Raw genomic sequence first — 56444 nt, 5'->3', positions numbered from 1 at the left:
GGCGCGTGTGTTGTCGCCGCGCCTGGAGTCGGCGGGCAATTCATCGAGCTTGTCGACATTGCCGCCGCCAATGACGGCATAGTCAGGCTGCATCGCGGCACGGAGCCGGTCGACGACGTCGAAGACATATCGGCGCCATTTCTTCTTGCCGCGCTTTACCAGGCCGCGTTCGCCGACCGGGCCCGGGATAGCCCCATCGAGATGACGTCATAGGACAGGCCCCCGGCGAGTTCTTGACCGCATCGATCATCTGCCGAGGCGTCAGGTCCGGCCCGGAGCCGGCGCGGCGCTCCTCGCCGCCGGCGCTTGGTGAGGATCTTGACGTGCGAGCCGCCAATATCGATCGAAAGCACGATCTTTTCAGGGCCTGACTTCTCAGGACCCGATGCCGGTTGTTTCACCGCCTTGGCCATCATGTCACCCTCTCACTTTACCGGATCGATCCAGCCGTTGGGCGGCCCGAACCCGGCCATGACGTCCGCGGGACCCCATGTGCCCGGCTCGTAGAGATGCGGTGGCGTGGTGTCGCCAAGCACCGGGCCGACGATGCGCCAGGCCAGTTCGCTGGCATCCTGGCGGGTGAACAACTGACCGTTGCCGTTCATGGCGTCGCCGATCAACCGCTCATAGGGCGGCATGTCGCCCTTACTGTCGTCGAGCGCCGTCAACTCAACCTGCTCGCCGATCATGTCGTCGCCCGGCGCCTTGCGCTGGGCGCCGATGGCGATCACCACTTGCGGATCGATACGGAAGCGGACGTAGTTCTGGTCAGCGGGCTTGATCGGGTCGAAGACGTCGAGCGGCGGCCGCTTCAGCCGCACCACCACTTCGGTGACATGCACCGGCATGTTCTTGCCGGCGCGGATGAAGAACGGCACGTCCTGCCAGCGCCAGGTGTCGACGAAGAAACGCACCGCCGCGAAGGTCTCGACCGGCGAGTTCGGCGCCACGCCCGGTTCAGTGAGATAGCCGGTGAACTGGCCGCGCACGACATCGTCCCTGGTCAGCGTGCGGATGGCGCGCAGCACCTGCACCTTCTCGTCGATCAGGTCGTCGGCGGAACGGCCGACGGGCGGCTCCATGGCAAGCAGCAACAGGATGTTGAGCAGATGGTTCTCGATGACGTCCCTGATGCAGCCGACATCGTCATAGAAGCGACCACGACCCTCGACGCCGAAATCCTCGGCCATGGTGATCTGCACGCTCTCGACGAAATTGCGGTTCCAGATCGGCTCAAGGAAGGAATTGGCGAAGCGGAAATAGAGCAGGTTCTGGATCGCTTCCTTGCCGAGATAGTGGTCGATGCGAAAGATCGACTGTTCGTCGAACACCAGATGCAGAACCCGGTTCAGCCAGCGTGCCGATTGCAGATCATGGCCGAAAGGCTTTTCCACCATCAGCCGCGCGCCCTGGGCCGTGCCCGATTGCTCCAGCCCCTGGACGACGATCTCGAACATGGTCGGCGGCACCGCCATGTAGTGCAGCGGCCGCTGCGCCGTGCCGAGCGCGCTTTTCAGCTTCTCGAAGGTCGCTCCATCGCGGTAGTCGCCGCTGACATAGCGCAGTTGCGAGGCGAACTGTGCGAACACCTTCTCGTCGATCTTGCCGAGCGCATTGACGATGCCGTCGCGGGCACGGGCGTGCAATTGCTTGATGTCCCAGGCGTCGAAGGCGACGCCGATCACCGGCTCGGTGAGCGTGCCCTTGGCGACCATCTGATAAAGCGCTGGAAATATCTTCTTGTGGGCAAGGTCGCCGGTCGCTCCAAAAAGCACCAGCGTGTCGGAGCGTTCCTGGCTCATGCGTGTCTCCCCCGCCGCCGTCACTTGCCGGCCTTTTCGACATGGCCGCCAAAGGCATAGCGCATTGCGGACAACAGCTTGTCGGCGAATTCGGATTCGCCTTGTGAGGAGAAGCGGTCGAACAGGGCCGAGGACAGAACCGGCGCCGGCACGCCGGTGTCGATCGCCGCCTTCAGCGTCCAGCGGCCTTCGCCGGAATCCGAGACGCGACCGCCGAAATTCGCCAGGCCCGGATCGCTCTTCAATGCGCCGGCCGTCAGGTCGAGCAGCCAGGAGCCGATGACGCTGCCATGCCGCCAGACCTCGGCCACCTGGGGAAGGTCGATATCGAACTGGTAGTATTGCGGGTTTTCCAGCGGGCTGGTCTCGGCGTCCGCCGTTCGTTGCCGCTTGCCGGCATTGGCCGACTTCAGGATGTTCATGCCTTCGGCATAGGCGGCCATGACGCCATATTCGATGCCGTTGTGCACCATCTTGACGAAGTGGCCGGCGCCGCTCGGTCCGCAATGCAGATAGCCAAAGGCCGCGGTCCCGGCATCCTTGGGCGGATTGGAGCCGGCGTCGGCGCCCGGCGCCAGCGTGGCGAAGACCGAATCGAGATGTTGCACCGCCACATCGGGACCGCCGATCATCAGGCAGTAGCCACGCTCCAGTCCCCAGACACCGCCGCTGGTGCCGACATCGACAAGATGGATACCCTTGCCAGCCAGCTTCGCGGCCTGGTCGACGGCGTCGTGATAGTAGGAATTGCCGCCGTCGATGAGGATGTCGCCGGGCTCCATCAGCGCCGCCACCTGATCGATGATCCTGCCGGTGATGGCCGCCGGCAGCATCAGCCACACACAACGCGGCTTGGCGAGCTTGCCGACGAATTCTTCCAGTGAGGCCGCCCCTAGCGCGCCGTCGGTCACCAGAGCCGCGACGCTGGTGGGATTGATGTCGTAGACGACGCATTCATGGCCGTCGCGCATCAGGCGCCGGACCATGTTGGCGCCCATCCGGCCCAGTCCCATCATTCCGATCTGCATGGTGTCGTCCCTGTTTCCTAAGAGATTTGCGGGGTTTATCGAGGAAGGATCGCCTGGCTATTCCTGGGCGCCCGATATGACGGAGAAGTCGACATTCTCCCAATCGCCGGTCCCGGGCCAGAAAAAAGTGAAGATCAGCGTGCTTCCCTGCGGGAGGCTGGCCAAGTGACGTTTCGACGCCACTCGTGGCGCTCGGCGTCCATCGTGCCGGAATTCCCGGGGCGCCGGAGCAATGGTTGGCGTCCAAGTCACTGGCATTCTGTGTCGGTCTCCTGACCCGTCTCCCTAGACCAGGACGCGAAACCTTTTCAATCACCGCACCGCAAGTTGATCGGGCTCCGCCAGCCCAGCCGTCGTTGACAGCGGTGCCGGCATGCGTCCACTATTTCCCTGCACGGGAGGATCGTGAAAGCCATGCCGGAGGTGTCCCTGGTCCTGATCGACCGGCTGTTGGCGATTTCGCGGGCGCTTGCCGGCCATATCGATCCCGGCACGGCGTTCCGCGCGACAGCAATCGAGATCGGCTCGCTCATTCCGCACGACCACATGGATCTGGCGGTGCTGTCGCACGACGGCCGCCGCCACGCCTGTTATGAAGCCGGCTTCCACACCAGCTGGAGCGAGCTTGCCCAGCATCCGCTGCCGACCGAAGTCAGCCCGATACGCTCCGTGCTGTGGGGCGAGGTGCCCTATCTGCTCGCCGATGATGCGCTGCGCGACGAGCGCTTCCATTTCGCCACCGCCATCGATGGGCCGATCTTCGCCGCCCGATTGCGCAGCCGCATCGTCGTGCCGCTCAGGGCACGCGGCGGCATCATCGGCGCGCTCAACATCAGCCGGCATGAGATCGATTGCTACACGCTTGCCGATGTCGCCGTTGCCCAGCAATGCGCGGATCTGATCGCGCCCTATATCTTCGCGCTGATCCAGACCGAGGAGGCGCGCCGTGCGATGCTGGCCGAGAGCGAGGCGCGCAACCGCGTCGAACTGCTGCGGGTCGGCGCCTCGCAATTGACCGAAGGCATGGAGCGCGAACGCCGGCGCATGGCCATGGACCTGCACGACCAGACGCTCGCCGACCTCGCCCGGATCGCGCGCCAGCTTTCGGCCTTGCGTGGCCAGGGCGTGGCGCGGGCAGCGCAGCTTGCCGATCTCGAGCAGGAGGTCGCCGGTTGCCTGACGGAACTGCGCCACATCGTCGACGACATGCGGCCGAGCGTGCTTGAACTGTTCGGCCTGCGGGATGCGGTCGAGGCGCACCTCAACCGCAGCGTCGCCAGAGCCAAGCCGCCGATCGCCGTGCGTATCGCCGATACCAGCGACGGCGGTGCCGACAGCCTGCCCGAGCCTGTCCGCACCGCGCTCTACCGGATCGTGCAGGAAGCGATCAACAATGCCGTTCGCCATGCCGCGCCGCACCGCATCGATGTGCTGCTGGCGTCGACAACGAGCGTGCTTCGGGTCATCGTCACCGATGACGGCCAGGGATGCGGCGCTATCGATCCGGCGGCCCATGGCGGCATCGGCCATATGCACACGCGGGCCGCCCTTATCGGGGCACGGCTGAGAATCGGCCAGGCCAGCCGCAAGAGCGGCGGCACGCGTGTCGTCGTCGAGATCGACCGCCAGCCGTTGCCAGAATTGGCCATGACGGCGGCTGCAACAATACCCGGCGAGCTCGCCGTGTCGGAGGCCATGTGATGCTTGTGATGATCGCCGAGAATGACGGGCTGCACCGCACCTTCGCGCGCCGGACCGTCGAGCAATTGTGGCCCGGCGACGTCGAGGTGATCGAAGCGAGCGACGGCGAGGACGCCATCAACCTGGCGGCCGAGCGTGAGCCGCCGCATGTCGTGCTCGACCTGCAGATGCCGAAGGCGACCGGGATCGAGGTCGCCAGGGCGATCTGGAACCGCCGCGCCGGCACGCACATCCTGTTTTGGTCCAATTTCGCCGACGAGGCCTACGTGCGCGGCGTGGCGCGTATCGTGCCGCCCGGTTCGGTCTATGGCTATGTGCTCAAATCGGCGACGGAGGAAGGCATGCGCTCTGCCTTGCGCGGCGTTTTCCGCGATGGCCACTGCATCATCGACCGCGAGATCCGTGGCATCCAGCACCGCGTGCAGGATAGGTTCGAGGGTATCACGGACGGCGAATATGAAAGCCTGATCGACATCGCGCTCGGCCTGACCGACCGGGCGATCGCGGCACGCCGCGGCCTGTCGATCCGCGGCGCCCAGAGCCGCATCAAGCATGTCTACGACAAGCTCGGCATCGTGCCGGCGGAGGACGGCGCCAGCGATGCCTCCGTGTTCAACTCTCGGACGCGGGCGATCTATCTCGCGATGGCACGCGGCCTGATCAACATCGACGCGCTGCGTCGCGAGCAGGACCGGCTCGACGCCTGGCTGGCGAAGCAAGAGTAGGCCTTCCCCTACACGCCTCACCTCACGGCTGGGAGTCCGCACCAGATTCCGATCCAATTCCTGAACCAGCGGCGCGCCAGACCGGAACATCGGAAGGTCTGGTGCATTGCTAATGAACGCCGTTCCAACCCACTGCCCGCGGACCCGAAGTGCGACCCTCAATCACAAATTCGTGGCACTTGGTGCGTGAAAGCGTAGCCGGCTTCATCAACGACAATGCTCTTAGTCATGGTGCCGCGATGGCTTTCTATGCCGCCACCTCGCTGGCGCCGATTTTGCTGATCGTGGTTGCTGTCGCTGGTCTCGTCTTCGGTCATGACGCCGCGCAACTGGCTTTGTCGGCCCAGATCTCCGGGCTGATGGGGCCGGAAAGCGCCGATCTCCTCCAGGCTGCGCTGGAAAATGCATCCAGCAAGCTGTACGGGACCTGGGCCGCGGTCATCGGGCTCGTCACCTTGTTGGTGGCCGCGTCTGGCGTCTTTGGTGAAATGCAGCAGTCGTTGAACACAATCTGGAAGGTTGAACCACAGGGCAACTCCTTGTCGCGTCTGGTGCGGGCACGAGCCGCCAGTCTGGGGTTGGTGGCCGCGCTCGGGTTCCTGTTGCTGGTCTCTCTCATAGCAAGCGCCGCGATTTCGGCGCTGGGCGACTTTATCAACGTCCATCTGCCGTTCGGAACGATCATACTCGGCGCGATCAACGGCGTCGTTTCGTTTGCCCTGATCTCCCTGATGTTCGCCGCCATTTACAAAGTTTTGCCCGATCGAACCCTGGAATGGCGCGATGTAGGGATCGGTGCTGTTGTGACGGCTGCCCTGTTCACGTTGGGAAAATCGCTGGTCGGCTGGTATATCGGAACCAGCGCGATTGCGTCCTCGTATGGCGCCGCCGGTGGACTGCTCGTCATACTGCTCTGGGTTTACTACTCATCGGAAATCTTCCTTCTCGGCGCCGAGTTCACGCGCGCCTATTCAGTTCGGCACGGCAGCAGGTCCGATCTGAAGGCCTTGGTTCACAGTGCTTTACCCGCGCGGCGCGACGCGTTTCGCGCAGGGCAAAAGTCCAACTCTGCTGGCGTGGTCGCGCTCGTGGCGGTGGCGTGCGCGAGCGCAACATTGACCGCGTTTTTGCTGGGTGTTCGCCGGCCCTAGTCCGACGTCGCCGCGTCGCAACCCGATTTGACAAGGTGTTCGCCAATTCTATCGGGCTTATTGCCGCTATCGCTACGCCGCAATTGGGCCCTTTGCGACTGTGCAAACGCACAGTCGGCCGTGCGCTTTGACCCGTATCGCCATGCCGGCACCGCAACTACGCTCGACCCATAAAAAGACCATATCGGGAGAGCGCTCATGTCATTCGTCGCCATGCGGGTTCGAACGACTGTCGGCGCCGCCGGGAGCCAGTGATGTCGGTTTCGGCGCGCGCCCGCCATTCCGGCTTCGACGATGTCGTTGGCGATGCAGCGATCGAAACGCTGGCGAGCGGCTTCGGCTTCCTCGAAGGGCCGGCCTGGCACCCCTACGAGAAATGGCTGGTCTTCTCGGACATTCCGGAAAGCCGCATGTATCGCCGTGGCGTGGCGGGCGAGATCGAGCTGTTCCGCGAGCCGAGCCACAAGGCCAACGGCAACACGTTGGACCGCCACGGGCGGCTGGTCACCTGTGAGCACGCGACGAGCCGCGTGACCCGCGCCGAGGCCAACGGCAGCGTGACGGTGCTTGCCACACACCACAAGGGCAAGCAGCTCAACAGCCCCAACGACATTGTTATTGCCACCGGCGGATCGATCTATTTCACCGATCCGGGCTATGGCCGGGTGGAGTTCTATGGCGTGCCACGCCCTCAGGAACTGCCGTTCCAGGGTGTCTACCGCGTCGATGGGGACGGCGCACAACTGACATTGCTGGCCGACGATTTCGTCCAGCCGAACGGGCTTTGCTTCTCGCTGGACGAGTCGCGGCTGTTCATCAACGACACCGAACGCGGACACATCAGGGTGTTCGGCGTCGAAGCGAATGGCGATCTCAATGGCGGCGCGGTGTGGGCGGTGACCGAGGGCGACGGACCGGGAGCGCCCGACGGCATGAAGATCGACAGTCGCGGCAACCTTTACTGCACCGGGCCCGGCGGCATCCATGTCTTTGACGCGTCGGGCGGCATTCTTGGCGTCATCCGGACGCCCGAAGATTGCGCGAATTTTACCTTCGGCGACGACGACCTTCAAAGCCTCTACATTACCGCGTCGACGTCATTGTACCGGCTCCGGGTGCGCGTGCCGGGATTGAGACTGTTTTGAGCCCGCGACAATTCGTGCTCAAATCAGAGTTGGGAGTGAGGCCGGGGTCAAAGCCGGCGGGAATTGCAGCAGTCAACACATCTGGGAGGATTACGACATGAAGAAACTGTTCGTTCTGGGCGCTCTGGCGGCAATGCTCGCCTCGGGCACGGCGCTGGCCGACACCAGTGGCAAGAAGATCGCCTTTTCCAACAACTATGCCGGCAATTCCTGGCGGCAGGCCATGCTCGACAGCTATGGCATCGTCACCAAGAAGGCGGTCGCCGACAAGATCGTCGGCGCGGCCGACATCTTCACCACCGCCGACAAGGAAGTGCCGACGCAGGCGGCGCAGGTGCAGAACCTGATCCTGCAGGGCTATGACGCGATCGTCATCAACGCCGCCTCGCCGGATGCGCTCAACGGCGCCATCAAGCAGGCCTGCGACGCCGGCATCGTCGTCGTCTCCTTCGACGGCACCGTCACCGAACCTTGCGCCTACCGCGTCGTCGTCGACTTCAAGGACATGGGCAAGCAGGAAGTCGAGCAGATGGCCAAGTTCCAGCCCAAGGGCGGCAACCTGCTGGAAATCCGCGGCCTCGCCGGCACCTCGATCGACGATGCCATTCATGCCGGCATCCTTGAAGGCGTTGCCGCCCATCCCGAGTTCAAGATCGTCGGTTCGGTGACCGGCGACTGGGATCAGACGACGGCGCAGAAGGCGGTGGCGACCATCCTGCCGTCGCTGCCCGAGATCGTCGGCATCGTCGACCAGGGCGGTGACGGCTATGGCGCGGCACAGGCCTTCGCCGCCGCCGGCAAGCCGCGCCCCACCATCATCATGGGCAATCGGCAGGACGAACTGCAGTGGTGGAAGGAACAGAAGGACAAGGACGGCTACCAGACCTGGTCGGCCTCGATCGCGCCCGGCGTGTCGTCGCTCGCCTTCTGGGTGGCGCAGCAGGTGCTCGACGGCCGCACGGACATTCCGCACGATCTGCTGGTGCCGTATCTGGCCTTCACCCAAGACGATTTCGAGGCCGAGCTGCCGAAGATCCCCAAGGGTGGCGTTGCCAGCCACGAATACACGCAGGAAGATGCAATCGCGGCCATCAAAGCCAACATCAAGTGAGCATCACGGCAGCGTTGCCGTCCGTATCGCCGAGCGGATATCGTTGAGCATGCCTGAAGGGAACGCTGACATCATCAGACTGAACGGCGCCGAAAAGCATTTCGGCGCCGTTCGCGCACTGGGCGGCGTCGATTTTCGCGTCGGGCCCGGTGAATGCGTCGGTCTCGTCGGCCACAATGGCGCCGGCAAATCGACGCTGATGCACATGGTGGCGGGCACGCTGGTGCCCGACAGCGGGCAGATCGGCGTGCATGGCGGCACCGAGGACAACTACTCGGTGTCGCGGGCGCAGCAGCTCGGCATACGCTGCGTGTTCCAGGAGCTGTCGCTGTGCCCCAATCTCAGCGTCGCCGAGAACACGCGCATCAACCATGCTTCGCTGCGCGGGCTCGGCTGGCGGCGCAAGGCGGCGGATCTGATCGCGGCCAAGCTCGACGAGATTTTTCCGGGCCACAGCATTTCGCCGTCGGACATTGTCGGCGATCTCTCCATTGGCCGACGCCAGATGGTCGAGGTGGCGCGCGCGTTCACGGTCACTCAGGATCGGCTTGACCTCGTCATCCTCGACGAGCCGACATCGTCGTTGGACGCGCATACGGCTGGCCAGCTGCTGGCCTTCGTGCGCCGCTTCGTCGCCGGCGGCAAAAGCTGCATCCTGATTTCGCATGTGCTGGGCGAGGTGCTGCGCAACGCCGACCGCATCGTGGTGATGCGCGACGGCAAGGTGGTTGTCGCAGACGCCGCCAGTGCCTTCGACCGCGACCGGCTGGTGACGGCGATGGGCGGAGCGGAAGCGCGCCAGAAGATCGCCGCCGAAATCGCTGCCGCCAAGATCGGCGCCAGCCCGCTGCGGGTTCGGGCGCGGCCCGCCGCGCAGAAGGACGGTACCGACCTTGTCGCTTGCGCCGGCGAGATCATCGGCCTTGCCGGGCTGGCCGGCCATGGCCAGACCGATCTGCTGCTGGCGATCTTCGCGGCGGCGTCGCGCGCCCGGACCGGCATCGAGGTGACGGCACCGGTGGCACTGGTCGCCGGCGACCGCCAGGCGGACGGCATTTTTCCGCAATGGTCGATCGCGCAAAACATCGGCATCCGCTCGCTGGCGCGCCTGCGCAACGGGCTGTTGATCTCGCCGCAGCGCGAGGCGGAGCTTGCTGCATATTGGCAAAAGAAGATCGGCATCCGCACGCCGGACATGAACAACAACATCTTCTCGCTATCGGGCGGCAACCAGCAGAAGGCGTTGTTTGCCCGCGCCCTCGGCTCGGATGCACAGATCGTGCTGATGGACGATCCGATGCGCGGCGTCGACATCGGCACCAAGCTGGAAGTCTACGACCTCGTGCGCGAGGAAGCAGGCCGCGGCCGTACCTTCCTCTGGTACACCACCGAAACCGAAGAGCTCGACAATTGCGACCACATCTATGTTTTCAAGAACAGCCGCATCGTCGCCAATCTGCGCCGCGACGAGTTGACGGAAGAGAAGATCATCCAATCCTCGTTCGGCGATGCGGCCTGAGATGACGGCCGCCAGTCTCGAAACCGCTGCCAGGACTTCCGCCGAGCGTGGCGCGCTGGCCCGCGCCCGCCTGTTGCGCGGGCTGCTGCCGGCGCTGTCGTTGGCACTGGTGCTGCTTGCCATCGCCTGGCTCAACCCGCGCGCCATCAGCTATTTCGGCTTCAGCTTGATGCTCAATTTGGCGATCCCGATCGCGCTGGCGACGATCGCGCAGATGTTCGTCATATCAGGTAACGAGCTCGACCTGTCGATCGGCACTTTCGTCGGCTTCGTCGGCTGCGTCACCGCGACCTGGCTGAAGGACGCGCCGCTCATCGGCGTCGTCATCCTGCTCGGGTCGATCGGCGTCTATGCGCTGCTCGGCGCGCTGATCCATCTGCGCAACCTGCCTTCGATCGTGGTGACGCTCGGCATGAGCTTCGTCTGGCAGGGGTTGGCGATTCTCATTCTGCCCAAACCAGGCGGCAAGGCGCCGGACTGGCTGCTTGGGCTGATGGCGTTCAAGCCGCCTTTCGTGCCGTTCCCGATCATCGCCGCGCTGCTGATCGGGCTCATCGTTCATTTCGGCCTCATGCGCACCTCCTATGGCGTGATCCTGCGCGGCTCGGGCGGCAATCCGGCGGCACTCGGCCGCGCCGGCTGGTCGCTGCTCAAGACCAAGATCGTGCTGTTTTCGTTGGCCGGCCTGTTCGGCGTGCTGTCGGGCATGGCGCTGATCGGCATCACCACCTCGGCCGACGCCAATATCGGCAATGGCTACACGCTGCTGGCGATCGCCGGCGTCATCCTCGGCGGCGGCGAGTTCGTCGGCGGGCGGGTGTCGCCGATCGGCGCGGTAATCGGCGCGCTGACGCTGGCGCTGGCGGCCTCTCCGCTGCTCACCTTCATGCATATCCCACCCGACTGGCAGGTGGCCGCCAACGGCGCCATCCTGATCATCGTGCTGGCGGCGCGGGTGCTGATCAGCCGCAGGGAGAGGTGAGCGATGGCATCGGTGAAATCGCTGCTCAACAAACCCTGGATCTGGTCTTTTCTCGGCGCGCTTCTGGTCTGGCTGGCGACGATCGTCTTCACCGGCGGGTACGGCGGAGGCGGCATGGTCACCGCCGCCCTGTCGCTTGCGGTGTTCACTGTCATCGTCGGTGTCGGGCAGATGTTCGTCATCACGCTCGGCCCGGGCAATGTCGACCTGTCGCTGCCGGCCAATATCGGCCTCGCCAGCGCCGTCGCCATGAAGGTGATGGACGGCAACGACGCCATGATCGCGGTCGGGCTGCTGGCGGCGCTTGCCTGTGGTGCGGCGGTCGGCGCCGTCAACTATCTGCTGATCTGGGCGCTGCGCATTCCGCCGATCATCGCAACGCTGTCGGCCAGCTTCATCATCCAGTCGATCGACATCAGCTATGGGCGCGGGCTGCAGATCAAGCCGCCGCCGGGCTTCGCCGATTTCGCCAACTGGCAGGTGCTGGGCATTCCGGTGCTGGCGATCCTCACCGTGCTGTTCACCATCGGTGCGGCCATCGCCCTGCAGCGCATGATCTATGGCCGCTCGGTGCTGGCGATCGGCCAGAACATCCGTGCCGCGTGGCTCGCCGGCGTCAATGTCGGCCGCATACGCTTCCTAACCTACACGCTGTCGGGCGCGCTCGGCGGCATCGACGGCGCGCTGCTCGCCGGCTATTTCCGCGGCGCCAATGTCGACATCGGCAACGAGTACCTGCTGGCTTCGATCGCCGTCGTCGTCATCGGCGGTACGTCGGTGGCCGGCGGCAAGGCGAATGTCCCCGGTGTCTGGGGCGCGGCGCTGTTCCTGGTGCTTTTGCTGACCATGCTCAACACCTTCGGCGTCAGCGCCGGCGTGCGATTGCTGCTGACAGGGCTGATTATCGTCGGGGTGATTACGGCGGCGGGCGGGCAGAAGGCGCTGCGGTGAGGTGGTGGTGGGATAAACGTCGATGCTGGCGGGACAGCACCCCCCTCTGTCCTGCCGGACATCTCCCCCGCAAGGAGGGAGATTGGCAGCCTTAGCGCCTCGCTCACTCTTACAGCGTTGGAGATTGGCGAAAGCCGAGGCGACGTCCAATCTCCCCCCTTGCGGGGGAGATGCCCGGAAGGGCAGAGGGGGTGTGTGAAGGATCGCTACTTTCGGAGATGATGGCGGCCAGGCACCTCGAACGGCTAATCATTGTGCCAGGCCGGCATCCGGTTCCCATCCGCGCCATGGCGCTGTAAATCCGGCTTGCGCGGCCATGGCTGCTGATTAGTGCTGGGAGGTTTTGCTTGTCCGATTTCCTCAGGATCAACCGCGATGGCGGTGTCGCCATCGTCACCATCGACAATCCGCCGGTCAATGCGCTGAGCTTCCACCTTCGCGAACCGCTGATGCAGGCGCTGGTTGAGCTGCGCGACGATGCGTCGGTTGCTGCCGTCGTCATCGTTTGCGCCGGCCGGACCTTTGTCGCCGGGGCCGACATCACCGAATTCGGCAAGCCGGTGCAGCAGCCCGATCTGCGCGCCATCGTGGCGACACTGGAATCGATCACCAAGTCGACCGTTGCCGCCATTCATGGCACCGCGCTTGGCGGCGGCCTGGAATTGGCGCTCGGGTGCCATTTTCGCGTTGCCGATACCGGCGCCAAGCTCGGCCTGCCGGAGGTGAAGCTTGGTCTCTTGCCAGGCGGCGGCGGCACGGTGCGGCTGCCGCGCCTTGTCGGCGCGCTGAAGGCCTTGAAGATGATCGTTTCCGGTGCCCCGATCAGTGCGACCGAGGCGCATGCCGCCGGTCTGGTCGATGCCGTCTTCGAAGGCGATCTGACCACGCATGCCGTCAACTTTGCCAGGGAGCTAGCCCGCAAGGGTGGCCCCTTCACCCCGGTGCGCGATCGCGATGACGGGCTCAAGGAGACCGACCTGGCGGCTCTCGACGCCGAGGCGGCGGATCTTGCCAGGAAGGCGCGCGGCCTCGATGCGCCGATCGCCTGCGCACTGTCGGTGCGCAATGCCGTCACGCTGCCCTTCGACACGGCGCTGGCGGCGGAGCGCGCGCTGTTCGTGAAACTGGTCGCCAGCGACCAGTCGCGAGCGCAGCGCCATCTGTTCTTCGCCGAGCGTGAGGCGGCGAAGATTTCGGCCAAGGATGTCGTCAAGCGCAGGATCGCCCGCGTCGGCGTCATCGGCGCCGGCACGATGGGCGGCGGCATCGCCATGGCCTTCGCCAATGGCGGCTACCCCGTCATCCTCCTGGAAACCAGCCACGAGGCGTTGCAGCGCGGATTGGCGACCATCGACAAGAACTACTCGGTGTCCGTCACGCGCGGCTCGTTGACCGAAGATGCCAAGCGCCAGCGGCTCGCCCAGTTCACAGGTTCCACCGACTATGCCGACCTCGCCGATTGCGACCTGATCGTCGAGGCGGTGTTCGAGGACATGGCGGTCAAGAAGGAGGTGTTCGGCAAGCTCGAAGCGGTGGCGAAGCCCGGTGCGATCCTCGCCACCAACACATCCTATCTCGACATCGACGAAATCGCCGCCTCGACCTCACGGCCGCAGGATGTGGTCGGGCTGCATTTCTTCTCGCCGGCCAATGTCATGAAGCTGCTGGAGATCGTGCGGGCCGACAAGACCGCGCCCGATGCACTGGCGACCGTCGTCGACCTGGCGCGGCGGATCGGCAAGGTGGCCGTGGTCGTCGGCGTCTGCCATGGTTTCGTCGGCAACCGCATGCTGGCGGCGCGTGGTTCGGAATCGGAAGCGCTTCTTTTGGAAGGCGCCACACCGCGCCAGATCGACCAGGCGTTCACCGATTTCGGCTGGCCGATGGGGCCGTTCCAGATGGGCGATCTGGCCGGCCTCGACATTGGCTGGCGAAACCGCAAGGCGCGCGGCCAGACAGCCGTCATCGCCGACACGCTGTGCGAGCAGGGACGGTTCGGCCAGAAGACCGGCAAGGGGTTTTATCTCTATGAGAACGGTTCGCGCACACCGGTTCCGGACCCGCAAGTCGAGGCGCTGATCCGCGCCAAGGCGGACGAAAAGGGCATCGCTCCGCGCGCGATCAGTGCGGAAGAAATCATCGAGCGCACGCTCTATCCCCTGATCAACGAGGGCGCGAAGATCCTGGAAGAAGGGATCGCGGCCCGCGCGTCCGACATCGATGTCGTCTGGGTCAATGGCTACGGCTTTCCCATCGGCAAGGGCGGCCCGATGTTCTGGGCCGGTCTCGAAGGGGCGGGCAAGATTATCGAGCGGCTCGAGTACTGGCATCAGCGCACCGGCAAGGACATTTTCAAGCCGGCGCCACTGCTCAAGACAATGGCCGAGACGGGTTCCTGGGAAGCCGGCGCAACAGCCTGATCGAGCGGTGGTTCAAGGCCGGAGGAATTATCGGATCCGCGCGTCGATGATCTCGACGAAGCGGGCGAAGAGGCCGGCCTGCGACTTGATCTTGAGCTTGCGGTAGATGTTGCGGCGATGGACCTTCACGGTTCCCGGCACGATGCGCATGGCCCGGGCGATCGACTCGGTGGAGTGCCCCTGCAGCACTAGGTCGACGACATGCTTTTCGCGCGGCGTCAGCGACAGGCTCTGCCAGATATGGGCGCGATCGAATTCGTTGACGGACGCTATCGTCTCGTCCTGCTTCACTTCCGCCGGTTCGTCGGCCGGAAGGGCGGGCCAGCGCAACCTGGCGAAGCTGATCACCGCCGACGCCATGTCGCGCAACAATCTGGCATCGGCGGTGCCGAACGGGCCCGAGGCGCGCAGCCGCATCAGTGAGAGCACCAGCGCATCCTTGCCGGGCAGCGGCACGAAGAAGCCGACCTCCTCGGCCAGCCTGGTCTGGCTGTAGTAGGAGCGAAAATACTCGCTGGCGTAGAAGCGGTCCGGCGCCAGTTCGCGCATGCGCCAGAACCCTTCCTTGCGCTCGACCGCCGCGTGATGGAACGGGTCGAGCAGATACGGCCCCTCCTGATAGAGCGCGACGAAGACGTGGCTTTCGGCTGGCGAGAACGTCTCGAAGAGCAGAGGCGGGCGCGAGGCGCCGCGATAGCCGAAGATCACGCAGTGATCGAAGCTGACATGCTGCCGCAGCCAATCGACCAGCGCCTGGCCGAACAGGTCGCCGCTGGTCTCTCGCGTTGCCGCGACCAGCGTGGCGAGCCGGCTGTATTCGTCGCTGCGGGACAATCCATACCCCCTTAAACGAGAAAATAGATCAGATATACCACCTGCGAGGTATATACTAGCCGGCATTGGCTCTGGTAGCGTCTTGAAATTGCCCCGGGGAGTCCGCAGCCTTTGACCGCAGTGCCCGACATCGAGTTTCGCGGCGTCACAAAGCGCTATGGCAGCGTGACGGCAGTGAGCGGCATCGATCTTGCCGTCCCGCCATCCGCTTTCGTCGCTCTGCTCGGGCCGTCCGGCTGCGGCAAGACCACCTGCCTGCGCATGATCGGCGGTTTCGAACAGCCGAGCGAAGGCCAGGTGTTCATTCGCGGCCAGGATATGGCCGGCACGCCGCCCTACCGGCGGCCGGTCAACATGGTGTTCCAGCAATACGCGCTGTTTCCGCATCTGGATGTCGAGGACAACGTCGCCTACGGGCTGCGCCAGGCAAGGCCGCGGTTGTCGTCGCGCGAGATCGGCCTGAGAGCCGGCGAGGCGCTCGAAATGGTGCGGCTTGCCGGCTATGGCCGTCGCAAGATCCACGAACTGTCCGGTGGCCAGCAGCAGCGTGTCGCGCTGGCACGCGCGCTGGTCAACAAGCCGGCGGTGCTGCTGCTCGACGAGCCGCTGGCGGCGCTCGACAAGAAGCTGCGGACCGACATGCAGATCGAGCTGCAGAACCTGCAGCGCGAGATCGGCATCACTTTCGTGCTGGTCACCCACGACCAGGAGGAAGCGCTGTCGATGAGCGATTTCGTCTGCGTCATGAATGGCGGCCGTATCGTCCAGCTCGGACAGCCGAGCGAGATCTATGACGAGCCGGCCGACCTGTTCGTCGCTGACTTCGTCGGTAAGACCAACCTCTTGAGCGGCAAGGTCGCCGGGCATACGGGCGATCTGGTGGAGGTGGCGCTAGCGGACGGCACCGTGATTGCCGCGCGCAAGCGCACCGCCTTGCAGCAAGGCGAGGCCGTGTCGGTCAGCCTTCGTCCTGAATCGCTCAGTCTCGGCACTTCAGGAAGCGGCCGCTTCAAAGGCATCGTCCGCAATCGGATTTTCCTGGGTTCGACAGCGGAATACGCGATCGAGGTCCAGGGCATTGGAACGCTGCTCGCCAAGGCCGATCATCTGATCGGCCACGGCAATCTCTTCAAGCCGGGTGAACCCGTCGCCATCGGCTTTACCTCCGGAACGCCGCTGGCGTTTCCGGACCCCAAGAACAACGGGACCAACCAGAGGGTAGATAAACATGTCGAAATCATATCGTGATGGACTGCCGATAAGCCCCGAGAAGTTTGTCGACCAGCTGATGCGTCTGAAGCGCGGCTCGATCGGCCGCCGCGATTTCCTTGGCCTCACCGGCCTTGGCATCGCGACGGCGGTGATGGCGCGCGAGATCGGAATCATGCCGACGCCGGCCTTTGCCGCTGAAAGCCTTGGCGACCGCATGTCGATCGCCACCTGGCCGAATTATCATGACCCGGCGACATTCGAAAATTTCAAGAAGGACACTGGGGTTGCCGTCGAGGTCAACGTGTTCGGCTCCAACGAGGAGATGCTGGCCAAGCTGCAGGCGGGCGCCTCGGGCTGGAGCCTTTTCGTGCCGACCAACTACACGATCTCGACCTACAAGAAGCTCGGCATCATCGAGCCGCTGGAGATGGCGAAGCTGCCGAATTTCGACGGCTCGCAGGAAGACCCGCGCTTCACTGGGGAAGGCACGATCGACGGAGTGGCCTACGCCGTACCGAAGAACTGGGGCACCACCGGCTTTGCCGTCAACACCAAGAAGCTGACCAAGCCGATGACCAGCTGGAAGGAGTTCTGGGACACCGCCATGGCGGAAGGCGACAGCCGCACCATGGTGCACGACTACCAGCTCACCACGATCGGCAATGCCCTGAAATATTACGGCTACTCGTTCAACTCGCTCAAATCAGACGAACTAGCCAAGGCGGAGGAACTGCTGCTGAAGGTCAAGCCGCATCTGTTCGCGGTTTCATCCGACTACCAGCCGGGAATGCGCGCTGGTGACGCCTGGATGACCATGTGCTGGACGAACGATGGCGCGCAGTTGCATCGCGACATTCCCGAGATCGCCTATGTGCTGGGCAAGGAAGGCGGCGAGATCTGGACCGACTTCTACGCCATCCCGAAGGACGCGCCGAACAAGCCCGCCGGTTACGCTCTGCTCAACTACCTGATGAACCCGCAGGTGGCGGTGAAGGAGCATCTGGCCAATGGTGCGCCATCGACCGATGCGCGGGTCAACAAGCTGCTGCCGAAGGAGGTGCTCGACAATCCGATCCTTTATCCGGCGGCGGACCTGTTGACGCCGCTGGAATTCGGCGCGGCGGCAACGCTGACCGATCCCGGCCGTGCCGAATTGATGGCGCGCTTCAAGTCGGCCTGAACCGCGCGGCCTCAAATTCGACTCAGATAACTTGACCGGCGGGTTCATTCCCGCCGGCACCGGGGCAATCTCTCCATGCACGGCAGCCGTCTTCGCAAGAACCTTCTGACCGCCATGCTGCTCGGTCCGGCGGCCGCGTGGCTGGTGGTGTTTCTGGTGCTGCCGTTCATCGCCATCGCTGTATTCAGCGTCGGCGAACGGGCGCCGGAAGGCGGCTATCAGGCGGCTTTTACTTTCGCTCAATATGCCAATCTTCCAGCGCGGGCGACCGCCTTCTGGAACACAATGGTGCTGGCGCCCGTAGGGGCGCTCGCCTGCCTGCTCGTCGCCTATCCGGTTGCCTATTACCTTGCCTTGCAGGCGCCGCAGCGCTGGCGGCTGATCCTGCTGGCGCTGGTCGTCATTCCGTTCTGGACCAGCCTTCTGATGCGGACCTATGCCTGGATGTATGTGCTGGGCGGGCGCGGCATTCCGGCATTGCTCGCCTATATCGGGTTCGAGGATGTCAGACTGATCAACACGCCGGGCGCGGTGCTGCTCGGCATCGTCTATGGCTATCTGCCGCTGATGATCCTGCCGATCTATGTCAGCCTCGAGCGGCTCGACCGCCGGCTGCTTGAAGCCTCCGCCGATCTCGGTGCAACACCGATTTCGACTTTCCTCGGCGTGACCCTGAAACTGTCGCTGCCCGGCGTGATGACCGGCTTCTCGCTGGTGATGATCCTGCTGCTCGGCGAATATCTGATCCCGACGCTGCTCGGCGGCGGCAAGGTGTTCTTCATCGGCAATGCGCTGGTCGACCTGTTCCTGCAGTCGCGCAACTGGCCGTTCGGATCGGCCATCGCGATCACGCTGGTGCTGGTCTCGGTGGTGGTGCTGATTGCCGCCAACCGCATCTCGACCCGGGTTTCGGGCGCGCGCCGGGTGGATCTGATCTGATGCGCGCCTTCGTCATTGCCGTCTTCGCCTTCCTTTATCTGCCGATCGCACTGGTCGTGCTGTTCTCTTTCAACGCCGGTCACCATGCGAGCGAGTTCACCGGCTTTTCGGTGCAATGGTATGGCAAGGCGCTGGCAAACCCGTTCCTGGTCGAAGCGCTGAAGAACAGCCTGTTCATCGCCGCCACCAGTGCGTCGCTGGCGGCGTTATGCGGCACCGCGGCCGCGCTCGGCCAGGCGCGCGTCGGCGTGCGGACCCGTGCTATCTTCGATGCGCTTCTGGGTGCCGCGATCGTCGTTCCGGGTGTCGTCATCGGCATCTCGACGCTGGTCGCGCTCGTCCAGCTGTTTACGGTCGTCAACCCGTTTCTCGCCTCGATCTGGCCCGATGACAAACCGCCGCGCTTGGCGCTCGGCTATGGTTCGATCATCGCGGCGCACGGGCTGTTCTCCATGGCGCTGGTGACGATGATCGTCGGCACGCGCCTCGGCAGCCTCGACCGCAATCTGGTCGAGGCCTCGAGCGATCTCTACGCCACGCCGCTGACGACGTTCCGGTCGATCGTGCTGCCGCAGATCATGCCGGCGGTCGTCGCCGGCTTCCTGCTCGCCTTCACCTTCTCCTTCGACGATTTCATCGTCGCCTTCTTCGTCGCCGGCGCGCAGACGACGCTGCCGATCTATGTCTTCGCGTCGATCCGGCGCGGGGTAACTCCGGAAATCAATGCTATCGCGACGATCGTGCTCGTCGCCTCCGTGCTGATTGTGGTGCTTGCCCAATGGCAGCTGCGCCAGCGCAAACCATCGAACTGAAAGTCGCATCATGATCCTCAAAGACCGCATCGCCGTGGTGACAGGCGCCGGCTCCGGCATCGGGCGCGCCGGCGCCATGATCATGGCCAGGGAAGGCGCGGTGGTCGTCATCGCCGACAGGGATGAGGCCGCTGGCGAAGCAACGGCTTCGGATATCCGGGCATTGGGCGGGCAGGCCGAGGCGATCGCGACCGATGTCGCGGAGGACGCGGCGGTCGAGCAACTCGTTGCCGGCACGCTTGACAGGCATGGGCGCATCGACATCCTGCACAATCACGCCGGTATCCAGGTCGGCGGCACGCTGACCGAAGTCGAGACCGAAGGCATGGATGCCTCGTGGCGGGTCAATGTGCGGGCGCAGTTCCTGGCGGCGAGGTTGGTCATGCCGTCGATGGTCGCACGAGGCGGCGGTGTCATCCTCAACACCGCCTCCAATTCCGGCGTGTTCTACGACCGCGAGATGATCGCCTACGCCACCTCCAAACATGCGGTGGTGGCGATGACGCGGCAGATGTCGCTCGACTATGCCCGGTACAATGTCCGCGTCAACGCGCTCTGCCCAGGCTGGGTCGACACGCCGTTCAACGAACCGTTCATCGCCCAGATGGGCGGCCGCGAGGCGATCGAAACCTATGTCCGCACCAAGATCCCGATGGGGCGCTGGGCCAGCGCCGAAGAGATCGCCGAAGCGATCCTGTTCCTCGTCTCCGACCGCTCCTCTTTCATGACCGGCCAGGCGCTGGTGATCGATGGCGGCGAAAGCATCGGCTGAGACTATGATCTCGCCGCCAGGCCCTTTATTTCAGCGCCTTTCCGATACACTGCCCCACGACTTTTCCCTGCTGCCGGTCGGTAGCCAGGACTATGGTCCGATCGGCATGGGACTTCAGTGCCACGGCGGTCCACGAGCGTAGATTTTCCTATAATATCAAATGGTTACGAGTCTTGACGGTTGCCAGCTCGCGTATTGAGACCGCATTTGTCTAAAGTTTACTCTGTACAATTAGTAATTCCTCATACGACGGTCGCCTAGCGGTTGGGCGAAGGGTGGCGATTCCCCGAGGAGGTTACCATGACAAACCGAAAGACTCTGTTCGCGGCGCTTGCCGCATTGGCGCTTCTGGCGTCTCCGGCGATAGCCGGAGCCGGCGGCAACGGGCACGGCGGCGGCAACGGCAATGGGGGTGGAAATGGCCACGGTGGTGGCAACGGCCATGGCAACAGCGGCGCTTCGCACGGCAAGTCGTCGGCTCCTGGGCAAGTGGCCAAGGCCGAAGCGGACGACTCCACGGTCGATAAGACCGCAAAGGTCTCGTCCGTGTCCAAGGAGAAGAACATCCACGCCAAGCTTGGCCGGCTGAATTCGCTGCAGCGCAACATCAACGCCTACATGAACTCCAAGAGCAAGAAGTTCGCCGCCATCCAGGCTTTCGTGACGCAGTCCGCGAAAGCCAAGGTCGCCCAGGCCGCAGCTGAGGCGGCTCAGGATAAGCTGGATGCGCTGAATTCGCAGTTGAGCGCCTTGACGTCGCTGACGGCCGAACAGATTGCGGCCATGACGCCCGAAGATCAGGCGGCCTTGCCTGGGAAGATAACGGATCTGCAGGCCGAAATCACCGCCCAGGAGGCAGAGGTCGCCGCCGCCAATGACGCGGCGACGGCGGCAGCGACCGGCACCGATGATGCATCGCTCGACGCGGCGCTGACGGACATGGCCAACAAGCCCGTCGATGCCGATGTCACCGCCTGGGCCCAAGGCGTCCTTGCCGACAAGATCGACCAGACGGCGGCCGCGATTGAAGCGGAAACGACGCCGTAGCGAATCGTCGCCGAAACGGCAGTAGCCAGTCAAGGATGCCGCCGGGTCTCGCCCGGCGGCATTGCTGTTTCGCAGCCATGATCGGGCTGGGTCCCAGCCCGGCCGTCTTCAACCAGTCTACGAAGGCGGTCACTGCCTGCGAGTTCTGACACCTGCACCGCACCGGCCGACATCGACCGTGACATCGTCGACGTCTTCCGGTTGCAGCAATCGCTGCGCGAACACCTGAATATACTCGACCATCTTGAAAGCCGGCAGTATGAGTTGGCTGCCGATCTGCTTCGCATTCGTCTGCGGCTCTCCCGCAACCCGCGACCATAGCGCTGTTCGGCATGATCAGCCGGCCGGAATGACGAGGATTAATTGACGCGTAAAGCCAGCCCGACCATCGCGCTGTTTCCCGAAGCGAGTTTCGAACCAGCGTTGAATTGTGTCGGCTTCGCGCAGGCGCTGCGTGCGAGAGGCGCCCGACCGGGGGCCGGGCATGACAATGCTCGCCGTGCCGGCGAGACCGGCGTTGGTGACCATATCGACCGTGATGCCTGGACCGAAGGAGTATTGGAGAAAGCCATTCTCGGCCTGCTGGCCGATGACCCCATGCGCGCCCGCCTGAAGCGGAATGCAGCCCAAATGGTGCTGAAACCTGGAACGGATGTGGCCGCGCAAGCCATACTCTCTCTGATACGGACATGAACGAAATGCCTGACCAAATCACGACGAATAGCTCCGCCCTGAACAACGCCGATCCGAAAAGCTGGCTGGCCCTGCACGGCATCAACGAGGTCGAGTGCCTGGTGCCCGACATGAACGGCGTGCTGCGCGGCAAGGCCTTGCCGGTGGCCAAATTCCTCCAGGCGCTGGAAGACCGCGCGCTCTATTTGCCGAGCAGCGCCTTCCTGGTCAGCATCGACGGCCGCTATTCCGGCGCGATCGACGAGGGTTTTGCCTATTCGGACCCGGACATGCGCATGGTGCCTGATGTTTCGACGCTCTGCCTCGCGCCCGGCGCCGCTGCTGGCAAGGCCTATGTCTTCGCCGATGCCTTCCACATGGACGACCGGCCCTGGATGGCCTCGCCGCGCCATGCGCTGCGGGCCGTGCTCGATCTCTACCGCCAGCGCGGCTGGCGGGCGGTGGTGGCGCCGGAGCTCGAATTCTATCTCACCGCGCCCAATCCCGATCCCGACCAGCCGTTGACCGCACCGATCGGCGCCAACGGCCGGGCTGAAACCGTGCAGCATCCCTATGACATGGTGGCACTCGAGGAGTTCGAGCCGGTGATCCGCCGCATCTATGATTATGCGGCGGCGGCCGGATTGCCGCTCGACACGTTGATCCATGAATCGGGCACGGCGCAGCTGGAGATCAATTTCCTGCATGGCGATGCGCTGCCGCTGGCCGACAAGGTGCTGCTGTTCAAGCGGTTGACGCGCCAGGCCGCACAGCAAAGCGGCATGCATGCCACCTTCATGGCCAAGCCGATCGCGGCACAGGCGGGAAGTTCGATGCATCTGCACATGTCCATCATCGACGAGGCCGGCAAGACGCTGTTTGCCGGCGGCGACGATGCCGACACCGAAATGTTCGGTCATTTCATCGGTGGCCTGCAGAAATATGTCCCGGAAATCATGCTGCTGTTCGCGCCGAACGTGAACTCGTTCCGCCGCATAAGGCCGAACCACAGCGCGCCGGCCAACATCGAATGGTCGCATGACAACCGTTCCTGCGGCTTGCGCGTGCCGGCTGGTGGCCGCGCCGCGCGGCGGGTGGAGAACCGATTGCCGGGTGCCGATTCCAATCCTTACCTGGCGATCGCCGGCTCGCTGCTCGCCGGCTATCTCGGCGTCGAACAGAAACTGGCGCGGTCGACCGAGGCGTCTGGCAATGCCTATAAGATCAAGAGCACGCTGCCGAAGACCATGGAGGAGGCGCTTGACCGTTTCGCTGCTTGCGACCCGGTGCGGGCGCTGCTCGGCGAGGATTTCTTCCAGACCTATCTGCGCGTCAAGAGCGTCGAACTCGACCTGTTCCAGGGCGTCGTGACGAGTTGGGAACGCGACCACCTGCTGCTCAAGGTGTGATGATGGCCTCCAGTTCAACGGGTTTCAATTCGGGCCTCGATATCGGCAGATCCTACTATGTCGCCACCGCCAATCCATCGCCGGACCATCCGGCGCTGGTGGGAGATGTCGACGCCGATTTGGTGGTGGTCGGCGGCGGCTGCACCGGGCTGTCAGCCGCCCTTCACGCCGCCGAGCGCGGATTGAAGGTGGTGCTGCTCGAGGGCGGCAAGATCGGCTGGGGCGCCTCGGGGCGCAATGGCGGCCAGATGATCCCCGGCCTGCGCAAGGGCGCCAAGGGTCTGGTCAAGCTCTACGGGCCCGAGCGGGCAAAGGCGTTGTTCGATCTCGCCTTCGAGGCGCGCGGGCTGGTGCTGGATATCATCGAGCGCCATGCCATCGATTGCGATCTCAGGCTGACCGGCCATCTCGTCGGCGCGGTCAACGGCTCCGATCTTAGGGATCTAGAGGAGGAGGCCGAGTGCCTGGCCACGGTGATGAAGTTTCCGCATGCCGAAATCCTTTCGGCGGCGGAAGCCCGCGGCAAGGTCGACACGCCCTATCACGGCGCGATGTACGAGCCGCTTGGCGGCCACATGCATCCGCTCAATTACACGCTCGGCCTTGCCCGCACCGCGATAGCTGCCGGCGTCACCATCCACGAGAATTCGGTTGCCGTGCGGCTGGAGCGCGAGCCTTCGATCCGGGTCTCGACATCAAAGGGTTCGGTCCGCGCTAAACATGTCGTGCTGGCGGGCGATGCGCTGCTCAGTGGGCTGGAGCCGCGCGTCAACAGCCGTATCATGCCGGTCGGCAACTACATCGTCGCCACCGAGCCGCTGGAAGGCAAGCGCAATGTCATCCCAGCCGATGTCGCAGTGTCGGACACACGCTTCGTCGTCAACTACTACCGGATGTCGGCGGACGGACGCCTGCTGTTCGGCGGCGGCGAGCGCTACACCCCGTCACCGCCGGCGGATATCGCCGGCTTCGTGCGGCCGCATATGGAAAAGACCTTCCCGCAACTTCAGGGCTGCCGCATCGATCACGCCTGGGGCGGACTGGTGTCGGTGACGACGTCGCGGCTGCCGCATGTCGGGCACTATGGCGAGGTCTATTTCGCGCATGGCTATTCCGGCAAGGGCGTCATCCTGTCGACGCTGTCGGGGAAGCTGTTGGCCGAAGCGATCACCGGCGACGCCTCGCGGCTCGACCTGTTCTCGACGCTGACCCCGATGCCGTTCCCCGGCGGCACGGCGCTGCGCGGTCCGCTCTATGTGCTGGGGATGCTGTGGTACGCCATGCGGGATCGCATCAAGCATTGAGGCCGCGCTGCAACGGCACAAAATAGTACCCCTAGCGATCCTTCACACCCCCCTCTGTCCTGCCGGACATCTCCCCCGCAAGGGGGGAGATTGGCAGATTCAGCGCTGCGCCCACCTACATCGGCGGAGATTGGCGAAAGCTGAGATGACAGCGATCTCCCTCCTTGCGGGGGAGATGGCCGGCAGGCCAGAGGGGGGTGCTGGCCCGCCGACGCATGGACTTTGCATGCCGCGGCAGTTGCGATTGGCGGGCGAGAATACCTTACTAAACCACAAAGAAATCCTCGATGCGCTGCCTGGCTCCAAGCAGCGCTGGCAGGATTTCCCGCTCCATCTCCGCGACGGAGAAGCGGGCGGACTGGGTCGAGATGTTGATTGCCGCGACCGTGCTTCCCGAGCGGTCGCGGATCGGCACGGCGATCGAGCGCAGGCCAAGCTCCAATTCCTCGTCGACGATGGCAAAGCCGGCCGCTTTCGCCTTCGCGATAGCCTCGGCCAGCAACGGCTTTTCGGTGATCGTCTTCGGCGTCCGCCTCTCGATCGTTGCCTGGCCGAGAAATGCGTCCAATTCCTGGGGCGTCATGCCAGCAAGCAGGATGCGCCCCATCGAGGTGCAATAGGCCGGCAGTCTGGTGCCGACATCGAGCGACACGCTGAGGATACGACGACCGGGAATACGGGCGACATAGACGACATCCTGTCCCGACAGGATCGCGGCCGAGCAGGCCTCGTTCAGCTGTGCCGCCACCGCGCGCATGATGGGGGCGGCGAAGGTCCATAGCGAGGCGCCACCGAGCCAGGTGCGGGCGACCGTCAGCAGGCGCGGCGACAGCGAGAACACGCGGCCGGCCTGTGTTGCAAAGCCGGTGGCGGTCAGCGTCAGCAGGAAGCGGCGGGCACCGGCGCGGGTCAGGCCTGCTTCCTCGGCCATTTCGGTCAGCGTCATACCCGAGGGATGCCGGGCCAGGATCTCCATGACGGCAAGGCCGCGCTCGAGCGAGCCGACATGATCACGGGAAACAGCCTCTTCGCCCATCTTGTCTCCGCAGAACGGCATCGGCGTCAGGATTGACTCTATGCCCTCTCCGAGCGTAAAAAGTATCGCATATAGAACACATGTTCGCAATACGAACTTTTTGAATTTGGAGCCGACGCGATGGTCAAGTTCCTGCCGCTCAAACAGGCCGTGGCGGAGAATTTGAACAATGGCGACATGGTCGCCTTCGAGGGCTTCACCCATCTGATCCCGACCGCGGCGGCGCATGAGGCGATCCGCCAGGGGTTTCGCGACCTGACCCTGATCCGCATGACGCCGGATCTGATCTACGACCAGATGATCGGCATGGGCATGGCGAAGAAGATCATCTTCTCCTATGTCGGCAATCCCGGCGTCGGCCTGCTGCGGCGCGCCCGCGATGCCATCGAGAACGGCTTTCCGCGCCCGCTCGAAATCGAGGAACATAGCCATGCCGGTATGGCCAATGCCTATGAGGCGGGTGCTGCCGGCCTGCCTTGCGCGGTGTTTCGCGGCTATCGCGGCGCCGGGCTGGCGGCGGTCAATCCAAACATCAAGTCTGTGACCTGTCCGTTCACCGGAGAGGTGCTGGCGGCTGTCCCTTCGATCCGGCCTGACGTCACCTTCATTCATGCACAGAAGGCCGACAAGAAAGGCAATGTGCTGGTCGAAGGCATTATCGGCATCCAGAAGGAAGCAGTACTGGCGGCCAAACGCGCGGTGGTGACGGTCGAGGAAGTGGTCGACAATTTCGACGATCTGCACCCCAATCTGACGGTGCTGCCGCGCTGGACGATCGCGGCGATATCGGTCGTGCCCGGCGGCTCGCATCCGTCCTACGCGCATGGCTATTATGCGCGCGACAATGCGGCCTATCTCGAATGGGACGAGATCGCCGCCGACCGCGAGAAATTCCAGGCGTGGATGCAGGCCAATGTCATCGAGAAGAGCGCCGACGATTTCGCTGCTCGGGTCGAGTATCTGAGGAAAGCGGCATGAGCGACGATCAGACCCGCTTGGGCTTCACCCCGAACGAGATGATGACGATCGCCGCCAGCCGCGCGCTGCGGAATGACGATGTCTGCTTCGTCGGCATCGGTGCGCCATCGGCCGCCTGCAACGTGGCGCGGCTGACGCATGCGCCCGACATCACCTTGATCTACGAGAGCGGCACGATCGGCACCGCGCCCGACGTGCTGCCGCTGTCGATCGGCGACGGCGAATTGTGCGAAACCGCGGTCACCACCGTCGCGGTGCCGGAGATGTTCCGCTATTGGCTGCAGGGCGGGCGCATCTCGATCGGCTTCCTCGGTGCGGCGCAGCTCGACAAGTTCGGTAACATCAACACGACGGTCATTGGCGACTATTTTCATCCCAAGACCCGGCTGCCCGGCGGCGGCGGCGCGCCGGAGATCGCGACGTCGTCGAAGGAGATCTACATCACCATGGCGCAGACCAAGCGAGGGATGGTCGAAAAGATCGACTTCTTCACCTCCTTCGGCCATGGCGAGGGCGGCGATCATCGCAAACGGCTTGGCATCGAGACATCAGGCCCGACCTTGCTGATCACCGATCTCGCCATCTGGAAGCCGGATCCGGTGAGCAAGGAATTCACCGTCGTGTCGCTGCATCCAGGCGTCACGCGCCAGCAGGTGCAGGAGAGCTGTGGCTGGGTGGTTAAGTTCACTGATACGCTTGACGAAACGCCGGCGCCAAGCGAACTCGAACTCAAGACATTGCGCGACCTGCAGGCCCGCACCAAGGCGGCGCATGAGGGAACCGGAAAAGCAAAGGCTGCATGACATGGCCGAGGCCTATATCTGCGACTACATCCGCACGCCGATCGGCCGTTTTGGCGGTTCGCTGTCTTCGGTGCGCGCCGACGACCTTGGCGCGATACCCCTGAGGGCGCTGGTCGAGCGCAATCCCGGCATCGACTGGCAGGCGGTCGACGACGTCGTCTATGGCTGCGCCAACCAGGCCGGCGAGGACAACCGCAACGTGGCGCGCATGGCGCTGCTGCTGGCCGGCCTACCGAAGGAAGTTCCAGGCTCGACCGTCAATCGCCTGTGCGGCTCCGGCATGGATGCGCTGACCATTGCCGCGCGCGCCATCAAGGCCGGCGAGGCGGAGTTGATGATCGCGGGCGGTGTCGAATCGATGAGCCGGGCGCCCTTCGTCATGCCCAAGGCCGACACGGCGTTCTCGCGCAACGCCGAGATCTACGACACCACCATCGGCTGGCGCTTCGTCAACCCGCTGATGAAGAAGCAATATGGCGTCGATTCGATGCCGGAGACCGGCGAGAACGTGGCAGAAGAGTTCGCCATCTCCCGCGCGGCCCAGGATGCCTTTGCCGTGCGCAGTCAGGACAAGGCGGTCGCCGCACAAGCCAGTGGCCGCCTGGCGAAGGAAATCACAGCAGTGACCATCCCGCAGCGCAAGGGCGATCCGGTTGTCGTCACCAAGGACGAGCATCCTCGTGCCGGAACCACGGTCGAGGCGCTGGCCAAGCTGCCGACGCCGTTCCGGCAGGGCGGCACGGTGACGGCCGGCAATGCCTCCGGCGTCAATGACGGGGCGGCGGCGCTGATCGTCGCCTCGGAGGCCGCGATCAAGAAGTACGGCCTGACCCCGATCGCCCGCATCCTCGGCGGGGCCGCCGCCGGTGTGGCGCCGCGCATCATGGGCATCGGCCCGGCGCCGGCGACGCAGAAACTCTGCGCGCGGCTTGGCCTGACGCCAAAACAGTTCGATGTCATCGAACTCAACGAAGCCTTTGCCTCGCAAGGCATCGCCGTGCTGCGCCAGCTCGGCATCGCCGAGGACGCGGAACACGTCAACCGGAATGGCGGCGCCATCGCGCTCGGCCATCCCTTGGGCATGTCGGGTGCGCGTATATCCGGCACGGCGGCGCTGGAGCTTCGCGAACGCGGCGGCCGTTATGCGCTGGCGACGATGTGTATCGGCGTCGGCCAGGGTATCGCGGTCGCGCTGGAGCGGACCTGACGAGCAGTCCTCGCTTGGCCGGCCAAGATCAAGAATCCGGCGCGTGGTTAAATTTGACCACGTGGACAAAAGTCCGGACCCGTTCCATAGTTCCCTGTCTGATTTTTAGAACGGCCGGCTCGACACGGCTGTCAAACAGAGGGGCACGAAATGGAAGACCGGAAGAACAAATCTAATTCGACACGCGAAGGGCTTTCGCGACGTAATGTGCTGGAGCTGGGCGCGCTCGGCCTGGCCGCTGCCATGCTGCCGGGCGCTGCCTTCGGCAAGGATAAGAAGCTGAAGGTGGCGGCGATCTTCGCCACGCCGATCGAGGAGCCATGGGACAACCAGATCCATGTCGCCCTGCAAAAGGCCGAGAAGGAACTCGGCATCGAGTACAAATGGTCGGAGAAGGTGCAGACCGCCGATTTCAGCCGCGTCATGCGCGAATATGCGCAAGGCGGCTATCAGCTGGTGTTGGGCGATGCCTTCGCCGCCGAGCGTGAATCGCGTCGCACCGCCAAGCAATTTCCGAAGACCGCCTTTCTGTTCGGCTCGGGCGCCGGGCCGGCGGAACCCAATTTCGGCGTCTTCGACAACTGGATCCACGAGCCGGCCTATCTGTCCGGCATGATCGCCGGCAAGATGTCGAAGTCGGGCACGATCGGCGCCGTCGCGGCGATGGGCATTCCGGAAGTGAACCGGCTGGTCAACGCCTTCTTCGCCGGCGCCAAGGAGGTCAATCCGAACATCAAGAAGAAGGTCGCCTTCATCGGCTCGTTCTTCGATCCGCCAAAAGCCAAGGAAGCGGCGGTCGCGCAGATCGACGCCGGCGCCGACGTCATCTATGCCGAGCGCTTCGGAGTCATCGAAGCCGCGGTGGAGAAGAAGGTACTTGCCATCTCCAACATGTCCGACCAGTCGAGCCTCGGCCCCGACACGGTCATCACCGGTCCCGTTTGGGACATGTATCCGACGGTCGAGCAGGCGATCAAACTGGTCAAGGCCGGCGTCTTCACCGCGCAGGACTATGGCGATTTCTCGCGCATGGCCAAGGGCGGCTCGTTCCTGGCGCCCTACCACAAGTTCGACAAGACGTTGCCGGCGGACGTCAAGGAACTGGTCGAGAAGAAGAAGGCCGAAATCCTCGAAGGCAATTTCCGCGTCGACGTGGATGAGAACACGCCGGTTTCGGATTGAGTTTTACCCTCCCCCTTGTGGGGAGGGTCGATCCGCGAAGCGGAGCGGGGTGGGGGGTCTTCGGGGCGGGGGGGGGCGGGCCGCGGCCCGGCCGCGCCGCGGCGGGGGGGCGGGGGGGGGCCGGGCCGGTCCCCGCCGCGCGGGGGGGGGGGGCGGCCGCTCTTCGGCGCCGCCCCCACCCCGTCTCGCAATCTTCGCTTCGCTCCGACTGCGAGCCGACCCTCCCCACAAGGGGGAGGGTGAAGCAGAGCCCTCTCTCCGCAGGAGCACCCTTGCCCGCCCCCCTCATCGAAATGCGCGGCATCACCAAACACTTCGGCGCCGTCAAGGCCAACGAGGCCGTCGACCTTAGCGTAGCGCCGGGCGAGATCCTTGGGCTGCTCGGCGAGAACGGCGCCGGCAAGACGACGCTGATGAATGTGCTGTTCGGTGCCTATGCGCCGGACGCCGGCGAAATCCTTATCCAGGGCCGGCCGGTGCGGATCACCAGTTCGGCCGATGCGCTGGCCGCCGGCATCGGCATGGTGCACCAGCATTTTCACCTCGCGCCACGGCTCACCGTGCTGGAAAATCTTCTAATAGGCATTCCCGGCAAGAGCGGCCGGATCGACCGTGCCGGCGGGCTGGCGCGGCTGGCCGAGATCGGCCGGCAGCATGGGCTCACACTTGACCCGGCCCTGCCGGTCTCGGCGCTGTCGGTCGGCGAACAGCAGCGGCTCGAAATCGTCAAGGCGCTGTTTCGCGGCGCCAGGCTGTTGATCCTCGACGAGCCGACGGCGGTGCTGGCGCCGAGCGAGGTCGACGGATTGTTTTCGGCATTGCGCTCGATGGCGGCGCAAGGCCTCGGCATCATCTTCATCTCGCACAAGCTCAACGAGGTGCGTGCGCTGACGCATCGCTGCACGGTGCTGCGGCACGGCCGCGTCGCCGGCCGGGTGGACGATCCCGCCAACACGACGTCGGCCGCAATGGCGCAACTGATGTGCGGCCACGAGATCGTGCCGCCGGCGCGGGGACCATCGACGCCTGGTGCTGATGTGCTTACCCTCAAGGGCATCTCGACATCGCATCATTCGGGCACGCCGCTGCGCGACGTGTCGGTTGCCGTTCGTGCCGGTGAGATCCTCGGCATTGCCGGTGTGTCAGGCAATGGCCAGCGTGCCTTGGCGGAGGTGATCTCCGGGACGCGTGTGCCTGACGCCGGCCAGATGACGATCGCCGGCAGCAAGGTCACACGCTTCTCGCCGCGCGAGGTGCAGGCGCTTGGCCTTGGTCGCATTCCGGAAGACCGCATGACAACCGGGCTGGTCACCAATTTGCCGCTCGCCGATTCGATGGTGCTGCCGCGCATCGGCACCGCCGCTTTCAGCAGCAGGGGCCTGCTCAAGCCGGATGCGATCCGCGCCTTCGCCGAGGCGCAGATCAAGGCCTATGATATCAGGTGCCCCGGGCCGATGACCCGCGCCGGAGCGCTATCCGGCGGCAATCTGCAGAAGGCGCTATTGGCGCGCGAACTCGCCTTCGATCCGAAGGTGCTTATTGTCTCGCAGCCGACGCGCGGCCTCGACATCGGGGCCGCGCGTTTCATCCACGAAAAGTTCCTCGACATGCGGGCCAAGGGCTGCGGCATCGTCGTCATTGGTGAGGATCTCGAGGAGCTGCTGGTGCTCTGCGACCGCATCGCGGTGATGTATGAGGGGCGCATCGTCGGCACGCTCGACAGCGCCGATGCAACGATCGCGCGGCTCGGGCTGATGATGACCGGCGCGGAGGGGAGAGTCTAGATGAACCTTCTGGCGGCGCTGACCCCCACCCCTAACCCCTCCCCACAAGGGGGAGGGGGATGCTGCCGCGCTCCGTTCACACAGCTTCCGAGCCCAAACTTCAGCCGTTTTGTCGTGGTCAGCGCCTCCGAGAGTTCCCCTCCCCCTTGTGGGGAGGGGCTAGGGGTGGGGGTCCCTCTTCGTCAGAATCCTTGTTCGACAGACCGAACAGAGGGTGCCGTCTAATGTTCCGCCTGGAAGTCCGTGCAAGCACTCCTGCCTGGTTCAACCTCGCTTTGCCATTGCTGGCGATCGGAGCAACGCTCATCTTGTGCAGCGGCCTCATCGCGCTGGCCGGCGCCGGCGTGCTCGAGGCCTATGGCGTGATGTTCACGGCCTCGCTGGGTGACAGCTATGCGATCACCGAAACGATGGTGCGTGCAGCACCGATGATCTTCACCGGGCTGGCGGTGGCCGTCGCCTTCCGGGCAAAATTCTGGAACATCGGCGCCGAGGGTCAATTGCTGGCCGGCGCGGTGGCCGGCTGCTTTGTCGGCGCCATCCCCATGCCGGGACCGCTTGCCATGGTGTTGATGGCGGTGGCCGGTGCCGCCGCTGGTGCGGCAGTGGCGCTCGTTCCCGCCACGCTACGGGTGAAGTTCAAGGTCGATGATGTCGTCAGTTCGCTGCTGCTCAACTCGGTCATCTACTATGCGCTGATGGCGCTGATCGAGGGGCCGTGGAAGGACAGTTTCAGCGGCTACCCGATCTCGCCGCCGATCGAGGATTCGGCGAATTTCCCGGTGCTGCTCGAAGGCACAAGGCTGCATCTCGGCGTCGTCGTGGCGCTGATCGCGGCACCCTTGATCTGGTTCCTGATCGTGCGCACGACGCTCGGTTTCAGGATCAGGGTCATCGGCGAGAATCCCGAAGCCGCCAGATATGGCGGCATCCATGTCGAGCGCGTGCTGATCTCTACGGCGCTGCTGTCCGGTGCGCTGGCCGGCCTCGCCGGTGTCGGCGAGGTCGGCGGCGTGCATTTCCAGGTGATGAGCGACATCTCGCCGGGCTACGGCTATTCCGGCATCGTCGTTGCCATGCTGGCGCGGCTCAACCCGCTTGGCGTCGTGCCGGCTGCGATCTTCCTTGCCGCCGTGATGACCGGCGCCGAGGCGATGTCGCGGGCGACCGGCGTGCCGGCCTTCCTCAGTGACGTCATCCAGGGCACCGCATTGCTTGCCATGCTGGTGGCGCTGCTGTTCACCGCTTATCGCATCCGCCGCGTGGGAGCCGCCCGATGAGCGCGGTGTTCGAACAGATCTTTCAGGTCGGCTTCCTCGCCGCCATCATCCGCATCGCCACGCCGCTGGCTTTTGCCACGCTCGGCGAGATGTTCTCCGAGCGGGCCGGCGTGCTCAACCTGGGCATCGAAGGCATCATGCTGTTGTCGGCGATGACCGGCTTCACCGCCGCCAGCCTCAGCGGCAGCCTGTGGCTCGGCGTGCTGGCGGCCGTGCTGACCGGCATGCTGATGGGCGCGCTGCATGCGCTGTTCACGGTGGTGCTCGGCCTCAGCCAGCATGTCTGCGGCATTGGCGTGACGCTGTTCTCTTCGGGCCTTGCCTATTTCCTCTACCGACTGATCTTCGGCCAGCAATCGGTGCCGCCGAACATCAAGGGTTTTCGGACACTTCCGGTTCCGGTCCTCTCGGACATTCCGGTGCTCGGGCCGGCGGTTTTCAACCAGTTCGCGCTGGTCTACATGGCGATCCTGGCCATTCCGCTTGCCGCTTTCGTACTCTACCGCACGCCATGGGGCCTGTCGGTGCGCATGGTCGGCGAAAACCCGCGCGCCGCCGATTCGGCCGGCGTCAGCGTCATTGCCACGCGCTTCCAGGCGGTCATTCTCGGTGGTGCGCTGATGGGGCTGGCCGGCGCCTTCCTGTCGATGGCGCAGTTCAACGCCTTCACCTTCGGCGTCGTCTCCGGGCGCGGCTGGGTGGCGATCGCGCTGGTCGTGTTCGGCCGCTGGGACCCATGGCGCTCGGCGGGTGCGGCACTGCTGTTTGCCTTCGTCGATGCCTTGCAACTGCGCATGCAGGCGAGTGGGCTAGGCCACATCCCCTATGAGGCGTTCCTGATGCTGCCGTTCATTTTCACCATCGTCGCGATGGCGGTGATGTCACGCAACGCGGTGGCGCCGTCGGCGCTGCTCAAGCCGTTTCGGCGCGAGGAGCGGTAGACGAGCAGGACTTGGTGTCCTTTCCTCTCCCTCCGGAGGAGACGTCGATGCCGAGCCTGCCGAGATCGGCGACCTCGCGCAGGCCGTGCGGCGTGCGGATGAAGCCGGGGCAGGCCGCGTTGCAGCGGATGTTGCGGTCGCGGAGCTCGACGGCGATGGCCCGCGCGAACATGTGGCAGGCGCCCTTGGTGGTGTCGTAGAGCACCTCGTTCGGAGTCGCCGCCACCGCCGAGATCGATGAAGTGCAGTCAATCGAGCCGCCGCCGGCCGCAATCATGCCGGGCAGCACGGCGCGCGTCATCAGGAACATCGAGCGGACGTTGACGGCATGCAGCCAGTCCCATTCCTGGACCGTCGTCTCCAGGAACGCTTTATCACGATGGTGCCGGCGTGGTTGAACAGCACGGTGACCGGCCCGAGCTTTTCGATAGCACCCTTCACTGCCACTTCGACCTGGGCTTCGTCGGAGACGTCGACCACCCAGTGTTCGGTTATGTGCCCCGCGCGCGTATCGCCGCCACGGTGGCCGCGGCCGCCTCGCCATTGCGGTCGATGATCGCCACCTTGGCGCCCTCGGCGACGAACAGCCCCGAGGCCGCTCCACCCATTCCCGTCGCGCCGCCCGAAATGATGGCCCTGCGGGCTCGCTCAGCAAGCAGGTACCAATTTGTGACGGCTCAGTAGAAAATCTTTCTGGCGAGGGGCTGAAAATAGCAATCGACAAAGTCTACAAGTTTTATAGATTAACCAGCGAGACGGAGGCCGATATGTCCTATATCCAGAACGCCCAGACGGATCGCAACGGCCAGAGGCTGGCCAATGCCCAGACCTTTCGCCCGGCCTATGCCGGCGCTTTCGCCTATGTGGTCTTTGCCCTTGCGTTTGTGTTCACCGGGGCAGTTGTTCTGGGCCTCATCCCCTAGAATCCGTCAGATAGGCCGGGATTAGCTGCCCCGCCGCTTCTAGGCAATCGGAGTTGAATGAACCGAATCCTCGGTGCGCTTGCGCGCGCCCGACACAACGGAGGAGATGGCAATGCCGATCGAGTTCACGCATGTTCCTGGCAAGACCGCCGACGCCGCGGTTCCCTTTTTCTACGACTTTGCCGAGACCGCGACCAAGCTCGGACTGATCGAGGACGGCGGTTTCCGCAAGATCGTCGTCGACGATTCGGCCGGGCTGCTGACCAATATGGATCTTGCTGCCCAGGTGCTGGACCGGACCTTGTCGCTGGAAGTCGTGCTAACGCACTGGGCGGGCGTGGTTGAACCGACCGTGGCGGCCCGCCAGCTTGCATCGATCGACAGGAAAAGCGGCGGGCGGCTGGCGCTGCGGATGATCAGCGAGCCGCTGAGCGACGCCGATGCCGAAACACGGCCGGTCGGGCACACCGTCATCTGGCAGCGTATCGACGAATATCTGGTGCTGCTCAAGCGGCTTTGGTCGAACGACCGGCCCTTCGACCATGAAGGCGCGTTCTACAGCATCAAGGGCGGTTATGTGCCGCGCAAGGGTCCGCACGGCGCCGACCTGATCATCCGCATGGGCGGACAATCCGGAACGGCGGTCAAGGTGGCCGGCCGGCATGCCGATGTCTTCGAACTGGCGCCGGGCTCGATCGATGAGGTCCGGCAGCTGATGGAGCGGGTGCGCGGCGCCGCCGCCGAACATGGCCGGGCCGGCAAGCTGCGCTTTGCGCTTCCGGTCAGGATCCACCAGAGTGCTTCCGCCCCCGGCCTCAAGGCGGTCGACGTGGCCGGGCCGCCGGCCCAGGCCGCCCTGTCGCTGCTTGCCTATGCGGCTCTCGGGATCGACGAATTCATGATTGTCGGCGTCGACACGCCGCGTGAGATCACAACCGTCGGCCGGGAAACGATCGCCCTTCTGCGCAACTCGCTGGCGCGCCGCGAGACCGAAGAATTCCAGCCCGGGGCGTTTGCGCCGCGCGCGGGCATGGAAGCGCGCGTAGCGGACTAAGGAGCCTTCAGCCCTTCGTTGCCTCAGGCCTGTCGCCAAGCTGCGACAGGCCTTGCATGACGGCGGCTGAATCCGTCAGCGCGCCGAAGATGCCGTCCTCGACTGTCACCATGTGAGGCGCGGCTTCGTGGGCTTGTCTGTCGCCACTGGCACAAGCGTCCGAGATCGTCAGGCATTGAAAATTGCGGTCGCAGGCCTCGCGCAGCGTGGTGTGGACGCAGACATCCGTGGTGCATCCGGAAAACAGCAGATGCGTGATGCCTTGCGCACGCAGCACAAGCTCGAAATCCGTATAGGTGAAGGCGCTGTTGCAGGTCTTGTCGACTATGATGTCCTGCGGCGACCGCCGGCGCGGATCAGTTCGCTGTGCAAACTGGGTTCGACAACGACGCGGTCGCCACCGTTGTCCGGGCGGGACCTGTTTGCGGCAGTCGCATTGATTTGTTGATCGTTGTAGTCATCTTCAATCTTGACTAGTAATGTCATGTTTCCTAGTCAACCGGCATCGGCCCGTCGAAACCCGGAATCTGGAAATGCGGGCGGCCGCACTGGAGAAAAGCCATGACCATGGCTGGAATTGATGCCCAAACTGCCTTCCATATCGACGCGGTGCGCTTTGCTGTCGGCGAGCGAACGCTGCTCGGTCCGGTTTCGCTCGAACTGGAGCGCTCGCGCGTCTACGGGCTGATCGGCCACAATGGTTCGGGCAAGTCGACACTGATCAAGCTCATGGCGCGCCAGCAGCCGGCAAGCTCGGGCGCCATCACCTTCGCCAGGCGCCCGCTTCTGCAATGGGGCGCGCGAGAACTCGCCCGCGCGCTTGCCTATCTGCCGCAGACGACGCCGGCGGCGACAGGTCTTACGGTGCGCGAACTGGCGACGCTCGGGCGCTATCCCTGGCATGGCGCGCTTGGCCGTTTCCGCGCCGAGGACAGGCAGCATGTCGACGAGGCGCTGGTCCTGACCGACATGGAAGGTTTCGCGGATCGGCTGGTGGACGAATTGTCCGGCGGCGAACGCCAGCGCGCCTGGCTGGCCATGCTGGTGGCGCAGAATGCCGGTGTCATGCTGCTCGACGAACCGATCTCGGCGCTCGACATCGCCCATCAGGTCGAGGTGCTCGGGCTGGTCAAGGATCTCAGCCGCAAACGCGACCTCTGTGTCGTCGTGGTGCTGCATGATCCCAACATGGCGGCGCGCTACTGCGACGAACTGATCGCACTGAAGGATGGCAAGCTGCTGACGCGCGGCACGCCCCGCGAAATCATGCGCGGCGATGTGCTGAAGGGCATTTTCGGCGTCGAGATGGGCGTGTTCGCGCACCCCGTCACCGGCCAGCCTGTCGGATATGTGCAGTGACGAGATCTGATGCGGCGGTGGGAAACAGAAAGCGGCCGACCGCTGTGAGAACAAGGAAGAAGCTGTTGTCGAAAAGTGGTTTGTTGGCGGCGTTGGTCGCATCCGTCATCCTGTCGGTCGGCAGCGCGACCGCCCAGGAGCAACCGGCCGGAGCCGCCCCCGCGATCGAGGCACCCGCCGCGCCGGCACCCGCTACTCCGGCGCCCGTTGCACCGGCATCCGCCGCACCGGCAGTCGTCCCGCCGGCCACGATGGCGCCGGTGCAGCCAGCCAACCAGCCGAACACGACCCTGCCGGCCGAGGCCGGATCTTCGCCGGCAACGGAGCTGACCTTGCCGCATGACCTGTCGCCATGGGGCATGTTCATGGCGGCCGATATCATCGTCAAGGCGGTGATGATCGGGCTAGCCTTCGCCTCACTCGTCACCTGGACGATATGGCTGGCGAAATCGCTGGAGATCTTTGGTGGCAAGCTGCGCATCCGGCGCGCCGTCCGGGCGATCGGCGATGCCGCCACGCTGAAGCAGGCCAGCCGCGCGCTCGACCGCGGCGGCGGCCCCGGTGCGCTTCTGGTGCGGGCGGCCGAGGAGGAGACCGCGCTTTCGGCCGGCGCGCTCGATCATGTCTCCGGTGATGGGCTGAAGGAACGGGTGACGTCGCGCCTGTCGCGCATCGAGGCGGCGGCGTCGCGGCGCATGTCGCGCGGCACCGGCGTGCTGGCGACGATCGGTTCGACCGCGCCCTTCGTCGGCCTGTTCGGCACCGTCTGGGGCATCATGAACGCATTCATCGGCATCTCGCAGGCGCAGACCACCAATCTCGCCGTGGTCGCGCCGGGCATCGCCGAAGCGCTGTTGGCCACCGCGATGGGCCTTGTCGCGGCGATACCGGCCGTCGTCATCTACAATGTCTTCGCCCGCTCGATAGCCGGCTACCGGCAGATACTCGCCGATGCCTCGGCGGGCGTCGAACGGCTGGTCAGCCGCGACCTCGATTATCGCACGGTCGCGCCGGCAACGGCGCTGGCGGCGGAGTAGCGCCATGGGCAGCAGAATCCGACCGACCATGGATGACGATCTCGAGGAAAGCCACGAGATCAACGTCACCCCCTTCATCGATGTCATCCTGGTGCTTTTGATCATCTTCATGGTCGCGGCACCGCTGGCGACCGTGGATGTCAATGTCGACCTGCCGGGCTCGACCGCAACGCCCGCGCCACGGCCCGAAACGCCGCTGTTCCTGACTCTGAAGGACGATCTGACGCTGGCGATCGGCAACGACAGCGTGCCGCGCCCGGCTTTCGCCGCCTCGCTGGACAGCAGGACAAAAGGCGACAAGCAGACGCGCATCTTCCTGCGCGCCGACAAGGCGGTCGCCTATGGCGACCTGATGGACGCGATGAACCTGCTGCGCGGCGCCGGCTATCTGAAGATCGCGCTGGTCGGCCTCGAGGCGGCGCCGGCAGCGGGGCCATGATGCATGCGGCCGCCTTGCCCTCGGTTGAGTTGTCGCGCTTCGGCTGGCGCGACTTTGGTTTGTGGGCCAGTGCCGCCGCGCTGGTCCTCGGAGCCCATGTCGCGGTCGCCTATGCCATGCAGAATTTCACGATGGTCACCGACCCGGACGGCGGTCCGCCGCCGGCCCTGGTGATCGAGATGGCGCCGATGGCGGTGATGCCGGCCGTGGAGGAACAGGTTGCGGCGCCGAACGCGGTGAAGCCCGATCAGGCCGAGCCGACGCCCGAAGAGCCGGTCGAGGAGGCGGAGGAACAGCCGGAAGCCGTCCCGCCCGACGAGACCGAGCCCACCCAGACCGAGATGGCCGAGCAGGTCGACCAGCCACCGCCGGATGAGGTCGTCCCGGATATTGTCGAGGCTGTAGCGCCCGAGGTCGTCATTCCCTTGCCGCAGCCGAAACCGGTCGAGGTGATCAAGGACAAGAAACCGGCCGAGGCCAAGGCGAAAAAGCCTGTCGAGAAGCCCAAGCCGCGTCCGAAGAAGGAGAAGGCGGCGCCGCCAAGGACGGCAACCGTCGCCAGTGCCGATGCAAAGCCGGCGGCCAGGACCGCCGCGCCGAAGTCGGCACAATCGACGTCACGCTCCGGCGACGCCAGCAAATGGGACTCCCGTCTGGGCGCCTGGATCAGGCGGCACACGCGCTATCCCAGTTCGGCCAAGGCCAGAGGCGTGGAAGGCAAGCCGTATGTCGCCTTCACGGTCGACTCGTCCGGCCGGGTCCTGTCCGCCAGGCTCTCTCGCTCTTCCGGAGATGCGGATTTGGACCGCGCGGCACTGGCCGTGCTGCAAGGCGCCACGGTGCCGGCACCGCCGCCGGAACTCGGCTCACGCCAGAGCCGAACGGCGCCATTCGTATTCAGCCTGCGCAACTAGAGGCTAGGGCAAACCCGGGCCAATAGCTCAGCGACAGGCAAAGGGCCTCGACCTGCTCCAGATGGAAGCGGCATTTCGTGCGTCTGAGGTTCGGGTCGTCGGCGCCGTCAATCTCGATGGTCTGTATCATGAAGTCGAAATGGGCGTGGAAGGCGTCCACCGCCCCAGAGACTGTCTGCCTGACCGGTGATGCCGAGCCGGCAACCGCGCACGCGGTTGACGAGTGCATACCGCTACGCCCTTCGGGGCTGGGCGGCACGATTGTCTTTTGCCCGCGCCTGGGGGTGCAGCGGGTTGCCGCTGAGCTGCGTATGCCTGGCCGGCCGTGCGCCGCGAAGCACGTCGAAGGCTTCCGCATAGGCCATGCCCAGCAGATAGGAGATCATGGGAAAACGGCTTGCTTCGGCCATCTGCACGAGCTCATTGGTCATCGACGAAATATATTGAAGATTATCGATTTCCGACTGACGTAAGGACTGATTTGACATGTTCTGCTCCTGTCTCTGGTGGAACCTAGGGAACGCGTTACCGACCATACTGAGCCGACTAATTGATCGATTGACTCGCGGAATACGAGGCTTCTTCCGGAGCGGCGTTCACTTTCCTAGCTATTTTCATCCGTTTCCTGACCCCATCGGGATCCGTTGAAAGGCCCCTCAAACCGGACCCACGCCAAGAAAGGTAAGGTCGAAAGAGTTAATGGTATGTTAAAATCGTAGTAAATCCGCGCGCCAAGGCAGGCGGATGAATTATCTTTCCTCGCGCTGAAGTGTAAAATATCGATTTTATCCAGATACAGAGCAGACAATCGCTAGCATACGCTTTTTCGGCATCATGCTTATTCTTATTTAGCGTAAGCCACGGCGATCGAAGGGATTAACCCAGTCCTTCCCGAGTGAGGGCTGGCCACCAGTTGATCGACGCTCGGATCGTCGAGCCTGATGACATGTGCCATGCTGATGGCAACCCTTGGGCGGATGTTGACAATGTCGCGCCGCATGATGACGGACACGAATGCCGGCCCGGCCTCTGTCAGAAGCATGGCCTTGCCTATCAGCACCGGTTCGGAGATCGGAGCCCATTGCACGGAGATCAGCGACGGCTCGCCAGTCTGGCGGCGATTGATGCCGCTGAAATAGATCCAGTTCAGGCGCGAGGTCGCCACCCCATAGTGATTGCCGCGCGCCCGCCCGCCCATGTCGGCCCCCGGCGCTCCGACCACCCGGTGACCCTTCTGAAGGTGACCAGTTCGGCTTCGCGCCGCACGAAGGTTACCGAACGCATCAAGAGGTCGCCGGGCCGGGATCGAGAAATAAGTGAAATAGGTGCCTCCCGCGATCGATGGGCTGGGCGGCCGGATCATCTGGTTGAACAAGCTCTCGGAAACCGGCGGCAGGCCGGGGACACTGGGTTCGGGGACAATTGACCACGGTTTTGTCAGATATCGCGAGACGGGCGCGCAGTAGCGCGTGCGGCCTTCACAGGCGTGTTGGCACAACAAATATCGCCGGCAGGCGAGCGCGGTGCGTTTCTCCTGTCGTGGAAAGCAGAAATCGATTATTCCGCTGGTGGAGCTGAGGAGGATCGAACTCCTGACCTCGTCATTGCGAACGACGCGCTCTCCCAGCTGAGCTACAGCCCCGTCCAGCGGATGGGGCATTTATCGGGCGCCGTGGTTTCCTGTCAAGGCGGCGTTTCGGCGAAATTCCTGGCTGCCGGGCGTCAGGCCGGCGCGCTGCGGCAGGCGACCCTTGCCGGTTTCGCCTGCAATGGCTACATGTCGGCAACAATTGGAGACTGGCATGCTCGCCCTCATTCAAACAATCGTCATGGCGCTTGACCTCTACTGGTGGATCATCATCGCCTCGGCGATCTTCTCCTGGCTCTACGCCTTCAACGTCGTCAATTCGAAAAACCAGTTCGTCGGCAGTATCGGCAACATGCTCTACCGCCTGACCGAGCCGGCGTTGCGGCCGATCCGCCGTTTCATGCCGGACCTTGGCGGGATCGACATCTCGCCGATCATCCTGCTTCTGGTCCTGTTCTTCCTGCGGCAGTTCATACTCACCACGGTGGCGCCTCTGATCCTGTGAGCCCTTTCCGCCTGCGCGATGGTGGCGTCGAGCTGTTTGTCCGGCTGACGCCAAAGGCTGCGCTGGACAGGCTCGAAGGCGTCGAGACATCAGCGGACGGACGAAGCCATTTCAAGGCCCGCGTCCGCGCCGTGCCGGAAAACGGCGCCGCCAATCATGCACTTGAAAAGCTGATTGCCAAGGCGCTGGGCGTGCCGGCTTCGACTGTATCGATTGTCGCCGGTGGCACCGCCCGGCTGAAGACACTGCGTATCGCGGGTGATCCGGCGGCGTTGGCGAAAAGGATCGAAGGGCTCGGCCAGCAGTCCTGATGCCCTTCGGTGGGGGTCAATCCCCCAGCGGCAAACGGGGATCGTCGACTTTCAACGTGTTCACGCTCTGCTTGATGCGGCGCAGATTTTCGAGAACCCTTGGTCCGCGCGTCTCGGCGACCGACGTGACGATCATGTCGACGATCGACAGCAGCGCATAGCGCGACGATGTCGGCTTGTAGATGTTGCCGTCTTCCAGCGACTGGAAATTGATGACCGTGTCGGCGACCTTGGCGAGTGCGGAGTCCGGCGGGGTGATGGCGATGGTGGTGGCGCCATATTGCTGGGCGACCTGCGCCGCATCGATGACCGATCGCGCATAGCCGGAGACAGAGAAGGCGATCAGCGTGGTGTCGGGCGTGGCAACGGCTGCGTACATGCGCTGCAGCTGTCCGTCTATCTGCGCCAGCACCGACACGCCCAGCCTGAACAGCCGGTTCTGCATCTCGGTCGCCATCATCGACGAAATGCCGCCGGAACCGATGCACAGCACATTGCCGGAAACGGCGATGCGTGCGGCGACGGCGACCAGCGTCGTCATATCGAGGTTTTCGCTGGCGCGCTGGATGGCCGATATCGCCGCTTCGGTGATGGCGGACGCGATGCGCTGTTCGCGGGCATCGCGGCTCAACGGCTCCGGTGACAGATACTGGCCGCCGATGGCGATGGCTTGCGCCAGATAGAATTTGAAGTCGCGCACCCCCTCGCAACCGAGGTTGCGGCAGAACCGCGTCACCGTCGGCTCGCTGACGCCGACGCGCGCGGCAATTTCCGAAATCGCCGCCTTGGAGACAAAGTCGAGGTCTGCCAGCACGAAGCCGGCAAGCTTGCGATCCGACTTCGTTCCGTCCTGCAGCGTCAGTTGCAAGCGCGTGATGATGTCGGCCGGCGTCTTCATGCTGATGTTTTCATAGAGGCAGGCCCGTCGCCTTGTCGAACAGGTGGACGTTGCCGGGGTCGACGGTCACCGGCAGCAGGTCGCCCGGCCTGACCGGCACCCTGTCGCGGAACACGGCGCGCACTATATCAGCGCCGATGGCGCCATAAACATGGGTTTCGGAGCCGGTCGGCTCGACGACATCCACCTTGATCGCCATCGCGCCGGCAGCCTCGCCGATGACGAAGTGCTCGGGCCGGATGCCGGCCTCCACCGCACTGCCCGCGGGTACCTGTTTGCCGGCAAGCGCAAGCCGCCCGCCACCGGCCGATTCGAACCAGGTTTTCTCAGGCGATGTCCTGAGAGAGCCCGAGACGAAACTCATCGACGGGGAGCCGAGGAAGCTGGCGACGAACTTGTTGGCCGGCCTGTCATAGAGCTCCAGCGGCGCCCCGACCTGCTGGATCCGCCCGCGGTCCATCACCACGATGCGGTCTGCCATGGTCATGGCTTCGATCTGGTCGTGGGTGACATAGACGATCGTCGATTTCAACCGCTGGTGCAGCGCCTTGATCTCGACGCGCATCTGCACGCGCAATTGCGCGTCGAGGTTGGACAAGGGCTCGTCGAACAGAAACACCGACGGCTCGCGCACGATGGCGCGGCCCATGGCGACGCGCTGGCGCTGGCCACCCGACAGCTGGCGGGGGTAGCGGTCGAGATAGGAGAAGAGATTGAGAACGCCGGACGCCTTCTTGACCTTATGGTCGACCGACTCGCGCGCCTCGCCGCGTATCTTCGGGCCAAAGCCGATATTGTCCGCTGCCGTCAGATGCGGAAACAGCGCATAGGACTGGAACACCATGGCGATGTTGCGCTGCTGCGGCGGCAGCGCGTTGGCGCGCACGCCGCCGATCAACAGATCGCCGGAGGTGATCGTCTCCAGCCCGGCCAGCATGCGCAGCAAGGTCGACTTGCCGCAGCCGGATGGGCCGACCAGCACGACGAACTCGCCGCTCTTGATATCGAGGCTGATGTTTTCGAGGATCTTGTGCTGCCCGAAGGATTTCGACAGGTCGCGAAATTCGACGTCGGTCATGGTCACGCTCCCAGAATGTCGTCGATGAAGGGCAGGCAACCGGCGGTCAGCCCCGCGTCCACGGGCATCACCACGCCTGTTATTCCAGATGCGCGATCGGACGCAAGGAAAGCGACGGCTTCCGCCACTTCCGAAGCGTTGACGATGCGGCCAAGCGGATAGAGCCGCCGCAGCTTGCCGAGGATTTCGGGATCCTTGGCAAGGCGGTGGTCCCAGGCGGCGGTGCGGATCGATCCGGGGCAGACGACATTGGCGCGCAGGCCGCTGCGGCCGAGCTCGACGGCGATCGCCTTGGCATAGGCGTTGATGCCGGCCTTGGCCGCGGCATAGGCGGGATTGCCGAAATGCGCGATGGCGTTGACCGACGAGATGAAGACGACGCTACCGGAGCCTCGGCTGGCCATCGCCTTGACCAGCGGATCGGCGAAGTTCATCACGCCGGCCAGGTTGAGGCCGAGTTCCTGCTCTATTCTGTCGGGATCGAGCGCCGAAATCGTCTCGGCGCGCGTCCAGCCGGCATTGTTGATGAGAATGTCGGGCACGCCATCCCGCTCGAGGATCGCGGCGATCGCCGTGGCTATCGACGCCTTGTCGAGAAGATCGAAGACGTGGCGGGAAGCAAAATGCGGGCTTTTCAACGCCTCGCTCGACTGATCGCAGCCTATGACCCTGGCGCCTCTATGCGCCATCAGCGCCACGATGGCGGTGCCGAGGCCGCCGCCAGCACCCGTCACCACGACAGTCTTGCCTTCGAATTCGGCCCTGCCTTCGAACTTGGCCCCACCTTCGAACTTGGGTCGCGAAACCACCGTGCGTCATCCTCCGGGAGTCCTGACAGATCGTGCAATGCCTAGGCCTGCGAATGTAATTTTGCAACAAAATAATCTGCTTGCAAGCCTTCAAATCATCGATAATGTAGGAAAGTCACATAAATCTTCTGCTCCGGCAACGAAGAGGCGCGCAGGCGCAAAATCAAAATGGGAGAGATCAAATGAGCCTTGCAAAATGGACAGTCGGCCTGATGGCCGGAATGAGCATGCTGGCAATCGCGGCGCAGGCGGATGCGGGTGAGGTGCGCGTCACCGTCGCCGAGTACAGCGCCAAGACTGCTCCCTATTTCGGCGACGTCAAGAAGGAATTCGAGGCGGCGAACCCGGGCATCACCGTCAAATTCGAGGTGGTGCCTTGGGATGTGCTGCTGCAGAAGTTGACCACCGACATCACCGCCGGCACCAATGCCGATCTGTCGATCATCGGCACGCGCTGGCTGATCGACTTCGTCCAGCAGGATGTCGCCGAACCGCTCGACAGCTACATCAAGCCCGACTTCAAGGACCGCTTCATCGACACCTTCCTGTCGCCCTCGATCATGGACGGCAAGACCTACGGCCTGCCGATCGCGGCCTCGGCGCGCGCCATGTACTACAACAAGGAGCTGTTCGAAAAAGCCGGCATCGCCAATCCGCCGGCAACCTGGACCGAACTGCAGGAAGACGCGCGCAAGATCAAGGCGCTCGGGTCCGGCACCTTCGGTTTCGGCCTGCAGGGCAAGGAGATCGAGACCGACGTCTATTACTACTACGCGATGTGGTCCTACGGCACCGAAATCCTCAACAAGGACGGCACCTCCGGCCTCAGCACGCCAGGCGCGCTTGAAGCGGCCAAGCTCTACAAGTCGATGATCGACGAAGGGCTGACGGAGCCCGGCGTCACATCCAACAACCGCGAGGACGTGCAGAACCTGTTCAAGCAGGGCAAGGTCGGCATGATGATCACCGCACCCTTCCTGTCCAACCAGATCAAGGACGAGGCGCCGAACCTGAAGTATGGCGTGGCGGCCATTCCGGCCGGACCGACCGGCGCGCGCGGCACCTATGGCGTCACCGATTCCATCATCATGTTCAAGAACTCCAAGAACAAGGACGAGGCCTGGAAGCTGCTCGACTTCCTGTTCACCACGGAACAGCGTGCCAAGTTCACACAGGGCGAAGGCTTCCTGCCGGTGAACAAGGAAGAGGCGAAAATGGACTACTACGTCAACAATGCCGATCTGGCGGCATTCACGGCGCTGCTGCCCGACGCCCGCTTCGCGCCGGTCATTCCGGGCTGGGAAGAGGTTGCCCAGATCACGTCGGACGCCATGCAGAAGATCTATCTCGGCGGCGACCCCGAGGCAGGCTTGAAAGACGCAGCCGCCAAGGCCAACGCCGTGCTGAAGAAATAGGGCGTATCTCCCTGCGCCCGTGGCGCGTCCCACTCAGGCGGGGCGCGCCACACATCTCAGCGGAAAAACAGATTCGTCGATGTCAGTGCCGCTCATTGCCCTGCCGGGCATTTCTCTCCGTGACGGGGAGAAAGGGGCTGGCCGCTATGCCGGCAGGAAATTCAAAGCCTGAAGCGCTGCTCCAGACCAGGACTGATATGCGAGATTGACCCGAGCTGGCACGCCAGCACTACTGATGTCCAACACGGTATAAAGCCAGCCGATGCAAAACCGTTTCTTGCCCTATCTCCTGACCTTGCCCAGCCTGTTCCTGGCGGCGGTCGTTATCTTCTGGCCGGTCTGGGACCTGATCCAGATCTCGACGCATGATGTCAACCGCTTCGGCCAGCTTCGTGAATTCAACGACTTCGCCAATTTCGCGGCACTCACTGCCGATCCCGATTTCATGGCCGCGCTCTGGCGCACCGGCCAATGGACCGTGATGGTCGTCGGCGGTGCGCTGCTGCTGTCGATCCCGGTGGCGATGATCCTCAACACCGATTTCCATGGCCGGGGTATTGCCCGCGTCATCATCATGCTGCCCTGGGCGGTGTCGCTGACCATGACCGCGGTGGTCTGGCGCTGGGCGCTGAGCGGCGAAAGCGGCATGCTGAATTCGGCGCTGATCGGCCTCGGCCTTATCGACCACAACATCCAGTGGCTGGCGAGTGCCGAGACCGCCTTTCCGATGCAGGTGCTGATCGGCATCCTGGTGACGGTGCCGTTCACGACGACGATCTTCCTTGGCGGCCTGTCGTCGATCCCCGACGATCTCTACGAGGCGGCGGCGCTCGAAGGGGCGACGCCGCTGCAGCAGTTCCGCGAAATCACCTTTCCGCTCTTAAAGCCGTTCATCAACATCGCCATCGTGCTCAACACCATCTACGTCTTCAATTCCTTCCCGATCATCTGGGTGATGACGCAAGGCGGGCCGGCCAACTCGACCGACATCCTGGTCACCCATCTCTACAAGCTGGCCTTCCGCATCGGCAAACTCGGCGAAGCGTCGGCGGTGTCGCTGGTGATGTTCGCCATATTGCTGGTCTTCACCATGATCTATGTGCGGCTGGCGATGCGGGAGCAACGCGCATGACAAATCGGCTCATGACGGGCAAGCTGAAGCGTTCGATCATCGCCTGGCTGCTGCTGGCGCCGCTGATCGTGGTGACGCTCTTTCCCTTCGCCGTGATGTTCCTGACCGCAGTCAAGCCACGACAGGAAGTGCTGTCGCCGACCTGGTGGCCGAGCGAGTTCCGCTGGTCCAACTTCTCCGACATGTGGGTGGCGACCGGCTTCGGCCAGGCGCTGATGAATTCGCTCTACGTGTCCGTGATCGCCACCGTCGGCGCCATCCTGATCTCGGTTCCGGCGGCCTACGCGATGTCGCGCTTCCGCTTTGCCGGATACGGCGCCTTGCGCCAGTTCCTGCTGATTTCGCAGATGATCTCGCCGATCGTGCTGGTGCTCGGCCTGTTCCGGCTGATGGCCGCCTGGGGGCTGGTCGAGAGCACGACGGCGCTTGGCTTCATCTACATGGCCTTCAACGTCGCCTTCACGGTGTGGATGCTGCAGAGCTATTTCGACACCATTCCGCGCGATCTCGAGGAGGCGGCCTGGATGGAAGGCGCCGGCCGCTGGCTGACCTTGCGCAAGGTGTTCCTGCCGCTGTGCCTGCCGGCGATCGCGGTGACCGCGATCTTCACCTTCATCAATGCCTGGAACGAATTCGTCGTCGCGCTCACCATGCTGCGCAGCCAGGAAAGCTACACGCTGCCGATCCAGGTGTTTTCGCTGGTCGCCGGCCGCTACACGATCGAATGGCACCACGTCATGGCCGCGACGCTGCTGGCGACCTTGCCGGTGGCCATCCTGTTCATCTGGCTGCAACGTTACCTCGTCCGCGGGCTGGCGCTCGGAGCGGTCAAATAGCGCCTATTCACGACGGAGCTTTCATGCGCATTTTCACCGCCTCGCTGGCGACGGAAACCAACACCTTCTCGCCGGTGCCGACCGACCGGGCCTCGTTCGAGATGGCCTTCTATGCCGGGCCCGGCAAGCATCCGGAAACACCGACGCTGTGCTCCTCGCCGATGGTCGCGCTGCGCCGGCGGGCAGTCGCCGAAGGCCTCGATGTCATCGAGGGCACCGCCACCTGGGCGGAGCCGGGCGGCCTGGTGCAGCGACAGACCTACGAGGCGCTGCGCGACGAGATCCTGGGCCAGCTCAAGGCGGCGCTGCCGGTCGATGCGGTGATCCTCGGCCTGCATGGCGCCATGGTGGCGCAAGGCTATGACGACTGCGAAGGCGATCTGCTCGAGCGCGTCCGCGACATGGTCGGACCGGACGTGGTGATCGCGGTCGAACTCGATCCGCACAGCCATCTGACGCCGAAGCGCGTGGCGGCCTCGGACATCCTCGCCTACTTCCTTGAATTTCCGCACACCGATTTCTACGAGCGCGGCGAACATGTCGTCGAGCTCGGCCTGGCAGCAGCGCGCGGCGAGATCAAGCCTGTCATCTCGACCTTCGACTGCCGCATGATCCAGGTACTGCCGACCAGCCGCGAGCCGATGCGCTCCTTTGTCGACCGTATCAAGGCGCTGCATGGCAGGGACGGCGTGCTGTCGGTCTCGGTCATCCACGGCTTCATGGCGGCCGATGTGGCCGAGATGGGCACTCGCCTCCTGGTCGTCACCGACAATGACAAGGCCAAGGGCGACGCGCTGGCTGAGAAGCTGGGGCGGGAGCTCTACGCGCTGCGCGAGAAGACGGCGATGACCATGCTGAGCGCCGCCGACGGCATCGATCGGGCGCTGGCCGTGCGCGCTGAAAATCCGGGCAAGCCGGTGGTCATTGCCGATATCTGGGACAATCCTGGCGGCGGCGTTCCCGGCGACGGCACCTTCGTGCTGCGCCAGATGCTGGCGCGTGGCCTGGACAAATTTGGCGTGGCGACGATCTGGGATCCGATCGCAGTCACCTTCTGCCTGGCGGCGGGCGAGGGCGCGGTCATCGACTTGCGTTTCGGCGGAAAGGCCGGGCCGCAGGCCGGCGAACCGATCGACGCACGCGTCAAGGTGCTGAAGGCGGTTCCGGAGGGTTGGCAAAGTTTCGGGCCAAGCCGGGTGACGCTTGGGCCGACGGCCTTGGTTCGCATCGAAGGCACCGAGGTCGATATCATCCTCAACACCAATCGCACGCAGACCTTCGAGCCGGATATCTTTTCCAATATCGGCGTCGATCCGCTGGCCAAGGACATGCTGCTGATCAAGTCGACCAATCATTTCTACGCCGGCTTCGAGCCGATCGCCGCCGAGATCATCTATGTCTCGGCACCGAGTTCGTATCCCAGCAATCCAGCGGTGACCAACTACACCAAGCTAACGCGGCCGATCTGGCCGCGGGTGGCGGATCCTTGGGAGGGTGACGCTGATATTCTCCCCCCTTGAGGGGGAGATGTCGCCGAAGGCGACAGAGGGGGTCGGTCCAACCAGGCTCGGCCTTCTTCTGCGCGAGGTCGGCGCTTCACGCGCGACGACCCCCTCTGGCCGCTTCGCGGCCATCTCCCCCTCGAGGGGGGAGATTACCCAGCGCTACACCAGCCCGCGCTTCACCATCATTGCTTCCGGCGACGGCATCTTGCCGCGAAACGCCGTATAGAGCTCTTCCGGGTCTTTCGAGCCGCCGGCGGCGTAGATGTTCTTGCGCAGCCGCTCGGCGAGTGCCGGGTTGAAGGGGTCGCCCGTCTCCTCGAAAGCGGCAAAGGCGTCGGCATCGAGCACTTCCGACCACATGTAGGAGTAGTAGCCGGCGGAGTAGCCGTCACCGGAAAACACGTGGCCAAAATGGGGGGTGCGATGGCGCATCGCGATAGTGTCCGGCATGTCAAGCTTTTCGAGCGTTTCGGTTTCGAAACGAAGCGGCTCCTGCGGCGCATCCGCCCGCGCATGATAGGCCATGTCCATCAAGGCGGAAGCGGTGAATTCCACAGTTGCAAAGCCAGCGCCGAAAGTCCGCGCGGCCAGCATCTTATCGAGCAGCGCCTTGGGCATCGGCTTGCCGGTCTTCACATGCAAAGCGTGCTTTTCCAGCACCGCCGGCACGGTCAGCCAGTGCTCGTAGAGCTGCGAGGGCAGTTCGACGAAATCGCGGCTGACCGAGGTGCCCGCTACCGACGGCCAGGTGACGTCGGTCAGCATGCCGTGCAGCGCATGGCCGAACTCGTGGAACAGCGTCTTCGCCTCGTCGACCGACAGCAGAGCCGGCTCGCCGACCGGCGGCTTGGCGAAGTTCATGATGTTGTAGATCACCGGTTTCGAGCCGTGGCCAAGCCCATAGCCGGATTGCAGCGCGCTCATCCAGGCGCCGGATCGCTTTGACGGCCTAGCGAAATAATCGGCGAGGAACAGGCCGCGCTCGCTGCCGTCGGCATTTTTCACCACGAACACGCGCGCGTCGGGGTGCCAGGCGGCAATGCCCTTCTTCTCCTCGAAAGTGATGCCGAACAGCCGTGTCGCCACGTCGAAGCAGGCGTCGATGATCCGGTCGAGCTGCAAATAGGGTTTCAGCTCGGCCTCGTCGAAAGCGAACTTCTCCGCACGCAGTTTCTCCTGGTAAAAGCGCCAGTCCCAGGCGGCGATTTTTTCGTTGCTGCCTGCCTGCGTCGCCAGCCGCTGCAGGTCGGTCCGGTCGGCCGCGGCCTTTTCCAGCGCCTTCTCCCACACGGGATCAAGCAGCGCGTGCACCGCCTTCGGCGTCTTGGCCATGGTGTCGTCGAGCTTCAGCGCGGCGAAGGAGGGGTAGCCGAGCAGCTTCGCCTTTTCGGCGCGCAGCTTCAGCATGTCGCGTACTACGGATGTGTTGTCGGTGGCGCCGCCATTCTGGCCGCGCATGGTGAAGGCGCGGAAAGCGGTCTCGCGCAGGTCGCGGCGCTCCGAAAAGGTCGAGAACGGCTCATAGATCGAGCGCGACAGGGTGACGGCATAGCGACCCTTCTGGCCGCGCATTTCGGCGGCTTCGGCCATCGAGCTTTTCAGGAAGTCCGGCAGGCCGGCAAGGTCGGCCTCGTCGAGCAACAGCGCCCAGTCGCGCTCGTCGGCCAGCACATTCTGCCCGAAGCTGGTGCCGAGCGAGGACAGCTCCTCGTTGATTTTGGCCAGCCGCTTCTTGCCCTCGGCATCAAGCTTCGCGCCCGAGCGGACAAAGCCTTTCCAGGTCTTCTCCAGCACGCGCAGCGTCTCGGCGTCGAGCTTCAGGCTCTCGCGGCGCTGATAGAGATCGTCGATGCGGGCAAACAGCCTCTCATTCATCGAAATCGCCGAGAAATGCCTGGACATCTTTGGCGAGATGTCGCGTTCCAGCGCCTGGATCGTTTCATTGGTGTGGGCGCCGGCGCGGCACCAGAAGATCGACGAGACACGGTCGAGCGCCTCGCCGCCGAGTTCCAGCGCGGCAAGCGTGTTCTCGATGGTCGGTGTATCTTCATTGCCGGCGATCGCTTCGATCTCGGCCTCATGCGCCTTCAGGGCCGCATCAAGGACCGGGGAAAAATCGCCGTCGCCAATGCGCGTGAAATCAGGCAGGCCGAGCGGCCCTTGCCACGCGGTCAGCGGATGGGCGGCGAGGTCGACGGCTTTCGTGGAATGCATGGACAGTCTTTCGTTGATGAAGGCGGCGGGGTGGGTCGGTACCGATGTAGGACGCGGCCGGCGGACCCGCAATATCACAGGTGGCCGATATCCGCCTCAGAAGCCGTCGCAGTTCTCGGCGATCGCCGCTTGCGAACTGGCGGTGATGCGGTTGTCGGCCACCGCGAAGGTTTCCTGCATCAGCATGTCGTTGTTGGGGAAATCGTAACAGGCGACCACCGTGGTGACGCCGCCTTCGCTCTTCTCGATCCTGTGCCGGATCGCAGCACCGGCAACCGCATCTTTCCATTCGTCGATGGAGGCGATGAATTCCTGCTTGCTTTGCACAATGCCGAGGTCGTCCAACTTGATGCGGACATCGTCGGCAAGCAGGTCGGACAGTTCCGTGCGGTCGGCGACCAGCAGCGCCGAATACCAGCGGCTGATGATGGCGCGATCATCGGCGCGGGCGGCAATAGTCGCGATCAGCAGCGCGGCCGCCGTAAAAACGGTCGACCGGAGGTTCACCACCTTGCGCGCCGCTGCGTTCATCCCAGCTCCGGCCGCTCGAAATCGCCGGTCTCCTTGTTCATCACCCAGAGTTCACCAGTCGAAATGTCGAACCAGGCGCCGTGCAGCGACAGCCGACCCTTGCCTTCGAGGATCGAGACGCAAGGGAAGGTCCGGAGATTGGCGATGGAATAGCGAATCGAAATCCGCTCCAGCGCGGTCTGACGCTCCGACGCCGTCATGAAGGTGCTGGAGGACACGGTTTCGGCGGCCGGTGCGATGAGACTCATCCATTTGCCGATGAAGTCGCCGGGTGACAGCGGTGCGAAATTGGTGTCGAGCGCGGCGCGGATGCCGCCGCAGCGGCCATGGCCCATGACGACGATATTCTTGACCTTCAAGCTCTGCACGGCGAATTCGAGCGCGGCGGAGGTCGAATGGAATTCGCCGTCCGGTGCGTAGGGCGGCACCAGATTGCCGACATTGCGCAGCACGAAGAGTTCGCCGGGCCCGGCGTCGAAGATCGCCTCGGGGGCTGCGCGGGAGTCGCAACAGGCGACGATCATCGTTTCCGGCGCCTGGCCTTCGCGGGCAAGCTCTCGATAGCGTCCGCTCTCGGTGAGATAGCGGCCGCTCATGAAATTGCGGTAGCCGGCGAGGAGATGGTCGGGAAGGTGAGGCATGGGCGGCTAAGGCCTTTCCGGGTTGGAGGCGGCAGCTCGTTGCAGTCGAGAGAAGCCTCTAGCGGCAAAAGCCCGTCGCGAGCAATGCAGAATTGTAGGAGCTTGTCGTAAAAGCCAGGCACGAAGCGCGACTCTCGCAGGCACCCTCACGCCCAAATGGCAACCGGTATGCCAACACGATCGATGAGCGGCGGGTCGGGAAACGGACGTGCCTCGCCATCGGCGATGCGGCCGGCGATCAGCATCATCGCCGCTGCGTCGAGGAAGTCATCGGCGGCCGCACCGCGTGGTGGCGGCTGGTCGAGGAAGCCCATCTCATAGCCATGCCGGCAGAGCAGCGCCTTGCGTTCCGCCATGCCGTCCGGATTGATGCTGCCCTTGATCTTCTTCGGCAGCCGCATGGCCCGATCGCCATTCAGCCGGCAGAAGGCGACCTCCGGATGCGATTCGAACACACGGCCGCGAAGATCGGGTCGCGCGATCAGCAGTGCGTCGATCTCGCGGATCTTGGCAAAAATGCCGAACGCCTGGATCGACACGCCGCGCGGCGGGTCGGATGTGGTTTTGGCCACCTCGCTTGCCCTGATATGCGCGGCATACCAGGCTTCCATGGTGGTGAAGTCGTTGGTGTCGGCATAGAGCGCGGCGCGGGACGGGATCGAAAAGACGCTGGATTGGCGTGCCCCGAGCAATGGCCGCACCAGCGCTTCCGGGCCACGTCCGCCTTTGCCCGAAAGCTCGGGCAGGCCGATCGGCATGTCGACCGCGATGACCGCATCGTCGGGGAATGACGCAAGCAGGGCAGCGAAGCTTGCAAAGACAGCGACGGAAGGTGCCATGCCAAACGCGCCCCGGACGGCAATCCAGCCGGCCTTGCAGCCGTCGACGCCGACAAGCAGGGCCTCAGTCGATGTCACGCCCGGCGGTCCCGCTCCGGATGCGTGAGGTGGCGAAGCTGCACCATTGCCATCGGGTGCGACAGGCTCTGCGCATCGGTTTCGAGCTGCAGTTCGTCGCCGCCGCGCTTGGCGGTTCGCGCCAGGATCTCGTAGACCGCCGCCGTCGTCGATTGCAGCGCCTTGATCGGCGGCTGGCCGGACAGGATGCGCGCCAGGTAGACGGCCGCCGTCAGGTCGCCCAGGCCATTCGGCGGCTTGTCGATCAGGCGATGCTCGGCAAGCAGCGCCTGGCTGCCGTCGAGCAGCAGGTTGCCGGTGCCGCCCGTCATCATCGACGGCGCCGAGGTGACCAGCATGGTCGATGGCCCGGCATTGAGCGCCGCCGCGATCACCGATTTCAGGTCGGGCAACGGGGCGCCGGCCATCCATTCCAGTTCGTAGCGGTTGGGGGTGGCGATGTCGGCGATCGGCATCAGCCGGTCGCGCATGGCGATGGCGGTCGGTTCGGGCACATAGAGCCCGCCCGAATCACCCATCACCGGATCGCAGATATAGACGGCGTCAGGCGTCTTTGCCTTCACCGCGGCGACCAGCGAGGCGACGGCCTCGGCCTGGCCGGCCTCGCCGAGATAGCCGGACAGCACGGCGCCGACCTCACCCAGCCATGGCGCGCGCTCGAGATCGGCCATCAACGCCTTGAACTGGTCGAGCGGCGGCACGATGCGCGTCGCTCGACCATGGCCGGGATGCCAGGGCAGGATGACCGTCGGCACCGCCCAGACCGGAAAGCCCAGCGTCTCCAGCGCGAACACGGCGGCACGGTTGCCGACCGAGCCGCGCGCGACATGGCTGGAAATGACGATGACCGCACGCGGCGCGTCGGTTTGTTCGGCGCTCATTGTTGTTTGATTCCTAACTGCCCCGGATGATGTAAAGCACGAGCCAGATCATCAGGCCCAGCGCCAGCAGCAGGCCGAGTGTCCGGCCAATGCGGGTGCCCCAGACTTCGATAGGATCGGCAGGATCGGCATCGGCCGCGGTGACGTGATCGTGCAGGCCTTTCGTGGCCCGCGCGACAAACGAGTTGCCGGCCGGATCCGTCTCGCGCGCCACGCGCTCGAGGATACGGCGCGATTCCTTCTCGCTGTCCTGGCGTTCCGCCATGATGATGTCCCGTTTCGACAGGACCTTATCGCGTTCGCACGGTCAATCACAGGGCCTTCGGCATCGGGCGTGCCACGCAAGTGCCTGCCGGTCGAGCGTTTTCTTGCGCGCCGATTGTGGTAATGCTTCGCATGCAACTTCTACCGAGGGACCCCATCATGCTTGCCCAGCGCCTTGCCTCACCGTCCATGTTCCGCACGCTGCCCGCCTTCCTGATCATGGCGATCGTGCTGCCGCTGCTTGCCGGCTGCGGCTACAACACCATCCCGACGGCAGAGGAAAGCGCCAAGGCGGCATGGAGCGAGGTGCTGAACCAGTATCAGCGCCGCGCCGACCTCATCCCCAACCTGGTCGAGACGGTCAAGGGCTACGCCTCGCACGAAAAGGACACGCTCGACGCGGTGGTCGAAGCCCGCGCCAAGGCCACCCAGATCACGGTGACACCGGAAACGCTGAACGACCCCGAAGCCTTCAAGAAGTTCCAGGACAGCCAGGCCGGCCTGACCAGCGCGCTGTCGCGGCTCTTGGCCGTGGTCGAGAACTATCCCGACCTCAAGGCCAACCAGAATTTCCTGGCGCTGCAGGCGCAGCTCGAAGGCACCGAAAACCGCATCGCGGTGGCGCGACGCGACTACATCCTGGCGGTCAAGGACTACAATCTGACGCTGAGGACCTTCCCCTCGGTGCTGTGGGCGACCTTCTGGTTCCGTGGCAACCAGCCCTTCGCCAATTTCACCATCGAGGACGACAAGCTGCAGACACCGAAGGTCGATTTCGGCACGAAGCAGGGCGGGTGATCGGCGGGCCAAACGTCGTGATCTTGCAGACCGATGAGGGGCGACGCGTCATTCGTCTTGTCGCCGTCGTGCTCCTCATCCTTGCGCTGCCATTCTCGGCCTTCGCCGCTGATCTCCCGGCGCTGACCGGCCGTGTCGTCGACAATGCCGGCATCATCGATTCGGCGACCAAGGCGGCGCTGACCCGGAAGCTTGCCGATTTCCAGACAAAAGGCTCCGACCAGATCGTTGTCGCGACGATTCCCAGCCTCGACGGCGAGGAGATCGAGCCTTACGCCAACCGGCTGTTTCGCTTCTGGAAACTCGGCCAGGCGAAGGAAAACAACGGCGTCCTGCTGCTGGTGGCGCCGAACGACCGCAAGATGCGCATCGAGGTCGGCTACGGCCTGGAAGGCACGCTGACCGACCTGCACACCAAGCTGATCATCGAAAACGACATGGTGCCGGCCTTCCGCGCCGGCGATTTCT

The 56444-nt window shown here is 64.2% G+C and carries 53 protein-coding genes, 1 tRNA gene and 5 pseudogenes (1 of these 59 running past the window's edge); 40 read left to right on the top strand and 19 right to left on the bottom strand.

Going from position 1 to position 56444, the window contains the following annotated elements; translation table 11 throughout:
• The 3 genes and pseudogenes from NKG99_RS08350 to gnd all read right to left on the bottom strand — a co-directional run.
• Positions 1–413: pseudogene (locus tag NKG99_RS08350) on the bottom strand (hypothetical protein) (it extends 48 nt beyond the left edge of the window).
• A 12-nt stretch (positions 414–425) separates the two neighbouring features.
• Complete coding sequence (gene zwf / locus NKG99_RS08345) at positions 426–1802, bottom strand: glucose-6-phosphate dehydrogenase (RefSeq protein WP_352866214.1); 1377 nt, start codon at positions 1800–1802, stop codon at positions 426–428.
• A gap of 20 nt (positions 1803–1822) precedes the next feature.
• Positions 1823–2830 (bottom strand): phosphogluconate dehydrogenase (NAD(+)-dependent, decarboxylating), encoded by a 1008-nt coding sequence (gnd, locus tag NKG99_RS08340; RefSeq protein WP_352866213.1) that lies wholly within the window; start codon positions 2828–2830, stop codon positions 1823–1825.
• Between the two features lie 414 nt (positions 2831–3244).
• Here gnd and NKG99_RS08335 point away from each other — a divergent pair, with 414 nt between their 5' ends.
• The 9 genes from NKG99_RS08335 to NKG99_RS08295 all read left to right on the top strand — a co-directional run bounded on the left by NKG99_RS08335 (position 3245) and on the right by NKG99_RS08295 (position 14535).
• Positions 3245–4531 (top strand): sensor histidine kinase, encoded by a 1287-nt coding sequence (locus tag NKG99_RS08335; RefSeq protein ID WP_352866211.1) that lies wholly within the window; start codon positions 3245–3247, stop codon positions 4529–4531.
• The gene (locus NKG99_RS08330) at positions 4531–5256 is read left to right on the top strand and encodes a response regulator (RefSeq protein WP_352866210.1); all 726 of its coding nucleotides are present in this window, start codon (positions 4531–4533) and stop codon (positions 5254–5256) included. The genes NKG99_RS08335 and NKG99_RS08330 overlap by 1 nt, the downstream gene beginning before the upstream one ends.
• A gap of 149 nt (positions 5257–5405) precedes the next feature.
• The gene (locus tag NKG99_RS08325) at positions 5406–6407 is read left to right on the top strand and encodes a YihY/virulence factor BrkB family protein (RefSeq protein WP_502910891.1); all 1002 of its coding nucleotides are present in this window, start codon (positions 5406–5408) and stop codon (positions 6405–6407) included.
• Between the two features lie 254 nt (positions 6408–6661).
• Positions 6662–7552 (top strand): SMP-30/gluconolactonase/LRE family protein, encoded by an 891-nt coding sequence (locus NKG99_RS08320; RefSeq protein WP_352866205.1) that lies wholly within the window; start codon positions 6662–6664, stop codon positions 7550–7552.
• A gap of 97 nt (positions 7553–7649) precedes the next feature.
• A complete protein-coding gene (locus NKG99_RS08315) occupies positions 7650–8663 on the top strand; it encodes an ABC transporter substrate-binding protein (protein WP_352866203.1) in 1014 nt (337 codons plus the stop codon).
• A gap of 49 nt (positions 8664–8712) precedes the next feature.
• Positions 8713–10182: a sugar ABC transporter ATP-binding protein gene (locus tag NKG99_RS08310; RefSeq protein WP_352866202.1), complete on the top strand. Its 1470-nt coding sequence runs from the start codon at positions 8713–8715 to the stop codon at positions 10180–10182.
• A gap of 1 nt (position 10183) precedes the next feature.
• The gene (locus NKG99_RS08305) at positions 10184–11164 is read left to right on the top strand and encodes an ABC transporter permease (protein WP_352866199.1); all 981 of its coding nucleotides are present in this window, start codon (positions 10184–10186) and stop codon (positions 11162–11164) included.
• A 3-nt stretch (positions 11165–11167) separates the two neighbouring features.
• Entirely contained in the window at positions 11168–12115 is a 948-nt protein-coding gene (locus NKG99_RS08300; RefSeq protein ID WP_352866197.1) for an ABC transporter permease, read from the top strand.
• Between the two features lie 347 nt (positions 12116–12462).
• Positions 12463–14535, top strand: coding sequence for a 3-hydroxyacyl-CoA dehydrogenase NAD-binding domain-containing protein (locus NKG99_RS08295; protein WP_352866194.1), 2073 nt, complete (start codon positions 12463–12465; stop codon positions 14533–14535).
• Positions 14536–14562: 27 nt separating this feature from the next.
• Here the strand turns inward: NKG99_RS08295 and NKG99_RS08290 are convergent, their stop codons facing one another.
• Positions 14563–15369 carry a LuxR C-terminal-related transcriptional regulator gene (locus NKG99_RS08290; RefSeq protein WP_352866192.1) on the bottom strand — a complete coding sequence of 269 codons (807 nt, stop codon included), beginning with the start codon at positions 15367–15369 and terminating at the stop codon, positions 14563–14565.
• Positions 15370–15480: 111 nt separating this feature from the next.
• Here NKG99_RS08290 and NKG99_RS08285 point away from each other — a divergent pair, with 111 nt between their 5' ends.
• From NKG99_RS08285 to NKG99_RS08245, 9 genes are all read left to right on the top strand, one after another.
• Complete coding sequence (locus tag NKG99_RS08285; RefSeq protein WP_352866190.1) at positions 15481–16617, top strand: ABC transporter ATP-binding protein; 1137 nt, start codon at positions 15481–15483, stop codon at positions 16615–16617.
• Positions 16598–17761 (top strand): ABC transporter substrate-binding protein, encoded by a 1164-nt coding sequence (locus tag NKG99_RS08280; protein ID WP_352866187.1) that lies wholly within the window; start codon positions 16598–16600, stop codon positions 17759–17761. Before NKG99_RS08285 ends, NKG99_RS08280 begins: the two co-directional genes overlap by 20 nt.
• Positions 17762–17836: 75 nt before the next feature.
• Positions 17837–18700, top strand: a complete 864-nt coding sequence (locus tag NKG99_RS08275; RefSeq protein ID WP_352866184.1) for an ABC transporter permease — start codon at positions 17837–17839, stop codon at positions 18698–18700.
• Positions 18700–19512 (top strand): ABC transporter permease, encoded by an 813-nt coding sequence (locus NKG99_RS08270; protein WP_352866181.1) that lies wholly within the window; start codon positions 18700–18702, stop codon positions 19510–19512. Before NKG99_RS08275 ends, NKG99_RS08270 begins: the two co-directional genes overlap by 1 nt.
• 10 nt (positions 19513–19522) lie before the next feature.
• Positions 19523–20284: an SDR family NAD(P)-dependent oxidoreductase gene (locus NKG99_RS08265; RefSeq protein ID WP_352866178.1), complete on the top strand. Its 762-nt coding sequence runs from the start codon at positions 19523–19525 to the stop codon at positions 20282–20284.
• Between the two features lie 300 nt (positions 20285–20584).
• Positions 20585–21331 carry a hypothetical protein gene (locus NKG99_RS08260; protein ID WP_352866176.1) on the top strand — a complete coding sequence of 249 codons (747 nt, stop codon included), beginning with the start codon at positions 20585–20587 and terminating at the stop codon, positions 21329–21331.
• Between the two features lie 363 nt (positions 21332–21694).
• The gene (locus NKG99_RS08255) at positions 21695–22024 is read left to right on the top strand and encodes a hypothetical protein (protein WP_352866174.1); all 330 of its coding nucleotides are present in this window, start codon (positions 21695–21697) and stop codon (positions 22022–22024) included.
• A 5-nt stretch (positions 22025–22029) separates the two neighbouring features.
• Positions 22030–23412 carry a glutamine synthetase family protein gene (locus tag NKG99_RS08250; RefSeq protein ID WP_352866172.1) on the top strand — a complete coding sequence of 461 codons (1383 nt, stop codon included), beginning with the start codon at positions 22030–22032 and terminating at the stop codon, positions 23410–23412.
• Positions 23412–24716 carry an NAD(P)/FAD-dependent oxidoreductase gene (locus NKG99_RS08245; protein ID WP_352866170.1) on the top strand — a complete coding sequence of 435 codons (1305 nt, stop codon included), beginning with the start codon at positions 23412–23414 and terminating at the stop codon, positions 24714–24716. The genes NKG99_RS08250 and NKG99_RS08245 overlap by 1 nt, the downstream gene beginning before the upstream one ends.
• A gap of 265 nt (positions 24717–24981) precedes the next feature.
• Here NKG99_RS08245 and NKG99_RS08240 read toward each other — a convergent pair whose 3' ends face one another.
• Positions 24982–25752, bottom strand: coding sequence for an IclR family transcriptional regulator domain-containing protein (locus tag NKG99_RS08240; protein WP_352866167.1), 771 nt, complete (start codon positions 25750–25752; stop codon positions 24982–24984).
• A gap of 120 nt (positions 25753–25872) precedes the next feature.
• On the opposite strand from NKG99_RS08240, the gene NKG99_RS08235 reads away from it, so the two are divergent.
• The 7 genes from NKG99_RS08235 (at position 25873) to NKG99_RS08205 (ending at position 33927) form a co-directional block, all read left to right on the top strand.
• Entirely contained in the window at positions 25873–26730 is an 858-nt protein-coding gene (locus NKG99_RS08235; RefSeq protein ID WP_352866165.1) for a CoA transferase subunit A, read from the top strand.
• Positions 26727–27533, top strand: a complete 807-nt coding sequence (locus NKG99_RS08230) for a CoA-transferase subunit beta (RefSeq protein WP_352866162.1) — start codon at positions 26727–26729, stop codon at positions 27531–27533. Before NKG99_RS08235 ends, NKG99_RS08230 begins: the two co-directional genes overlap by 4 nt.
• A gap of 1 nt (position 27534) precedes the next feature.
• Positions 27535–28740, top strand: a complete 1206-nt coding sequence (gene pcaF, locus NKG99_RS08225; RefSeq protein WP_352866585.1) for a 3-oxoadipyl-CoA thiolase — start codon at positions 27535–27537, stop codon at positions 28738–28740.
• Between the two features lie 150 nt (positions 28741–28890).
• The gene (locus NKG99_RS08220; protein ID WP_352866160.1) at positions 28891–29922 is read left to right on the top strand and encodes a BMP family protein; all 1032 of its coding nucleotides are present in this window, start codon (positions 28891–28893) and stop codon (positions 29920–29922) included.
• A 272-nt stretch (positions 29923–30194) separates the two neighbouring features.
• On the top strand, positions 30195–31706 hold the full coding sequence (locus NKG99_RS08215) for an ABC transporter ATP-binding protein (RefSeq protein ID WP_352866158.1): 1512 nt from the start codon (positions 30195–30197) through the stop codon (positions 31704–31706).
• Between the two features lie 224 nt (positions 31707–31930).
• Complete coding sequence (locus tag NKG99_RS08210) at positions 31931–32986, top strand: ABC transporter permease (protein WP_352866156.1); 1056 nt, start codon at positions 31931–31933, stop codon at positions 32984–32986.
• Entirely contained in the window at positions 32983–33927 is a 945-nt protein-coding gene (locus NKG99_RS08205) for an ABC transporter permease (RefSeq protein WP_352866154.1), read from the top strand. Before NKG99_RS08210 ends, NKG99_RS08205 begins: the two co-directional genes overlap by 4 nt.
• Before the next feature lie 37 nt (positions 33928–33964).
• Here the strand turns inward: NKG99_RS08205 and NKG99_RS08200 are convergent.
• A pseudogene (locus NKG99_RS08200) lies at positions 33965–34535 on the bottom strand (SDR family NAD(P)-dependent oxidoreductase); the annotation flags it as partial.
• Positions 34536–34694: 159 nt separating this feature from the next.
• On the opposite strand from NKG99_RS08200, the gene NKG99_RS08195 reads away from it, so the two are divergent.
• Entirely contained in the window at positions 34695–34850 is a 156-nt protein-coding gene (locus NKG99_RS08195; protein ID WP_352866152.1) for a hypothetical protein, read from the top strand.
• A gap of 112 nt (positions 34851–34962) precedes the next feature.
• Positions 34963–35904 (top strand): LLM class flavin-dependent oxidoreductase, encoded by a 942-nt coding sequence (locus tag NKG99_RS08190; protein WP_352866151.1) that lies wholly within the window; start codon positions 34963–34965, stop codon positions 35902–35904.
• Positions 35905–35911: 7 nt separating this feature from the next.
• Here the strand turns inward: NKG99_RS08190 and NKG99_RS08185 are convergent.
• Positions 35912–36250, bottom strand: a pseudogene (locus NKG99_RS08185) (cysteine hydrolase family protein); the annotation flags it as partial.
• A gap of 221 nt (positions 36251–36471) precedes the next feature.
• Between NKG99_RS08185 and NKG99_RS08180 the strand changes: the two are divergent.
• The 4 genes from NKG99_RS08180 (at position 36472) to NKG99_RS08165 (ending at position 39653) form a co-directional block, all read left to right on the top strand.
• Positions 36472–37263 carry an ATP-binding cassette domain-containing protein gene (locus NKG99_RS08180; RefSeq protein ID WP_352866583.1) on the top strand — a complete coding sequence of 264 codons (792 nt, stop codon included), beginning with the start codon at positions 36472–36474 and terminating at the stop codon, positions 37261–37263.
• Between the two features lie 65 nt (positions 37264–37328).
• Positions 37329–38300, top strand: a complete 972-nt coding sequence (gene exbB, locus NKG99_RS08175) for a tonB-system energizer ExbB (RefSeq protein WP_352866148.1) — start codon at positions 37329–37331, stop codon at positions 38298–38300.
• A gap of 4 nt (positions 38301–38304) precedes the next feature.
• Positions 38305–38739 (top strand): TonB system transport protein ExbD, encoded by a 435-nt coding sequence (gene exbD, locus NKG99_RS08170; protein ID WP_352866146.1) that lies wholly within the window; start codon positions 38305–38307, stop codon positions 38737–38739.
• A complete protein-coding gene (locus NKG99_RS08165; protein ID WP_352866143.1) occupies positions 38736–39653 on the top strand; it encodes a TonB family protein in 918 nt (305 codons plus the stop codon). The genes exbD and NKG99_RS08165 overlap by 4 nt, the downstream gene beginning before the upstream one ends.
• A gap of 233 nt (positions 39654–39886) precedes the next feature.
• Here the strand turns inward: NKG99_RS08165 and NKG99_RS08160 are convergent, their stop codons facing one another.
• The gene (locus NKG99_RS08160) at positions 39887–40141 is read right to left on the bottom strand and encodes a hypothetical protein (RefSeq protein ID WP_352866140.1); all 255 of its coding nucleotides are present in this window, start codon (positions 40139–40141) and stop codon (positions 39887–39889) included.
• 286 nt (positions 40142–40427) lie between these two features.
• Here NKG99_RS08160 and NKG99_RS08155 point away from each other — a divergent pair.
• A pseudogene (locus NKG99_RS08155) lies at positions 40428–40505 on the top strand (helix-turn-helix domain-containing protein); the annotation flags it as partial.
• Positions 40506–40529: 24 nt separating this feature from the next.
• On the opposite strand, the pseudogene NKG99_RS08150 reads toward NKG99_RS08155, so the two are convergent.
• Both NKG99_RS08150 and NKG99_RS08145 read right to left on the bottom strand, forming a co-directional pair.
• Positions 40530–41070, bottom strand: a pseudogene (locus NKG99_RS08150) (XRE family transcriptional regulator); the annotation flags it as partial.
• Positions 41071–41219: 149 nt separating this feature from the next.
• Positions 41220–41295 (bottom strand) — tRNA-Ala (locus NKG99_RS08145).
• Between the two features lie 160 nt (positions 41296–41455).
• Here NKG99_RS08145 and NKG99_RS08140 point away from each other — a divergent pair.
• Together NKG99_RS08140 and NKG99_RS08135 are read left to right on the top strand one after the other, a co-directional pair.
• On the top strand, positions 41456–41746 hold the full coding sequence (locus tag NKG99_RS08140; RefSeq protein WP_352866137.1) for a YggT family protein: 291 nt from the start codon (positions 41456–41458) through the stop codon (positions 41744–41746).
• Positions 41743–42057 carry a DUF167 family protein gene (locus NKG99_RS08135; RefSeq protein ID WP_352866134.1) on the top strand — a complete coding sequence of 105 codons (315 nt, stop codon included), beginning with the start codon at positions 41743–41745 and terminating at the stop codon, positions 42055–42057. The genes NKG99_RS08140 and NKG99_RS08135 overlap by 4 nt, the downstream gene beginning before the upstream one ends.
• A gap of 16 nt (positions 42058–42073) precedes the next feature.
• Here NKG99_RS08135 and NKG99_RS08130 read toward each other — a convergent pair whose 3' ends face one another.
• Genes NKG99_RS08130 through NKG99_RS08120 form a run of 3 tightly spaced genes read right to left on the bottom strand, consistent with a single transcriptional unit; the run spans position 42074 to position 44842 of the window.
• Positions 42074–42955 carry a MurR/RpiR family transcriptional regulator gene (locus NKG99_RS08130; RefSeq protein ID WP_352866131.1) on the bottom strand — a complete coding sequence of 294 codons (882 nt, stop codon included), beginning with the start codon at positions 42953–42955 and terminating at the stop codon, positions 42074–42076.
• Between the two features lie 10 nt (positions 42956–42965).
• Entirely contained in the window at positions 42966–44033 is a 1068-nt protein-coding gene (locus NKG99_RS08125; protein ID WP_352866129.1) for an ABC transporter ATP-binding protein, read from the bottom strand.
• Positions 44034–44035: 2 nt separating this feature from the next.
• Positions 44036–44842 carry an SDR family oxidoreductase gene (locus tag NKG99_RS08120; protein WP_352866126.1) on the bottom strand — a complete coding sequence of 269 codons (807 nt, stop codon included), beginning with the start codon at positions 44840–44842 and terminating at the stop codon, positions 44036–44038.
• 182 nt (positions 44843–45024) lie between these two features.
• On the opposite strand from NKG99_RS08120, the gene NKG99_RS08115 reads away from it, so the two are divergent.
• The 4 genes from NKG99_RS08115 (at position 45025) to NKG99_RS08100 (ending at position 49745) form a co-directional block, all read left to right on the top strand.
• Positions 45025–46257, top strand: a complete 1233-nt coding sequence (locus NKG99_RS08115) for an extracellular solute-binding protein (protein ID WP_352866124.1) — start codon at positions 45025–45027, stop codon at positions 46255–46257.
• 262 nt (positions 46258–46519) lie between these two features.
• A complete protein-coding gene (locus NKG99_RS08110; RefSeq protein ID WP_352866122.1) occupies positions 46520–47389 on the top strand; it encodes a carbohydrate ABC transporter permease in 870 nt (289 codons plus the stop codon).
• A gap of 11 nt (positions 47390–47400) precedes the next feature.
• Complete coding sequence (locus NKG99_RS08105) at positions 47401–48225, top strand: carbohydrate ABC transporter permease (protein WP_352866580.1); 825 nt, start codon at positions 47401–47403, stop codon at positions 48223–48225.
• A 23-nt stretch (positions 48226–48248) separates the two neighbouring features.
• Positions 48249–49745: a M81 family metallopeptidase gene (locus tag NKG99_RS08100; RefSeq protein ID WP_352866120.1), complete on the top strand. Its 1497-nt coding sequence runs from the start codon at positions 48249–48251 to the stop codon at positions 49743–49745.
• A 144-nt stretch (positions 49746–49889) separates the two neighbouring features.
• Here NKG99_RS08100 and NKG99_RS08095 read toward each other — a convergent pair whose 3' ends face one another.
• The 6 genes from NKG99_RS08095 to NKG99_RS08070 form a co-directional block, all read right to left on the bottom strand.
• Positions 49890–51944 carry a M3 family metallopeptidase gene (locus NKG99_RS08095; protein WP_352866117.1) on the bottom strand — a complete coding sequence of 685 codons (2055 nt, stop codon included), beginning with the start codon at positions 51942–51944 and terminating at the stop codon, positions 49890–49892.
• Positions 51945–52040: 96 nt separating this feature from the next.
• Positions 52041–52475, bottom strand: a complete 435-nt coding sequence (locus NKG99_RS08090) for a nuclear transport factor 2 family protein (protein ID WP_352866115.1) — start codon at positions 52473–52475, stop codon at positions 52041–52043.
• On the bottom strand, positions 52472–53116 hold the full coding sequence (locus tag NKG99_RS08085; RefSeq protein WP_352866113.1) for a carbonic anhydrase: 645 nt from the start codon (positions 53114–53116) through the stop codon (positions 52472–52474). The genes NKG99_RS08090 and NKG99_RS08085 overlap by 4 nt, the downstream gene beginning before the upstream one ends.
• 146 nt (positions 53117–53262) lie before the next feature.
• A complete protein-coding gene (locus NKG99_RS08080) occupies positions 53263–54033 on the bottom strand; it encodes a DUF429 domain-containing protein (protein ID WP_352866110.1) in 771 nt (256 codons plus the stop codon).
• A complete protein-coding gene (gene pdxY, locus NKG99_RS08075) occupies positions 54030–54914 on the bottom strand; it encodes a pyridoxal kinase PdxY (RefSeq protein ID WP_352866108.1) in 885 nt (294 codons plus the stop codon). The genes NKG99_RS08080 and pdxY overlap by 4 nt, the downstream gene beginning before the upstream one ends.
• A gap of 13 nt (positions 54915–54927) precedes the next feature.
• Positions 54928–55179, bottom strand: coding sequence for a hypothetical protein (locus tag NKG99_RS08070; RefSeq protein ID WP_352866105.1), 252 nt, complete (start codon positions 55177–55179; stop codon positions 54928–54930).
• Positions 55180–55337: 158 nt separating this feature from the next.
• On the opposite strand from NKG99_RS08070, the gene NKG99_RS08065 reads away from it, so the two are divergent.
• Together NKG99_RS08065 and NKG99_RS08060 are read left to right on the top strand one after the other, a co-directional pair.
• Entirely contained in the window at positions 55338–55976 is a 639-nt protein-coding gene (locus NKG99_RS08065; protein ID WP_352866100.1) for a LemA family protein, read from the top strand.
• Positions 55977–56026: 50 nt separating this feature from the next.
• Positions 56027–56444 (top strand): TPM domain-containing protein (locus tag NKG99_RS08060; protein ID WP_352866577.1); only part of this gene is annotated, 418 nt, incomplete at its 3' end.

It is taken from the genome of Mesorhizobium sp. M1409 (assembly GCF_040317535.1).
Classification (GTDB): Bacteria; Pseudomonadota; Alphaproteobacteria; order Rhizobiales; family Rhizobiaceae; genus Mesorhizobium.
Note: the sequence above shows the minus strand (reverse complement) of the source record. Positions and strands in the feature narration are given on the sequence as shown.

Excerpts from the sequence above, each read along its gene's own strand:
- zwf (WP_352866214.1), bottom strand. The coding sequence starts at position 1,802 with ATGAGCCAGGAACGCTCCGACACGCTGGTGCTTTTTGGAGCGACCGGC.
- gnd (WP_352866213.1), bottom strand. The coding sequence starts at position 2,830 with ATGCAGATCGGAATGATGGGACTGGGCCGGATGGGCGCCAACATGGTC.
- NKG99_RS08335 (WP_352866211.1), top strand. The coding sequence starts at position 3,245 with ATGCCGGAGGTGTCCCTGGTCCTGATCGACCGGCTGTTGGCGATTTCG.
- NKG99_RS08330 (WP_352866210.1), top strand. The coding sequence starts at position 4,531 with ATGCTTGTGATGATCGCCGAGAATGACGGGCTGCACCGCACCTTCGCG.
- NKG99_RS08320 (WP_352866205.1), top strand. The coding sequence starts at position 6,662 with ATGTCGGTTTCGGCGCGCGCCCGCCATTCCGGCTTCGACGATGTCGTT.
- NKG99_RS08315 (WP_352866203.1), top strand. The coding sequence starts at position 7,650 with ATGAAGAAACTGTTCGTTCTGGGCGCTCTGGCGGCAATGCTCGCCTCG.
- NKG99_RS08310 (WP_352866202.1), top strand. The coding sequence starts at position 8,713 with ATGCCTGAAGGGAACGCTGACATCATCAGACTGAACGGCGCCGAAAAG.
- NKG99_RS08305 (WP_352866199.1), top strand. The coding sequence starts at position 10,184 with ATGACGGCCGCCAGTCTCGAAACCGCTGCCAGGACTTCCGCCGAGCGT.
- NKG99_RS08300 (WP_352866197.1), top strand. The coding sequence starts at position 11,168 with ATGGCATCGGTGAAATCGCTGCTCAACAAACCCTGGATCTGGTCTTTT.
- NKG99_RS08280 (WP_352866187.1), top strand. The coding sequence starts at position 16,598 with ATGTCGAAATCATATCGTGATGGACTGCCGATAAGCCCCGAGAAGTTT.
- NKG99_RS08275 (WP_352866184.1), top strand. The coding sequence starts at position 17,837 with ATGCACGGCAGCCGTCTTCGCAAGAACCTTCTGACCGCCATGCTGCTC.
- NKG99_RS08270 (WP_352866181.1), top strand. The coding sequence starts at position 18,700 with ATGCGCGCCTTCGTCATTGCCGTCTTCGCCTTCCTTTATCTGCCGATC.
- NKG99_RS08265 (WP_352866178.1), top strand. The coding sequence starts at position 19,523 with ATGATCCTCAAAGACCGCATCGCCGTGGTGACAGGCGCCGGCTCCGGC.
- NKG99_RS08260 (WP_352866176.1), top strand. The coding sequence starts at position 20,585 with ATGACAAACCGAAAGACTCTGTTCGCGGCGCTTGCCGCATTGGCGCTT.
- NKG99_RS08250 (WP_352866172.1), top strand. The coding sequence starts at position 22,030 with ATGCCTGACCAAATCACGACGAATAGCTCCGCCCTGAACAACGCCGAT.
- NKG99_RS08245 (WP_352866170.1), top strand. The coding sequence starts at position 23,412 with ATGATGGCCTCCAGTTCAACGGGTTTCAATTCGGGCCTCGATATCGGC.
- NKG99_RS08240 (WP_352866167.1), bottom strand. The coding sequence starts at position 25,752 with ATGGGCGAAGAGGCTGTTTCCCGTGATCATGTCGGCTCGCTCGAGCGC.
- NKG99_RS08235 (WP_352866165.1), top strand. The coding sequence starts at position 25,873 with ATGGTCAAGTTCCTGCCGCTCAAACAGGCCGTGGCGGAGAATTTGAAC.
- NKG99_RS08230 (WP_352866162.1), top strand. The coding sequence starts at position 26,727 with ATGAGCGACGATCAGACCCGCTTGGGCTTCACCCCGAACGAGATGATG.
- pcaF (WP_352866585.1), top strand. The coding sequence starts at position 27,535 with ATGGCCGAGGCCTATATCTGCGACTACATCCGCACGCCGATCGGCCGT.
- NKG99_RS08220 (WP_352866160.1), top strand. The coding sequence starts at position 28,891 with ATGGAAGACCGGAAGAACAAATCTAATTCGACACGCGAAGGGCTTTCG.
- NKG99_RS08210 (WP_352866156.1), top strand. The coding sequence starts at position 31,931 with ATGTTCCGCCTGGAAGTCCGTGCAAGCACTCCTGCCTGGTTCAACCTC.
- NKG99_RS08205 (WP_352866154.1), top strand. The coding sequence starts at position 32,983 with ATGAGCGCGGTGTTCGAACAGATCTTTCAGGTCGGCTTCCTCGCCGCC.
- NKG99_RS08195 (WP_352866152.1), top strand. The coding sequence starts at position 34,695 with ATGTCCTATATCCAGAACGCCCAGACGGATCGCAACGGCCAGAGGCTG.
- NKG99_RS08190 (WP_352866151.1), top strand. The coding sequence starts at position 34,963 with ATGCCGATCGAGTTCACGCATGTTCCTGGCAAGACCGCCGACGCCGCG.
- NKG99_RS08180 (WP_352866583.1), top strand. The coding sequence starts at position 36,472 with ATGGCTGGAATTGATGCCCAAACTGCCTTCCATATCGACGCGGTGCGC.
- exbD (WP_352866146.1), top strand. The coding sequence starts at position 38,305 with ATGGGCAGCAGAATCCGACCGACCATGGATGACGATCTCGAGGAAAGC.
- NKG99_RS08165 (WP_352866143.1), top strand. The coding sequence starts at position 38,736 with ATGATGCATGCGGCCGCCTTGCCCTCGGTTGAGTTGTCGCGCTTCGGC.
- NKG99_RS08160 (WP_352866140.1), bottom strand. The coding sequence starts at position 40,141 with ATGTCAAATCAGTCCTTACGTCAGTCGGAAATCGATAATCTTCAATAT.
- NKG99_RS08140 (WP_352866137.1), top strand. The coding sequence starts at position 41,456 with ATGCTCGCCCTCATTCAAACAATCGTCATGGCGCTTGACCTCTACTGG.
- NKG99_RS08130 (WP_352866131.1), bottom strand. The coding sequence starts at position 42,955 with ATGAAGACGCCGGCCGACATCATCACGCGCTTGCAACTGACGCTGCAG.
- NKG99_RS08125 (WP_352866129.1), bottom strand. The coding sequence starts at position 44,033 with ATGACCGACGTCGAATTTCGCGACCTGTCGAAATCCTTCGGGCAGCAC.
- NKG99_RS08115 (WP_352866124.1), top strand. The coding sequence starts at position 45,025 with ATGAGCCTTGCAAAATGGACAGTCGGCCTGATGGCCGGAATGAGCATG.
- NKG99_RS08110 (WP_352866122.1), top strand. The coding sequence starts at position 46,520 with ATGCAAAACCGTTTCTTGCCCTATCTCCTGACCTTGCCCAGCCTGTTC.
- NKG99_RS08105 (WP_352866580.1), top strand. The coding sequence starts at position 47,401 with ATGACGGGCAAGCTGAAGCGTTCGATCATCGCCTGGCTGCTGCTGGCG.
- NKG99_RS08100 (WP_352866120.1), top strand. The coding sequence starts at position 48,249 with ATGCGCATTTTCACCGCCTCGCTGGCGACGGAAACCAACACCTTCTCG.
- NKG99_RS08095 (WP_352866117.1), bottom strand. The coding sequence starts at position 51,944 with ATGCATTCCACGAAAGCCGTCGACCTCGCCGCCCATCCGCTGACCGCG.
- NKG99_RS08090 (WP_352866115.1), bottom strand. The coding sequence starts at position 52,475 with ATGAACGCAGCGGCGCGCAAGGTGGTGAACCTCCGGTCGACCGTTTTT.
- NKG99_RS08085 (WP_352866113.1), bottom strand. The coding sequence starts at position 53,116 with ATGCCTCACCTTCCCGACCATCTCCTCGCCGGCTACCGCAATTTCATG.
- pdxY (WP_352866108.1), bottom strand. The coding sequence starts at position 54,914 with ATGAGCGCCGAACAAACCGACGCGCCGCGTGCGGTCATCGTCATTTCC.
- NKG99_RS08070 (WP_352866105.1), bottom strand. The coding sequence starts at position 55,179 with ATGGCGGAACGCCAGGACAGCGAGAAGGAATCGCGCCGTATCCTCGAG.
- NKG99_RS08065 (WP_352866100.1), top strand. The coding sequence starts at position 55,338 with ATGCTTGCCCAGCGCCTTGCCTCACCGTCCATGTTCCGCACGCTGCCC.